We start from the raw sequence: 57,671 nt of genomic DNA, 5'->3' as shown, positions 1-57,671 counted from the left end.
ACCCGGAGACCGACCTCCTCTCGCGCCGCGTCGCCGCCGAGGAGATGTCCGACGCCATCGTGGCCGAGGTCCGGCGCGCGGTGTTCGCCGGACACAGGTTGCGCATCCACTACGCGGCACTGAACCAGGCCCCGAAGTGGCGCACCGTGGACCCGATCGGCCTGGTAACCGTTCGCGAACAGGGCTACCTGCTGGCCAAGCGAGCCGGCGAGGACCGCACCTACCGGCTCTCCCGGGTCAGGGCCGCCGAAGAACTCGACGAATCGGCGCAGCGACCGGACACCGTCGACCTGGACCGAGCCTGGCAGGCACGCACCGCGCAGTTCCGGACCGGCGGTGACAAGGTCGCCGTGCTGGTACGGGTGAACCCGGCGCGGCGGGAGCACCTGGTCGGCACCGTGCTGGCCGTCTGCGCCGAGGAAACGGACGCGGACGGCTGGCTGCGGCTGAACGTGATCTTCCAAGATTCGCGACATGCCGAATGGGCCCTGTGGCAGCACGCCACCGATGCGGAAGTCCTGGCCCCGCAGTGGCTGCGCAACTCCCTGCGCAACCGCGCGGCCGCCATCGCTGCCCGCTATGGATCGCCATCCTGAGCCGTCCCGGGGCCCCCGGGTCCGGATGGACCCCGCTGTACCACCAGTCGGTCGCCCGGTCCTCGTCGACGGCGATGACCGCCCGGGAGTCGATGCGGTGGCCACGGCGGTCTCCACACCCACGACAACAAGTCGATGACCGACCAGGTCCCGCGAACGACTGGTGCGGGTACCGGTGGCTCAGGCCAGGCCGCGGCGGGAGTCAGCGAACCGGGACTGGACGACCTGAGGGAGCTCAGGATCTGCCCGAGCACTGGTGCACCGGCCCGGCGTTACCACTCCTCTAGACCAGGGATCCACAGGCACATCACGAGCAACAAAAAACCCCAGGCCGGAGGCATCCGACCTGGGGTCTGTGTCTGAGCCGCCTTCGGGATTCGAACCCGAGACCTACGCATTACGAGTTGTCCGATCTTGTTCGGGGGGCGTCCATGGGCGTCCGACAAAGGGCCGTTGTGCCAGTTCGGAGCAGCCGCTGGACTTCAGTGGACGAGGACGGACAAGCCCGGATCGAGGGCGGATGAGACCACGATTGAGACCACATGCGAATACCCACCCCGCGTCACCCGCTGCACAATTCTACTATCGCTGACCGGCCGAACAGGATAGTGACAGGTCCCCGCTTAGGTGCCCTGGTCTCCGCAGGGGGTACAGCATCCTGCGTCCCTATATTCATGATTACAGCGAGTTAAGAAATGCCTGGACTTCATTGAAGTCCACTTCGTCGGCGCCAGAGGGGTGAACAACTACAGTTATCTTTCTCGAAACCAAGGAAACTCGTGACCTGGCTACGAACGAAAGTACGATCATCTTAATCAGACTCTCGCGTCCGAGACTTCCCACTCGCGCAAGATCCGAGCCCAGGACGGGAATCGCCACAGGTTCCAAATGGCCACTTGAGGAAAGTATCGACCAGACATTTTCGAGGCTTCGCCAGAGGTAATCAACACTCGATTGAGCAACTAGATCATTACTCATGCGCGAGTACGCAACACCGTAGTATTTAAATTCCCCTCTGGCGATAACAGCAACTGTCCCCAGTGGATAACGGTCGCGCTTACCCCTCGGTTTACTAGCTTCGGTTTCCGACTCAAGTACGGGCGAGCCCCTCAGCGCTGCCCTTAGGGCCTCGTCAAGAGCTGAAGCGTCCCCGTGAAAAGCTTTTTCGAGAAACTGAGCCTGAACGCTTCTGGGAGAGATGACGTCCGCATCTTCAGTTGAGGTATCGAAGACATCCGTGAAGCCGATTATCAGGTTAGACTGCTCGGCAAACAGATCTCCCACTTTCACGATGACGGAAAAGTCGGGCTGCTTGAAATCTCGACCGACTGATTCGCGAGGGGTTGACCTTATTACTGCCCATAGGCAAGAGAGGACGACCAGCCAGACTATTGTTCTCCCACCCTGCAGCGCAGCAGTTGGCCGAACGGCCAGGATTAATTGAACGATTCCTGCCAACGCGGCGAACGAGAATGAGAAGTGTACAGAAAGGAGCACCCACCCTCGTCGTGAACGAAAGGTAGTAAGTAAGCGACTCATCGTGACAACCTGAAGTAATCTGAGCGGCGGCTAGAAAGGTGGGTAAGAAGCTTCCTCCACGCCGCCCGGCCCCAAAATTGTGATGCCAACCATGTAATCTACCGCCAGAGTTGACAGTTCGTTACTTACCTGGCGCGCCCTGAGAAGCCCATCTTCGGTGCATGTCAAATTTACATGCCCGCCACCAACAATCACGGATTTTGTGACGTATGAGCGTCCACCGATCAGCTCTCGGACCATAATCCCCGCACGCTTGGCTCTTTCCCTTCGGGCAACGATTGCCGCTGAATCGTCTGCATCACTGGCGATCCGCACCTCCTTGGGCTCGTTAATCGTATAGTGGGATGTGTTGTTCGTTACCCCAACGCTTCCGATCGACTTTTCCAGAGAGGCAATCCGTGCATGTTGTTCGCGTGCCAACTTGACCAGTTCGTCAAGAATATCGGAAACCTCGCGTTGCGGAGCGTCCGCAGCCGGATTCGCGTCCCGAATCGAGGCAAGCGATGTCGCCAAGTCATCCCAGAATCTATCGAACATCGTTCGCAGTCTTTCCGATTCGACCTGCGGTTCACATTTTCCGTTAATTGACTTAATCATCGCCCACACGTCTTCCTTATGCGAACTGTCAGTCGCCTGGAATTGGGTAAGAGGTCCACGGGACAGATCCTTTACTTGCATGTCTACAAGGAAGGGAATCAAGGAACTTTCCCCCAGCTCGCGCGACAGGGCTCCTGATTCAAAATTAATCCACGGAGCATATTGATTCTCGCGGGTCACACAAACAATGCCGAACGAGCACGCTTGAAGCTCGCCCGCAATTTTGGCAAGTCCCCGCTCTCCTTTCTCGATATCCTGAGATGACACGAATGGAGAGATTGATTGATTCATGTACGGCAGCCAGTCCCGGAGCGCTTCCGCGCACTGCTTCGCCGCTTCGCCCGACCAACTGATGAAAATCTGCATGAGCCTGCCCCCCTCGGAACACTCCAGTGGGCTCTCATGATGCCGCAAGCGTGCCCTTGGTATCCGTGATTTCACCGGATGCGATCACTTGCGGAACGCGCGCAATCTGTCCTCGGCAAGCTGGCACGCACCACCCGAGAACGAGATGCTTCATGCGCGGCTCGCCGTCGGCTCAGCTCGCGTTAGTCGCTGGGTTTCCGCTGGCCGTACGTCGACCTGGACAACGGGCTCCTCCACCCCAAGTGGCAGCTTTAGCGCCTCACTTGGCGCCAATGCGGCAAGGACCCGCACGCCTGCGGAGAGTGCCTTCACCGATTCGCGCCCTGCGCCCCGGACTGCACGACCCACAAGAACTACAGGCGCGGATGCCCCAAGCCCTACCCACCGAAGTGCACCAGGCACGCGAGCACGTGTCCGGAGCGGAAGGGAGGCGGACTGGTCTTCACCCGCCCCAAGACGAAGAAGAGCACGGAACCGGTCCCGATCCCGCCGCCGTTCATCCCCTACCTCCGGGCGCACAAGGAGGAACAGGAAGCGATGCGGGCAGAAGCCAGCGACGCGTGGCTCGACCACAACGTCGTCTTCTGCCGCCCGGACGGTCGCCCGCTCGACCCCCGGCAGGACTGGGAGGAGTTCAAGGAGCTTTTGGCGGAAGCGGGCATCGACGACCGCCGCCTGTACGACGGCAGCCGTCACACCGCCGGCACGATCCTCAACGAACTCGGGGTGGACATGCCGACCATCATGGAGATCCTCCGGCACACCCAGATCAGCCAGACCCGCCGGTACGTGAAGGGCAGCTCCCACCTCTCCAAGGACGCGATGCGCCGCATGGGAGACGCCTCCATGCCCCGCTCGGGACCCACGACGGAGACCAGAACTGAGACCGAGGACAGCCGAACGGCCCGCGCACGGCGCCGTCGCCGCATCCGCTGAACGAAAAAGCCCAGCTCAGACACTGTCTGAGCTGGGCTTAGGATGAGCCGCCTTCGGGATTCGAACCCGAGACCTACGCATTACGAGTGCGTTGCTCTGGCCATCTGAGCTAAGGCGGCGCGCTGTCCGCACTATGGTGCGATCAGCAACGTCGGTAAGTCTACACAGTTTCTGAGGGTGCTCCGCACCAGCCCCCGTGCGGCCCTCGGCCGCCCCGGAGGGCCTGATTCCGGGGCGGCGGGGGTGGCTATGCGCAGCGCTTGTCCCGGGTCGGGGGCGTCCCCCGGACGAGGTAGGCGTTGATCGAGTCGTCGATGCACGTGCTGCCCCGACCGTACGCCGTGTGGCCGTCGCCGTCGTAGGTGAGGAGGCGGGACGAGGAGAGCTGGCGGGAGAGGGCCCGGGCCCAGCGGTAGGGAGTCGCCGGGTCGCGGGTGGTGCCGACCACGACGATCGGGGCCGCGCCCTTCGCCTCGATGCGCTGCGGCTCACCGGTGGCGGCGACCGGCCAGTACGCGCAGTTCAAGGTGGCCCAGGCGAGGCCCTCGCCGAAGACCGGGGACGCCTTCTCGAAGGCGGGGAGTGCCCTGCGGACCTCCTCGGGAGTCGAGAAGGCCGCCGGAAGGTCCACGCAGTTCACGGCGGCGTTGGCGAACATCAGGTTCGAATAGCGGCCGTCGCCGTCGCGCTCGTAGTAGCTGTCGGAGAGGACGAGGAGACCCGACCCGTCGTTCTCCTGCATCGCCGAGGACAGCCCGTCACGCAGCTGCGCCCAGGCGCCCTCGTCGTACATCGCCGCGATCACACCGGTGGTGGCGAGGGCTTCGCCCAGCTCACGGCCGTCCGGGTCGCCGGCCGGGACGGGCTGTGCGTCGAGCTTCTCGAAGAAGGCCTTGAGGTTGCGGCCGACCTCGTTCGCCTTGGTGCCCAGCGGGCAGTCCCGCCGCCGTACGCAGTCCCTCGCGAACGCCTGGAACGCCGTCTCGAAGCCCGCCGTCTGGTCGAGGTTCATCCGGCGGGCGGGCAGGGACGGGTCCATCGCGCCGTCCAGGACGAGCCGGCCCACCCGGTCCGGGAAGAGCCCGGCGTACGTCGCCCCGAGGAAGGTGCCGTACGACGCCCCGACGTACGCGAGCTTGTCGTCCCCGAGCGCCGCCCGCAGGATGTCCATGTCACGGGCCGCCTCGGCGGTGGAGAGATGCCGGAGCAGGCCGGGCGCGTCCGCTCCGCAGCCCTCCGCGAACCCCTTGTACGCCTCGACGAGTTCGCCGGTCTCCTTCTCGTCGTCCGGCGTGAAGTCGGTCTGTGTGTAGGCGTCCATCTGCTTGCCGTCGAGGCATTCCACCGGCTCGCTGCGGGCCACTCCCCGCGGGTCGACCGCCACCATGTCGTAGCGGGCTCGCACCTCGGCCGGGTAGCCGATCCCCGCGTACTGCTGGAGATATCCGATCGCCGAGCCGCCCGGCCCGCCCGGATTCACGAGCAGCGATCCCAGCCGCGCACCGGGTCCCGTCGCCTTCTTGCGGGCCACGGCGAGCCGGGTGTCCCCCGCCTCCGGCTTCTCGTAGTCGAGCGGGGCCCGCATCGTGGCGCACTGGAAGCCGGGCACCCCGCAGTCGCGCCAGGCCAGCTTCTGTCCGTAGTACGGCGACAGCGCGGCCGGTGTCGACTGCGGCAACGCGGCCAGCGCGGCCTCGGCCGCCGGGCTCCCCGAGCGCGTCGACCCGCCCGAGGTGCAGGCGGAGGCGAGCAGCGCGGCGACGGCGAGGAGAGTGCCGAACGTGCCCGCCTGCCGACGGGATCGGCGGCGGTTGCGTGATCCCGGACCACCCGGGCTCGGGTCTGTGCTGACTGCGGAGCTGCGCCTGGTGTGCATTTGGCGAGCGTAACTCTGTGCAGCCGTTTGGATGCCTTGCGTGCACGTTGCGGCTCGTACGTGTTACACGGTCAACCTCCGTTGATCACTTGCGGATGGGCTGATCACCGGTAGACGTGGGAGCGGCGGGTCCGTGGGGTGCTGGGCTACGTGCGGAGGTTGGGTTCCGTCCGGCGGTGGTTCCGTGGCACGCAGCCGGTCTCTCTCCCTCGGGGCCGCCTCAGCCCGCTCTGAGCGCCATGGTCATCGCCTCCACCGCCAGCAGCGGCGCCACATTGCCGTCCAGCGCCTCGCGGCAGGCGGCGATGGCCTCGATGCGGCGGAGCGTGGACTCCGGGGAACTGTCGCGGGCGAGGCGCTCCAGGGCGTCCTCGGCGTCGGTGTTGGCCAGGGCGATGCGGGAGCCGAGCTGGAGGGCCAGGACGTCACGGTAGAAGGCGGTCAGGTCGGTCAGCGCGAGGTCGAGGCTGTCGCGCTGCGTCCGCGTACGCCGCCGCTTCTGCTTGTCCTCCAGGTCCTTCATCACGCCCGCCGTGCCGCGCGGCATCCTGCCGCCCTGGGCCGCGCCCAGCGCCGCCTTCAGCTCCTCGGTCTCCTTGACGTCCATCTCCTCGGCGAGCTGCTTGGCGTCCTCGGCGGCGGCGTCCACCAGTTCCTGGGCGGCCTTGAGGCAGGCGCCGATCTCGCCGAGGCGCAGCGGCAGCTTGAGCACGGAGGCCCTGCGCTCGCGCGCCGCCGGGTCGGTGGCCAGGCGACGGGCCCGGTCGACGTGGCCCTGGGTGGCGCGGGCCGCGGCGGCCGCCACCGCGGGCTCGATGCCCTCCCGGCGTACGAGCATGTCGGCGATGGCGTCGACCGAGGGCGTGCTCAGGTTCAGGTGGCGGCAGCGGGAGCGAATGGTCGGCAGGACGTCCTCGATGGAGGGGGCGCAGAGCAGCCAGACCGTGCGGGGGGCGGGCTCCTCGACGGCTTTCAGGACGGCGTTGGCCGACTTCTCGTTCAGCCGCTCGGCGTCCTCGACGAGGATGATCTGCCAGCGGCCGTTGGCCGGTGAGGTGAACGACTTGCGGACGGTGTCCCGCATGTCGTCGGCGAGGATCTGGGTGCCGACGGCGGCGACGGTGTTGACATCGGCGTGCGTGCCGACGAGGGCCGTATGGCATCCGTCGCAGAAGCCGCAGCCGGGGGCGCCGCCGAGTGCCCGGTCGGGGCTGACGCACTGCAACGCGGCGGCGAAGGCCCGTGCCGTCTGGTTCCGGCCCGCTCCGGGCGGTCCGGTGAACAGCCAGGCGTGCGTCATCTTGGAGGCCTCGGGCGGCGGTGCGTCCGTGGCGGCGGCGGTGACGAGGGCATCGGCGTCCCGAGCGGCAGCCTCCAACTGCTCGCTGACCCGCTCCTGCCCCACCAGGTCGTCCCACACGGTCATGGGTTCCGCCCGCCTTTCGTCACACTTCGCGCTGCACGATCCATTGTGCGGGGCGGCACTGACAACGGGCGCCGAACAGGTCGGGCAGCACTGGTGGTCGGGTGACCGCAGGCCGGCGGGGGCCGGTCAGGCGGTTCCCCGCCCCCCTCAGGTGGGCCCGATCACCCACACAGCCGACGCAACCCCGCCGACCTCAGCGCCGACGCCCCCGGCCCCCGTCCTCGTCGTACTCGTCCTCGTGCGGGCCCAGCAGCTCGTCCGCCAGCGTCGGCAGATCGTCCAGCGGTGTCTCCTCGGCCCAGTCGGACCGCGCCCTGCGCCGCGGCGCGCCCGCCTCGTCGACCTGGGGCATCTCACGCGTACGTTCCTCTTCGCGGAAGTACCCCCGCGGAACCCGGTCCCCGGGCTCGTCGCTCGGGACGGGAGGCAGTACGGCCGTCTCGTCCGCGGCACCCGGAGGAACCGACGGCAGGACAGCCGTCTCGTCGGCCGCACCCGGCACCACCGGCGGCAGCACAGCCGTCTCGTCCGCCGCCCCGGCGGGTGCCGGCGGCTGCGGCAGCTGCGTCGTCACCTCGGACGCCGACTCCCCAGGAGCACGCTCCCCGGAGGGCCGCGTACCACCCTGCTCGTCGTCACGCTGCTCGTCGTCACGCTCCTCGTCGCGCACCGGCCGCAGCACAGTCGTCTCGTCCGACGCCCCACCAGGCGCGTCCCCCGGCGCCACCACAGGCGTGGGAACCGTCAGCGCGTCCCGGAAGGCGGTCCGGGCCTCGGGCTCCGCCGGCTTCGGGCCGGCCTCCGCCGCGGCCGCCGCCTGCTCGGCCAGGCGCCGGGCCTCCTCCGCCCGCAGCAAGGCCTCTTCCGCCTTGCGCTGCTTCTCCAGGCGACGCGCCTCGGCCTCGGCACGGATACGTGCCTCCTCCTCGGCCTGCTTGCGGCGCCGGTCCTCCTCGGCCTTGCGGCGCGCTTCCTCCTCGGCGCGCACCTTCTCCTCCGCGAGGAGCCGCTGACGCTCCTCCTCGGCGCGGCGGGTCGCCTCCTCGGCGCGCTGCCGTGCCTCCTCCGCCTGCCGTTCGGCCTCGCGCCGCTGCGCCTCCTCCAGCTCGCGGCGCTTGCGCTCCTCCTCCTCGGCGCGCAGCCGGGCGAGCTGCTCCTGGCGCTCCCGCTCCAGGCGCTCCTCCTCCGCCTTGCGGGCCGCCTCTTCCTCGGCCTTGCGGCGGGCCTCCTCCTCGGCCTTCCGGCGCGCTTCCTCCTGCGCCTGGATCTCCGCCTCGGACAGCGGCAGCATCTGGTCGAGCCGGTGCCGGACAACCGTCGTCACCGCCTCGGGCTCCTGACCCGCGTCCACCACCAGGTAGCGCCCGGGGTCGGCCGCGGCCAGCGTCAGGAAGCCGGAGCGCACGCGCGCGTGGAACTCCGCAGGCTCCGACTCCAACCGGTCCGGCGCCTCGGTGAACCGCTCGCGGGCGATCTCCGGGGAGACGTCCAGCAGCACGGTCAGATGGGGCGCCAGTCCGTTCGTCGCCCAGCGGTTGATGCGGGCGATCTCCGTCGGCGACAGATCGCGGCCCGCGCCCTGGTAGGCGACCGAGGAGTCGACGTACCGGTCGGAGATCACCACCGCGCCGCGCTCCAGAGCCGGCCTGACGACGGTGTCCACGTGCTCCGCGCGGTCCGCCGCGTACAGCAGTGCCTCGGCCCGGTGCGACAGGCCCGCGCTCGACACGTCCAGCAGGATCGACCGCAGCCGCTTGCCGACCGGCGTCGCCCCCGGCTCGCGCGTGACGACGACCTCGTGGCCCTTGCCCCGGATCCACTCGGCGAGCGCCTCGGCCTGGGTGGACTTCCCGGCGCCGTCGCCGCCCTCCAGGGCGATGAAGAAACCGGACGTCGCGGGCACCTGCTCCGGGTCGTCCCCGCCGAGCACCGCGTCCCGCAGGTCCTGCCGCAGCGGTACGCCGGAACGGTCGTCGACCTTGGCCAGCACCAGGACGGCCACCGGCAGCAGCAGCGCGCCGACCAGCATCAGCGTGAACGCCGCACCGCCGTGCGCGAAGACGAACTTGCCGCTCTCCAGCCGGTGCGGCCCGATCAGCGCGGCGACCAGCGGCGCGATCACCGCGCCGAGCGCCACACAGACCCGGACGACGGCGTGCAGATGCTCGGTCGTGCGTGCCCGGCGGAACTCCTCCGCCTCCTGGTCGATCAGGGTGTGCCCGGTGTTGGCGGACACGCCGGCGCCGATCCCGGCCAGCGCGACGATCAGCAGGACGGTCGTGACGTCCGGGACGAGGCCCGCGGCCAGCAGGGCGATGCCGGTGAAGGCGATGGCCAGCGCGAGCAGCCGACGCCGCGACAGGGCGGGCAGCACGGAGGGTGCCGTACGGATGCCCACGACGACGCCGCCGGTCAGCGTGAGCACCAGCAGGCCGTAGAGGACCGGTCCGCCGCCCAGGTCCTTGGCGTGCAGCACGGCCACGGAGACCACCGCGGCCACCGCGCCGGCGACCGCCGCGCAGGCCGTCACCAGCAGGGCGATCGCGCCGGTGCGGCCCTTGTCGACGCCGGTGCCGGTCTTCGGGCGGCGCAGCCCCTCCAGCGGGGACCGCGCGCGCGGGGTGCGCGTGTCGGGCAGCTCCAGGAAGGTCAGCACGGACAGGGACGCGGCGAACAGACCGGCCGCGACATACGACGCGAGGGCCGCCTGGTGCTGCTCGAACCAGTCGAGTCCGGTACCGAGCAGGTTGTTGAGCAGGGCGGCGACGACGAGCACCGCGGCGGCCAGCGGGACCGCGACGAAGCTGGTGCGCAGCGACAGGCGGCGCAGGGCGTCCATGTGGTCCGGCAGCGGTCGTACCGTCGCGCCCTCAGGCGGCGGGGGCGGCAGCAGCGCGGGCGCCGCGCTCTCCCGGCACACCGTCCAGAAACGCTCGGCCACGCCGGTCACGAAGACCGTCACCAGGAGGAGCGCCAGCGCGTTGTCCGGCGTCCAGTCGATCCACAGGGGTGCGACGATCAGCAGGGCGGCCCGCACGCCGTCCGCGCCGACCATGGTCCAGCGCCGGTCGAGCGGGCCTTCCTGCGAGGTCAGCGAGGTCAGCGGGCCGAGGAGTATGGCGCCGAAGAGCAGCGTGGCCAGGATGCGCACGCCGAAGACGGTCGCCACTGCGAACGCCACACCGCGGTAGCCACCGCCGAACGACCCTTCGGCGATCGCCGCCTGAAGGGCCAGCAGCACCAGCACCAGTAGGGCGAGAAGGTCGCCGACACCACCCACCAACTGTGCGCTCCACAGTCGCTTGAGCTGCGGTCGGCGCAGCAGGGCGCGGACTGCCCGCTCGCGTGAGTCCGCCGCGAGGGCGTCGTCGTGGGCGGTGCTGGGGGCCGTTGGCTGCTCGGCTCGCGTCATGCTTTCAGCCTATCGGGCCCCACCGACAGCCCGGCGCTCCCGCCCGAACGTACGCCCGCCCCGACACCAAACTGATGCCGAGGCGTTCGTTTTGCGAACCGTCGGTGAAGAACCGGGCCGCCAACCGGCCTCCGTCAGAGCCCGGTTGGTCCCGAGGTGAGGACTGCTCAGTCCTCCGCCGACGAGTTGGAAGCCGTCGCCTTCTTGGCGGCCGTCTTCTTCGTCGTGGTCTTCTTCGCAGCCGTCGTCGTCTTCTTCGCCGCGGTCTTCTTCGCGGCCGTCTTCTTGGCCGGGGCGGCCTTCTTGGCGGCCGTCTTCTTCGCGGGGGCCTTCTTGGCCGTCTTCTTGGCGGGGCCCTTCGCACGCTTCTCGGCGAGCAGCTCGAAGCCGCGCTCCGGAGTGATCTCCTCGACGCTGTCGCCGGAGCGCAGGGTCGCGTTGGTCTCCCCGTCGGTCACGTACGGCCCGAAGCGACCGTCCTTGACGACGACCGGCTTCTCGCTGACCGGGTCGGTGCCGAGCTCCTTCAGCGGCGGCTTGGCGGCCGCACGGCCACGCTGCTTGGGCTGGGCGTAGATCGCCTGCGCCTCCTCCAGCGTGATCGTGAACAGCTGCTCCTCGGCCTGGAGCGAACGCGAGTCCGTGCCCTTCTTCAGGTACGGCCCGTAGCGCCCGTTCTGCGCGGTGATCTCGACGCCGTCCGCGTCGGTGCCGACGACGCGCGGCAGGGACATCAGCTTGAGCGCGTCCTCCAGCGTCACGGTGTCGAGCGACATCGACTTGAACAGCGAGGCCGTGCGCGGCTTGACGGCGTTCTTGCCGGTCTTCGGGGTGCCCTCGGGGAGCACCTCGGTGACGTACGGACCGTAGCGGCCGTCCTTGGCCACGATCTCGTGGCCGGTCGTCGGGTCGGTGCCCAGCTCGAAGTCGCCGCTCGGCTTGGCCAGCAGCTCCTCGGCCAGCTCGACGGACAGCTCGTCGGGCGCCAGGTCGGCCGGGATGTCGGCCCGCTGGTGCTGCTCGGTGTCCTTCTCGCCGCGCTCGATGTAGGGGCCGTAGCGGCCCACGCGCAGCACGATGTCGCTGCCCACCGGGAACGACGACACCTCGCGCGCGTCGATCGCGCCCAGGTCGGTCACCAGCTCCTTGAGGCCGCCGAGGTGGTCCCCGTCGCCGTTGCCGGCGTCGGCCGCGCTGCCGTTGTGCGTGCCCTCACCGAAGTAGAACCGCTTCAGCCACGGCACGGACTGGGCCTCGCCGCGGGCGATGCGGTCGAGGTCGTCCTCCATCTTGGCGGTGAAGTCGTAGTCGACGAGCCGGCCGAAGTGCTTCTCCAGGAGGTTGACCACGGCGAAGGACAGGAAGGACGGGACGAGCGCCGTGCCCTTCTTGAACACATAGCCGCGGTCCAGGATCGTGCCGATGATCGACGCGTACGTCGACGGGCGGCCGATCTCACGCTCTTCGAGCTCCTTGACCAGGCTGGCCTCGGTGTAGCGGGCCGGGGGCTTGGTGGCGTGCCCGTCGACCGTGATCTCCTCGGCGGTGAGCCGGTCGCCCTCGCCGACCTGCGGCAGCCGGCGCTCACGGTCGTCCAGCTCGGCGTTCGGGTCGTCGGCGCCCTCGACGTAGGCCTTGAGGAAGCCGTGGAAGGTGATCGTCTTGCCGGAGGCGCTGAACTCGACGTCGCGGCCGTCGGCGGCGGTGCCACCGATCTTCACCGTCACGCTGTTCCCGGTCGCGTCCTTCATCTGGGAGGCGACGGTCCGCTTCCAGATCAGCTCGTAGAGCTTGAACTGGTCGCCGGTCAGTCCGGTCTCGGCAGGCGTGCGGAAGCGGTCGCCGGAGGGGCGGATCGCCTCGTGCGCCTCCTGCGCGTTCTTGACCTTGCCGGCGTAGGTGCGCGGCTGGGGCGGCAGGTAGTCGGCGCCGTACAGATGCGTGACCTGGGCACGAGCGGCGGCGACGGCGGTGTCGCTCAGCGTCGTGGAGTCGGTACGCATGTAGGTGATGTAGCCGTTCTCGTACAGCTTCTGGGCGACCTGCATGGTCGCCTTCGCGCCGAAGCCGAGCTTGCGGCTCGCCTCCTGCTGCATCGTCGTCGTACGGAACGGGGCGTACGGCGAGCGGCGGTACGGCTTGGACTCGACGGACCGGACCGCGAACTGCGTCTGCTCCAGGGCGGCGGCGAGGGCGCGGGCGTTCGCCTCGTCGAGGTGGAGAGTGTTCGCGCTCTTGAGCTGTCCCAGGGAGTCGAAGTCACGGCCCTGCGCGACCCGCCTGCCGTCGACGGTCTGGAGGCGGGCGACCAGCGACGACGGGTCCGACGAGTCCCCAGCGCGGCCGGTCGCGAAGGTGCCCGTCAGGTCCCAGTACTCGGCGGAACGAAACGCGATGCGCTCGCGTTCCCGCTCCACGACGAGTCGGGTGGCGACGGACTGGACACGGCCCGCCGACAGCCGCGGCATGACCTTCTTCCACAGCACCGGCGAGACCTCGTAGCCGTAGAGGCGGTCGAGGATGCGGCGGGTCTCCTGGGCGTCGACCAGCCGCTGGTTCAGCTCGCGTGGGTTGGCGACAGCGGCCTGGATCGCGGCCTTGGTGATCTCGTGGAAGACCATCCGCTTGACCGGGACCTTGGGCTTGAGGACCTCCTGGAGGTGCCAGGCGATGGCCTCGCCCTCGCGGTCCTCATCGGTGGCCAGGAAGAGCTCGTCGGAGTCCTTCAGCAGGTCCTTGAGCTTCTTGACCTGGGCACGCTTGTCGGCGTTGACCACATAGATCGGCTCGAAGTCGTGTTCGACATCCACACCGAGGCGGCGGACCTCGCCGGTGTACTTGTCCGGCACCTCCGCGGCACCGTTCGGGAGGTCGCGGATGTGCCCGACGCTCGCCTCGACTACGTATCCGGGGCCGAGGTAGCCCTTGATCGTCTTCGCCTTGGCAGGCGACTCGACGATGACGAGTCGGCGGCCGCCCTGTGCGGTCTCGCTGGTCGGGGACAACTTCGCTCTTCTCTCCGGTCGACGCTGGGGCCTCCCCAGGTCGCTTGGGTCCCGGGGTCGGGTGGTGGTGACGCTGCGGAGTGTGACGGTACATCCCGCCCCGTTGTCAAACGGGAAAAGCCCGCAACGGCCACTCGAACGGTAACCCGACTTCCGCCATTCCTGCCGCCCGGAGTGGCCACAGGTCTTTTCGAGCCTTTCCGGAGGACGGCTCCTCAATTATCGGCCGCCCAGCTCATCGGCCGTTCTCAGAGGCGGGTGAAGCACCAGGTGCCGAGGATCAGCGCGATCACCGAGACAAGGCCCGCGAACGTCGCCGATGCGACGGGGTTCACACCGTGAGCGACGGGTTGGCGCTGCCGTACCCGGACCGCGGTCCACACCAGCAGCCCGGCTCCGAACAGGGCGAACACGATCCCAGCGAAGATCGCCGGTCCCCTTTCCATGGCTCCGTTTGCCCCTTTTCTCCCGTCCGTGCCTGTCCCGGTGCCGGGAGGCTGACACGCGCCGACGGCGCTCAGGCGAACCTCAGGTGAACGAGGGGCCGACGCTCCTGTGGACTCTTCCGACTCCGGAGGCGCGGCCGCTACGACTGCCACGGCTGCCCCACAGGATCCTCCCCCCATCGTCGGCCTCAACCGCCTCGGAGCGCGCCGGATTTTTTCTGGTCGCCTCGGATCCGTAGGCCCGGCCCGTCGTGCACACGACCATGAACGATCCGCTCCGATCCCGGCGCCCGGACCGACTCGAATTCGTTCCCGCACAGCTTGGCGACGTTCTCGGGGCCGTTCTTGTGGCCCATTTCGACTAGTGCCCGACTAGCGCCCGAACTGTGCTTATGGCCTTGTCGGTCTGTGGTCCGGGGCACAGTCGATCAACGAAATCCGATGTGGAGGTTGGCCGGTTCGATGTGCCGATCCGCTTCCCCGCGGCCAGGACGTCGAGCCAGGTCACCGCGCCGGTTCGATGAACCCCTGCTCCACCAGCAGCCGGATCTGCGCGGGCGTACGGTCGCGCAGCAACACCGGGTCCTCGTGCATCAGTTGGGCGATGGCGTCCAGAATGCGGCCCGCGCTCAGCGAGCCGTCGCACACGCCGGCGAATCCCGCACCGACCGTGTCCACCTGGGCAGCCCGGCGCATACCGCGATGCTGGCGCAGCACCACGTGCTCCGGGTCCTCGGCGCCGGGCATCCCGACCTGCTCCTGCACGACCTCGGCGACGAGCCGGAAATGGTCCGCCAGCAGGGCCGCGTCGTCGCGGGTGCGCAGGTAGTCGAGCCGGTCGAAGTGCACCCGCACCGTCTCGCCGAGCGGCTGCTCGACCGGGTGCGGCCACTCCTCGACCGTGATCGAGGGCACGGCGGCCGAGGTCTTGCGCAGGGTGATCCACCCGAAGCCCACGGCCTTCACCTTGCGCGCCTCGAACTCGTCCAGCCACGCGTCGTACCGCGCCTGGTACTCGGCCGGGTCACCCCGGTGGTCGCCGGCGTCCCTCAGCCACAGCTCGGCGTACTGCGTGACGTCCTGAACCTCGCGCTGCACGATCCACGCGTCGCACCCGCGCGGCACCCACGACCTGAGCCTGTCCTGCCAGTCCTCCCCCTCCACGTGCTGCCAGTTGGCGAGGAACTGCGCGAACCCGCCCTCGTTCAGCCGCTCCCCCGCACCTTGAACGATCGACCGGCACAGATCGTCCCCGCCCATCCCGCCGTCGCGGTACGTCAGCCGCGCGCCCGGCGAGATCACGAACGGCGGGTTGGACACGATCAGGTCGTACGTCTCGCCGTTCCTCATCGGCTCGAACAGCGAGCCCTCCCGCAGGTCCGCGGCCGGGGCGCCGGACAGCGCGAGCGTCAGCGCCGTGACGTGCAGCGCGCGCGGGTTGAGGTCGGTCGCGGTCACGCGCGTGGCGTGCTGCGCGGCGTGCAGCGCCTGGATGCCGGAGCCGGTGCCGAGGTCCAGGGCGGCGGCGACGGGCGTACGGACGGTGATGCCGGCGAGGGTCGTCGACGCACCGCCGACGCCGAGGACGACGCCCTCGTCCTTGCTGCCGATGCCGCCCGCCCCGCCGACCGCGCATCCCAGGTCGGACACGATGAACCAGTCCTCGCCGTCGGGCCCGCCGTACGGCCGTACGTCCACGGTCGCGGACACGTCGTCGCCGGCCCGGACCAGCCACCCGCTCTCCAGACAGGCGTCCAGGGGCAGCACGTCGGCCACGCGCGCGTGCGGCACGGGTTGCTGCAACAGGAACAGCCGTACGAGCGACTCCAGGGGCGTGTCTCCCCGGGTCGCCCGGAGCGCGGGCACGGTCTCGCTGCGCGCGAGCGCCGCGTACGCGGGCGCGCCGAGCAGTTCGAGCAGCCCGTCGGCGGTGAAGGAGGCCCCGAGCAGGGCCTCCCGCAGCCGGGTGGCCACATCGGGGCGGTCGGAAGCGGGCAGGGCAGGCAGCGTGGAGTCACTCACGCCCTCATTGTGACCCGCGCCCGCCCTCGTGGTCGGCCCGGCTGCCGTAGAGCGGCGCCCGTCGGACGCCGCGGTCGGCTCAGCTGTCGGTGGCCGCCCCGGACGCCACGGCGGCCTGCTTGCAGCCCTCCTGCGAGGTCAGCGCCTTCTTGGTGTCGCCGGACTCCAGCTTCTTCAGGGCCGCGACCGCGCTCTGGCGCTGGGTCTCCACCTGCTTCATCTCGGCCGAGACGTCCTTCAGACCGGACGCGAACTTCGCCTGGCTCTTCGTCTCCAGCCCATCGACCTGCTTCTTCAGGTCGGCATAGGCGGCCGAGAGGGCGGTGAGCTTCTTGACGACGTCCTTCTGGACCGCCGCGCCGTCCTCGACTCCCGGAGGCGCCCCGGCGCCGCTGATGAGGGTCGCGCGCGCCTTGTAGCCGTCGGCGAGGTCCTGGAAGGCCTTGGAGTCGGCCTCCTGGAGCTCCTTGGGCGTGCTGGTGGTGTCCTTGGCCGCCTTGGTGATCGCGACATAGGCTGCCGAGATCTTCGCGTTCTGCGCCGGCACAGCGTCGCAGACCTTCTTGGCCCAGGCGTCGAGTTCCTTGTTGCCCTCGTCGCTCGTGCATCCCGTCAGCGCCAGCACCAGTACCGCACCGCCGGACAGTGCGGCCGTGAGCTTCTTGTTCACCGGTTCGGTCCCTTCCGTGGCTCTCGGCCACCGGACCTTACACGCCGGGCGCCGAACAGCTGTGCGCCGAATGCGGCATTCATGGCATTGTCTGACTCTTTGCACCATGTGAGAGAAGGGTCACGGCTGGGCGTGAACTGGCACAAGGCGGGCGGGCGGCGCACCAACGCGCGCCGCCCGCCCGCCTCTTGAACTGGGCCGTCGTAAGACCGCCTACGAAACCACCGCCGGATCGGCCGGCTTGGCGACCCGCTCGGCGTTGTCTTCGTCACCCACGGCGATACCGCGCCGCTTGGAGACATAGACCGCGCCGACGATCACCAGGAGCGAGGCGACGGCGATCAGGACCCGTACGCCGACGTTCTTGTCCTCGCCGTAGCTGAACTGGATGACCGCGGGCGCGATGAGCAGCGCGACGAGGTTCATCACCTTCAGCAGCGGGTTGATCGCCGGCCCGGCGGTGTCCTTGAAGGGATCACCGACCGTGTCGCCGATCACCGTCGCGGCGTGGGCCTCACTGCCCTTGCCGCCGTGGTGGCCGTCCTCGACAAGCTTCTTGGCGTTGTCCCAGGCACCACCGGAGTTGGCGAGGAACACCGCCATGAGGGTGCCCGTACCGATCGCACCCGCGAGATACGCGCCGAGGGCGCCGACGCCGAGCGTGAACCCGATGAAGATGGGCGCCATCACGGCGAGCAGACCGGGTGTGGTGAGCTCGCGCAGGGCGTCCCGGGTGCAGATGTCGACGACCTTGCCGTACTCCGGCTTCTCCGTGTAGTCCATGATCCCGGGCCGCTCACGGAACTGCCGCCGCACCTCGTAGACCACGGCACCCGCCGACCGCGACACCGCGTTGATGGCGAGCCCCGAGAAGAGGAACACGACCGCCGCGCCCGCGATCAGACCGACCAGGTTGTTGGGCTGCGAGATGTCCATCATCAGGTTCATCGGCGCGCCTTCGCCGCTGAGCTTCTCGCCCACGTCCCGCGCGCCGGTGGTGATGGCGTCGCGATACGACCCGAAGAGCGCCGCCGCGGCCAGGACGGCGGTGGCGATGGCGATGCCCTTGGTGATGGCCTTGGTGGTGTTGCCGACCGCGTCCAGGTTGGTGAGCACCTGGGCGCCGGCGCCCTCGACGTCGCCGGACATCTCGGCGATGCCCTGCGCGTTGTCGGAGACCGGACCGAAGGTGTCCATGGCGACGATCACACCGACCGTGGTGAGCAGACCGGTGCCGGCCAGCGCCACCGCGAACAGCGCCAGCATGATCGACGTACCGCCGAGCAGGAACGCGCCGTAGACGCTGAGACCGATCAGCAGGGCGGTGTAGACGGCCGACTCCAGGCCGATGGAGATACCGGCGAGGACGACGGTCGCGGGACCGGTCAGCGAGGTCTTGCCGATGTCCTGGACGGGACGCCGGTTGGTCTCGGTGAAGTAGCCGGTCAGCTGCTGGATGACAGCGGCGAGCAGGATGCCGATGCCGACCGCGACGAGCGCGAGGATCCGCGGGTCGCCGTCCTTGGCCGCGATGGCCGCGTCGCCGACGCCGTCGAGGTCCGCGTACGACGACGGCAGGTAGATGAAGACGGCCGCCGCCACGAGCGCGAGCGAGATCGCCGCGGAGATGAAGAACCCGCGGTTGATCGCGGTCATGCCGCTGCGGTCGGTGCGCCGCGGCGCCACGGCGAAGATGCCGATCATCGCGGTGATCACGCCGATCGCGGGCACGATCAGCGGGAAGGCGAGCCCGGAGTCACCGAACGCCGCCTTGCCGAGGATCAGTGCGGCGACCAGGGTCACCGCATACGACTCGAACAGGTCGGCCGCCATGCCCGCGCAGTCGCCGACGTTGTCGCCCACGTTGTCGGCGATGGTCGCGGCATTGCGCGGGTCGTCCTCCGGAATGCCCTGTTCGACCTTTCCGACCAGGTCGGCGCCGACGTCGGCGGCCTTGGTGAAGATGCCGCCACCGACACGCATGAACATCGCGATCAGCGCGGCACCGAGACCGAATCCTTCGAGCACCTTCGGCGCGTCGGCCGCGTAGACCAGCACCACACAGGAGGCGCCCAGCAGACCGAGCCCCACCGTGAACATGCCGACGACGCCGCCCGTGCGGAAAGCGATCTTCATGGCTTTGTGCGAGACGGTGGTGAGATCCTTTTCCGGTTCACCTTCCGCCGGGGTCGCTTCCCGTGCGGCCGCTGCGACGCGGACATTGGTGCGTACGGCGAGCCACATGCCGATATAGCCGGTGGCCGCCGAGAACGCCGCACCGATCAGGAAGAACACCGATCGGCCGATGCGCTGATTCCAGTCGTCCGCGGGCAGCAGCATGAGCAGGAAGAACACGACGACGGCGAATACGCCGAGCGTGCGCAGTTGCCGGGCCAGATAGGCGTTGGCGCCTTCCTGGACCGCTGCCGCGATCTTCTTCATGCTGTCGGTGCCCTCGCCGGCCGCCAGCACCTGGCGTACCAGGACACCGGCGACCACTAGGGCGGCCAGGGCGACGACCCCGATGACCGTCACGATGATCCGGTTGTCGTCGGTCAGTACCGCGGCTGCGAGGGTTGAGGGGTGGTCCAGCTGATGAGGGGTAGAAAGCCCCGCCATTCGTCCTCCTTGACGCTTGGGCTGAGCTCAAGATGTGGACGGATTCTAGGTACCGGAACCTGATCAAAACAGATGGCGGTAAGCGGAATTGGCCTTCACATGCCGTTCAGCAAATGATCGACGTCACGCCACCGAACTCGAAAGTGCTAATGCCCTAAAACCATTGACGTGGGCAGACGTGAGCATTGAAGCTTGATCAAATTATCGGGAGATTGATCGTGAATTCCTTCACGAATTCACCGAAGCCGCTGCCGCGAACGCGAAAGGGCCCTGCTCAGCAGGGCCCTTTCGCGATGAGGTCGTTCGGCGGAGCGTCGTTCAGGAGAGCACCACGGCCGGCGGTGTGGTCGGCCAGGTCATACGGATCAGCCCACCATGCTCTCCTGCGGAGACCTCCACGTCGTCGACAAGACCGCTGATGACCGCGAGGCCCATCTCGTCCTCTTCGGCCTCGACCTCGCCGTCGTCGCCCGCGGCACCGGGGGCCCGCTCGCCGGGAGCGGAGCGCGGTGCCTCGTCGCCGACCTCGATGGAGAACTGTTTCTCCTCCTCGATCAGCGCCACCTTCACCGGCGCCGTGATGCCGACGCTCTGATGCAGTCCGACGGCCCGGGAGCAGGCCTCGCCCACGGCGAGCCTGACCTCGTCCAGGACGGCCTCGTCCACTCCGGCCCTGCGCGCCACCGCTGCCGCCACCAGTCGGGCGGTCCTGACGTGCTCGGGCAGCGCGCTGAAACGGAGTTCAACGGTGGCCATGCATCCCCCTCGGAACTTCGGGCGTGCCTTCGGGAGGAACGGGCTGCCGAAAGCCCGCTCCCCCTTCACTTTCACCTTCTGCCGCCCCGGGCCCGCCGCACGGCGGACCCGGATCCGGTGCTCAGTCGGTCGCCGCTACCGCTTCCTCGACCGAGGTGTGGATCGGGAACACCTTGGTGAGGCCGGTGATACGGAAGATCTTGAGAATGCGCTCCTGGTTGCAGACCAGGCGCAGAGAGCCCTCATGGGCTCGCACCCGCTTCAAGCCGCCGACCAGCACGCCGAGCCCGGTGGAGTCGAGGAAGTCCACGCCCTCCATGTCGACGACGAGGTGGAAACTCCCGTCGTTCACCAGCTCGACCAGCTGCTCGCGCAACTTGGGCGCGGTATATACGTCGATTTCGCCACCGACCTCGACGACCGTACGATCGCCGACGGTACGGGTCGACAGGGACAGGTCCACGGATCCTCCAGCACCTTGCTATCGAGCGGTCGCCCCTCGGGACACCTCGGCTTGCAACCCCAAGGACGGTTAGCCAGCCGCGATGGCATTCAATCACTTACCGGCAGGCGTGCACGACGCCTTGGTCCCATTGTCCGTCACGCCAGTGACACACTCGGTGCCAATGGCCAAGAATCACCGATCCGATCGATCCCCGACGGGCCCCGTTTCCCAGGTGGACCCGGGCGCGGTGCTGGGCCGACTCGCCTCGGGGCCGAGTCGGGCTTCGCGCATCACTCATACGGAGCATGTGCCCCCGCGTGCGGGTCGGCATGCCGTCTGGCCGGACCGGATCCGCGCAGAGGTCATCGCCGCCGTACAGACGGCCGGAATCGAACATCCCTGGGCCCACCAGGCACGCGCCGCCGAGCACGCGCTGGACGGCGACTCCGTGGTCGTCGCCACGGGCACGGCTTCCGGGAAGTCCCTGGCCTACCTCGTACCGGTCCTGTCGACGCTCCTGGACGGCTCTCAGGCCCCGAACGGCCGTGGCGCCACCGCCCTCTACCTGGCTCCGACCAAGGCACTTGCGGCGGACCAGTGCCGATCGGTGAAGGAACTTTCACATCCGCTGGGCAATTCGGTACGTCCGGCCGTGTACGACGGCGATACTCCGTTCGAGGAACGGGAGTGGGTCCGCCAGTACGCCAACTACGTCCTGACCAACCCCGACATGCTGCACCGGGGCATACTCCCGTCCCACCCCCGCTGGTCCTCCTTCCTCAAGGCGCTGAAGTACGTCGTCATCGACGAGTGCCACACCTACCGCGGTGTCTTCGGCTCGCATGTCGCCCAGGTCCTGCGACGTCTGCGTCGCCTGTGCGCCCGCTACGGCGCCTCTCCCGTCTTCCTGCTGGCCTCCGCGACGGCCGCCGAGCCCGCAGTGGCCGCCCGCCGTCTCACCGGGCTCCCGGTGGTCGAGGTCGCCGACGACGCCTCTCCACGCGGCGAACTGGTCTTCGCCCTGTGGGAGCCCCCGCTCACCGAGATGCAGGGCGAGAAGGGCGCCCCCGTCCGCCGTACCGCCACGGCCGAGACCGCGGACCTCCTCACCGATCTGGCTGTGCAGGGCGTCCGCTCGGTCGCCTTCGTACGCTCCCGGCGCGGCGCCGAGCTGATCTCGGTGATCGCCCAGGAACGCCTCGCCGAGGTCGATCGCTCCCTCGCCCGGCGTGTCGCGGCCTACCGGGGCGGCTACCTCCCCGAGGAGCGCCGCGCCCTGGAACAGGCCCTGCACTCCGGCGAACTCCTCGGCCTGTCCGCCACCACCGCCCTGGAACTCGGCATCGACGTCTCCGGCCTCGACGCCGTACTGATCGCCGGATATCCGGGCACGCGGGCCTCCCTGTGGCAGCAGGCGGGCCGGGCCGGCCGCTCCGGGCAGGGGGCGCTGGCCGTGCTGGTCGCCCGCGACGACCCGCTGGACACCTATCTCGTCCATCATCCCGAGGCCCTGTTCGACCGTCCGGTGGAATCGACGGTCCTCGACCCCGACAATCCGTACGTCCTGGCCCCGCACCTGTGCGCGGCGGCGGCCGAGATCCCGCTCACGGACGACGACCTGGAACTGTTCGGTCCCGAGACCGAGGCGCTGCTGCCGCAACTGGAGGCCGCGAAGCTGCTGCGCCGCCGTACGAAGGCCTGGCACTGGACACGCCGCGAACGGGCCGCCGACCTGACCGACATCCGCGGCGAGGGCGGCCGGCCGGTCCAGGTGGTCGAGGCCGGTACGGGACGCCTGCTCGGCACGGTCGACGCGGGCGCCGCCCACGGCACGGTGCACGAGGGCGCGGTGCATCTGCACCAGGGCCGCACTTACGTGGTGCGCTCCCTCGACCTGGACGACTCGGTCGCCCTGGTCGAGGAGGCCGCCCCGCCGTATTCGACGGTCGCCCGGGACACCACGGCGATCTCCGTCCTGGAGACGGACATCGAGGTCCCCTGGGGCGACGGCCGCCTGTGCTACGGCTCCGTCGAGGTCACCAACCAGGTGGTCTCCTTCCTGCGCCGCCGGCTGATCACCGGCGAGGTACTGGGCGAGACGAAGCTCGACCTCCCTCCTCGTACGCTGCGCACGCGCGCGGTGTGGTGGACGGTCACCGAGGACCAGCTGGACGCGGCCCGGATCAACCCGGAGATCCTCGGCGGCGCCCTGCACGCCGCCGAGCACGCCTCCATCGGCCTGCTCCCCCTCTTCGCGACCTGCGACCGCTGGGACATCGGCGGCGTCTCCATCCCGCTCCACCCCGACACGCTCCTGCCCACGGTCTTCGTCTACGACGGCCACCCCGGCGGCGCCGGCTTCGCGGAACGCGCCTTCCACACGGCCCGTTCCTGGCTCACCGCCACCCGCCAGGCCATCGCCTCCTGCGAGTGCGACGCCGGCTGCCCGTCCTGCATCCAGTCCCCCAAGTGCGGCAACGGAAATGACCCGTTGCACAAGAGGGGGGCGGTGCGGTTGCTCGATGTGCTGCTGAAGGGGGCGCCGCCGGAGGAGGAGTCCGGGAGCGGGGTGGTTCCGGCGGAGGTGGCTGACGGGGACGCAGTTCTGGGCGGGGAGGCTGACCGGGGCGCAGGTCGGGGCGGGGAGGCTGACCGGGGCGCAGGTCGGGGCGGGGAGACTGTTCGGGGCGAGGGGGAGGCTGTTGGCGAGGCCGTGCCGGAGGCCGTGCCGGAGGCCGTGCCGGAGGCCGTCCCGGAGGCGCAGGAGAGCCCGACCTCCGCGGCGCGGGCGGTCACGGGACCGGTCTCGGCCGGTTCGCCCCCGAAGGGCCGAGCAGCGACCCCGTCGGCGGCGCAGGAAGCCTCGCAGCGTCCGCCTGCCCAGGAGTCCCCGAAGGCGTCGTCGGCCCCGCCGGGCCCGCCCGCGCCCTGACCTCCGCCTCGAAGGGTCCCCGGCCCGACGCCGCCGTCACGTCCGAGACCTCGCCCACCATCACGCATCGCACGAGCCGCACTCCCTGCGCCCGCGCGATCCGCTCCGCCCGCGCACAGGCCGCCGTACCGCCCGCCTCCCAGTGGTCGGCCGCCGCCAGCGCCGCGAGATCCGCGCCGCCGGCGGCCCGGTGCCGGGTCACCACGGCATGACCCAAGGCGAGTACGACGCCGAAGACCAGGCACAGCACGGTGATGGCACCCAGGCTCCATACGCTGGCGGAACCGCGATCGGAACCGCAGGCGGGTCGAAGGGCGACGGCGGGCCCACGTTCTTTGCGCCGACGGCCAGTTGCGTCCCGCCACCACCGGCATTCGGCACCTGGACCGCGGCCGGCTGCGCGACCGCCGCTCATGTCCCCGCCCCCAGTGTCGCCTCGGCCGACGCCACGGCTTCCTCCCGTACCTCGAAGGGGAGCCCGCTCAGCACGGGCGGCTTGGCCACGACGACCACGCGGACCTCGTCCCCTTCACGGCCGACCGTGATCGCCGCGCCGCGCGGTGCGGCCTCACGGGCCAGCTCGATGACCGCCTCCGCCGGATCCTGCCGAGCTGCCGCGCGAGCGCCGGTCCTGGCCGCGTCCAGGCACTGGATCTGCGCCGCCATCATGAGGAGCCCCCACACCAGCGCCATCGCGAACATGACCAACACCGGCAGGACCACAGCCGACTCGGCCGTCACGAAGCCCCGGTCCGAGCGCCAGGCCGGTTCGCGGCCCGGCGCACGTGCCTCCTCCCGCTCACATCGGCGCATCGAGCGCTCGTTTCACGATGGCCTGCAACTCCGCGCTGACCTCCCCGCTCGTCACGACCTTGTAGAGCACCACGGCGAACGCCACCGCCGCGACGATCCCCATCGCGTACTCGGACGTGACCATCCCCGCGTCCCTTCGCGCCGCTCGTACCCTCCGCCACTGCCTGCGCATCCGCGCCCGTACCGCGTTGTACATATCGACCCCCGTGAGGTTCCGTTGCGTTGAATCCGTTGCTGAATGTCTGTTTCTGAAGGCCTCGCGACAGCCCGGGGCCAAGGCCCCGGTTGCCTACCGTCCGTCGCCCACTTCCGCACTCCCGTCCGCCGACCTGCGCCGGCACCCGTCGTCCGCACCCGTCGTCCGCCCCCGTCATCCACCACCCCCGCCCAACACCCCACCGGCGAGCCCGATCACCACGGGCGCCACCCCGACCGCGATGAACGCGGGCAGGAAGCACAGCCCCACCGGCACCGTGACCATGACGGCCGCCCGTCTGGCGCGCTCCGTGGCGGTGCGCGTCCACTCGGCCCGGGCCTCCACGGCGAGCCTCGCGACCGGTGCCGCCGCCGGAAGTCCGGTCACACCGGCCCGTTCCAGCAACCGCGCCAGTGCCCCGGCCCCCGGCATCGAGGCCAGCCGCTGCCACGCCTCGCCCGGATCACCGCCGAGCCGCACCTCCGCAGCGCCTCGCGCCAGCCCGTCCCCGACGGGACCGCCCAGCGCCTCGCCCACCGCCTGCGCCGCGATCACAGGACCGGCTCCCGCCGCGATACAGGCCGCCAACAGATCGGCGGCGAGCGGAAGCCGACGGGCCACCTCACCGGCGTCGACCTCTTCCGCACCGGCCCCGACAGCTCTTCGACGGCGCCGCCACGCCCACAGCCCGGCCGCGACGACCAACCCCACCACTGGTCCGGCCGCACCGCCGACCAGCGCCCAAGCGGCGCTCCCGACCGCCAACACGGGCAGTCCTTGCCGGAGGCCCTGCGGGACGTCGAACCGTCTGCCCGCCGGCACCATGCCCGAGCCCGACACCAGCCCTGCCAGCCGCCGCCGGACCTTCCGTTCGTGCCGAACCTCCGTCCACCACCGCAGCAGCCACCCGACGACGAGCGCCACCCCCATCGCCGTCCCCAACCTGTGGACAACCTCCGCACTCACGCCGCGACCTCCCTCTCGCCCGCTCGCCCGACCCGAGTCCTCACACCGCCTCCGCGCCCCGCACGATCCGTGTCGCCCACCACATCCCCACCCCCTCCAGCACCCCGCCGACGACCAGGCAGCCGATGCCCGCCCCGGTGTGCAGCAGCACATGCAGTGGATCGGCCCCCATGGCGGCACCGAGCAACAGTCCGAGGACCGGCAACCCGGCGAGCATCGCCACCGTGGACCGGGCGCCCGCCAACTGAGCACGCAGGTCAGCGCGTTGGTCCCGCTCAGCCCGCAGCGCCCCTTCCAGCCGGTCAAGGCCGGCCGCCAACCCGGCGCCCTGATCCACGGCCACCCGCCAGCACGCCGCCAGGCCCGACAGACCCTCCGCGCCCGGCTGCCGTGCCGCCGAGGTGAGCGCGCCCGGCACATCCCCGCCGAACCTCGCCGCCGCCAGCACCGCGGACTGCGCCTCACCGAGCCCGCCGGAGTCCCGTGCCGCCCGCAGCAACGCCTCACCCGGCTGCCGCCCGGCCCGCACCTCCCCGGCGAGCCCCGCGCACAGCCCGATCACCGCGTCCCCGTGCCGCTCACGGGCCCGCCGTGCCTCTCGGGCCAGCCGTACCCGCCGCAGCAACGGCACGCCGGCCGCCCCCGCGACGACAGGCAGCACCGAAGACCCCAGCACGGCCAGCACCAGCCCGACGACGGGCGCCCACCACTCGGCCCGCATCCGCCCCCGTAACCGCCGCAACTCCCCTGCCCACCGCCGCCAGTCCGGCGGCCCAGCACCCACTGCCCCACCTCCAGCGAGCAGCAGCTGCGCCCGCCGGGCCCCGGAGTTCTGCCCGCCCAGCAGCCACGCCGCCACACCGAGGCACAGCACGGCGGCGCCCGCCGACATCTCACCCACTCAAATCACCGAACCCGTCACATTCGCGGAAGCCTTCTCGTTCCCGGAGCCCGTCACGACCAGCGGATTCCTCACGACCCAGTCCGCTACGACCAGCGGATCCCTCACGACCGGCCAGCCCGTCACGACCAGCGGATCCCCCACGACCGCCCAGCCCGTCACGACGACCGGATCCCTCACGACCGCCCAACCCGTCACGACCACCGAGTCCCTCCACAGCACTTGCGGCCCCGTGACCACCACGCCATTCATCGCCCGCACCCCGAAGCAACTCCCGCAGCCGCCCCCACCCCCGCTCGCGCACAAACGCCTCCGCGCCCCACCGCAGCGCCGGCACCGTCCGCACCAACCCCGACGGATCCCGCTCCAGCACATGCACCTCGGCGATCCGCCGACGCCCGCTCCGATCGCGGGCGAGATGGAGTACGACCGACAACGCGGCCGCCAACTGGCTGTGCAGCGCCGCCCGGTCGAGCCCTGCCGCCGTGCCGAGTGCCTCCAGACGAGCCGGAACATCGCCCGCGGCGTTCGCGTGGACGGTCCCGCACCCGCCCTCGTGGCCGGTGTTCAACGCGGCCAGCAGATGCACCACTTCAGGTCCGCGCACCTCGCCCACGACGAGCCGGTCCGGCCGCATCCGCAGCGCCTGCCGTACCAGGTCCTCGAGGCTGACCAGGCCGGCGCCCTCCTGGTTGGCGGGCCTGCTCTCCAGCCGTACGACGTGCGGATGGTCCGGCCTGAGCTCCGCGGAGTCCTCGGCGAGCACGATCCGCTCGCCCGGCCCTGCCAGGCCGAGCAACGCACTCAGCAGCGTGGTCTTGCCGCTGCCGGTGCCGCCACTGATGAGGAAGGACAGCCGCGCGTCGACCAGGGCCCGCAGCACGCGATCCCCGCCCGGCGGTACCGTGCCCGCCGCGACCAGTTCGTCGAGCGTGAACGCCCTCGGCCGTACCACTCGCAGCGACAGGCACGCGCAGCCGACGGCGACCGGTGGCAGCACCGCGTGCAGCCGGGTTCCGTCGGGCAGCCGGGCGTCCACCCAGGGCCGTGCGTCATCCAGTCGTCGTCCGGCCACCGCCGCGAGGCGCTGTGCGAGGCGTCGTACGGCCGCGGCGTCCGGGAAGGACACGGACGTCAGCTCCAGGCCGCCGCCCCGGTCCACCCAGACGCGGTCCGGGGCGGACACCAGCACGTCGGTCACCGACGGATCGGCGAGCAGCGGCTCCAGCGGGCCGCTGCCGACCAGTTCGGAGCGCAACTGCTCGGCCGCTCCGAGGACTTCGGCGTCTCCGAGCACCCTGCCCTGCTCCCGCAGCGCCTGAGCCACGCGCGCGGGTGTCGGCTCACCGCCGCTCTCGGCCAGCCACTGCCGCACTCCGTCGAGCAGTTCCGACGGCATGCTCGCTCCGGCCGCCGTCCCGCCCGACGCCCACCGCACACCCGGCGGACCGGTCCGCGCTGCCGACTCCCGCCGCAGGTTGGCCGACTCCCGCCGCTCCTCATCCAGCTCCCGGCGAGCCACGGCCGTACTCCCCGCGGCCTGCGACAGTCCGGAGACGGGGCCACCCGAGCCTCCGGACGCCGGTCGCGGCCCGCCCGCGATCGCCCCGCCGCCGGACACCCATCGCGGCCCGGACGTACGTACGCCGTCACACGAAGCCCACCGCAACGCACCCGTCCGCACACCGCCGTCCGGCGCACCGTCAGGGGGCGCATCCGCACGCGCGCTGCCTGCCAAGGTCCCGTGGGCCGCACAAGAACCCGCTGCCGGCCCACCATCCGACGCCCACCGAGGCGTCCCCCTGCGCACCGCACCCCGCCGCACTCCGCCGACCGGCGTCCCAACAGCCGTCGCCCCACCGGGCACGGCCCCGTTCAACCTCCCCCGCTCAGCCACCCCCCGCACCGAGCCGCCGTCGTCATCCCGCACCCGCACTGAACCGCCGTCGCCATCCCGCACCCGCACCGAACCGCCCTCGCCATCCCGCACCGAACCACCCTCGCCATCCCGCACCCGATCAAGCCCGGACCCCGTACTCATCCCGCCCTCGCCTCCAGCAACGCCCGCTCCCAGAACTCCCGGCAGAACCGGGCCAACGGCCCCCGCCCCGCCATGCCCGGTGGTTCCTTGCTGTCGTGCGGCCGCAGCAGTGCCGACTCGACCGGCACCTCGCCCACCAGCGGCAGTTCCAGCAGCCGGGCCACCTCTCGGTCGTCGAGCCCGGGGGCGTACGGACCGCGCACGGCCACCCGTAGGTCGCGCAGGACCAGCCGGACCGCCGAGGCCACCTGGCGGGCCGCGGCGACGGCACGCAGTTCGGCGGGGACGACGACGATCCCGACGTCGAGTTGGGCGAGGGCTTCCGCGACCCCGTCGTCGATGCGGCGGGGCAGGTCGACGACGACCGCGCCGCCGCGGCGCCGGGCCGCGGCGAGCACCGCGCGCATCGCCTGCGGCGGAACCGAGACACATTCGCCGCGATCCCAGCTGAGGACCCGCAGGGAGTGCAGCTTCGGCAGCGACTCCTCCAGCGCGCCGCTGCCCAGACGCCCCCGCGAGCCGGCGAACGAGGGCCAGCGCAGCCCTTCGGCCGCCTCGCCGCCGAGCACGACGTCGAGGCCGCCGCCCAGCGGATCGGCGTCGACGAGCAGCGTGCGCAGCCCTTCCCGCGCGGCGGTGACGGCGAGAGCACACGCAAGCGTGGAGGCTCCGGCACCACCACGGCCCCCGATGACGCCAACGGTGAGGGCGGGCCGGCCGACGCCCTCGGCCACGTCGGCGATGCGGTCGACCAGCCATTGCTCGCCGTCGGGCAGCATCAGGACGTGGTCTGCGCCGATCTCGACGGCGCGGCGCCAGACCCCGGCGTCGTCCTGGTCCCGTCCGACGAGCACCACTCCACGCCGGCGTCCGGCCCCGCGCACCCGGCGGGAGGCGTCGTCGCCGACCAGGACGAGTGGCGCGGCCTCCCAACTGCCTCTGGGTTCGGGCACCCCGTGGTGGACCTCCGGTGTGGCGCCCGCCGCGGCGCACAGGCGCAGCAGGTCGTCGAGCAGTTCGGCGTCCTCCGTGACGATCAACGGCTTGCCCGGCCGCCCGGAGGCGGCGTGCGGCGGATCGTGTGTGACGGCTGCGGTCACGGTTTTTGTCCCCCTTCGCTGCATCACTCGCGCGGCCCCGCGGCCCCGCGATTCCCATACGTGTGAAGAACCGGCAACCGGCCTCCATATGAACGGCCGATACGAACCGGCCAAACGCGCCCGACTAACCAGAACCGGCCATGAAGTCGGTCCGAGCGGGACGCGTTGGAATCACGGTGCAGCGATCCCGGAAATCGTGTGGATCTTGGTCGATAACTGTGGACAACTCGGCGGTTGTGAATATCGCCGTCACCCAAACCGGTGACCCCTGCACCGACCCCTGTGCGACTTCCGCAGAGCAGCACGACGACTACACACGGTCACGGATCACGGGCATGCCGAACAGGCCGCCGCAGCGGCCTCGCACCGGCCCGACGGCCGTAGTCAGAAGGGGAAAACGCACCCGGACATGCGACGACCCCCGCCGGGGGGGAGAGCGGGGGTCGTCTCCACGGCCGACTCGGGGGGGGAGGAGTCGGACCGGGTTAGCACGGTCGCGAACGATCCGTGACTTCCATGGTGTACCCGAGAGCCCTCTCAGGCAAACCCACGCGCCCACCTTACGCCGAATGGGCTGCGCCTATGCTCAGGGTCGTGGAAAACCACTCCTTGCCCCGCACAGCGGCCTTCTTTGACCTGGACAAGACGGTCATTGCGAAGTCGAGCACGCTCACCTTCAGCAAGTCGTTCTACCAAGGTGGCCTGATCAACCGCAGAGCCGCCCTGCGTACCGCATATGCCCAGTTCGTCTTCCGCTTGGGCGGTATGGACCATGACCAGATGGAGCGGACGCGGAAGTACCTCTCCGCGCTCGTCCGCGGCTGGAACGTCCAGCAGGTCAAGGAGATCGTCGCCGAGACGCTGCACGACCTGATCGACCCGATCATCTACGACGAGGCCGCCTCCCTGATCGAGGAGCACCACACCGAGGGCCGTGACGTGGTGATCGTGTCCACGTCGGGCGCCGAGGTGGTCGAACCGATCGGCGAGCTGCTCGGCGCCGACCGCGTGGTGGCCACGCGCATGGTCGTGGGCGACGACGGCTGCTTCACCGGAGAGGTGGAGTACTACGCCTACGGCCCCACGAAGGCGGAGGCGATCAGGGAACTGGCCGAGTCGGAGGGCTACGACCTCGATCGCTGCTACGCCTACAGCGACTCGGCGACCGATCTGCCGATGCTGGAGACGGTCGGACAGCCGCACGCGGTGAACCCGGATCGCGCTCTGCGCCGTGAGGCCATCGCGCGCGGGTGGCCGATTCTCGACTTCCATCGCCCGGTCCGGCTCAAGCAGCGCATTCCCTCCTTCTCGGTACCGCCGCGCCCCGCCCTGGTCGCGGCGGCCGCCATAGGAGCCGCGGCGGCCACGGCCGGCCTGGTCTGGTACGCGAACCGACGCCGTACGGCGCCCGTCTGACCTGCGCTCCGGCTTTCCGTAGGCCACGCTCGACAAATCGATGCCCGTTTGAAGTGATTTGAGGGCAAAAGTAAAGAACTGAGGCCAGGGCTTCCGCTTGGTTGTGACCTGGAGTACAAAGGACTCAACGGCCCGCGAGACCAAGGACATCCGAGAGGATCACCTTCAATACGCATTCGGCCCCACGGACCGAGCATGAACACCGGGCACCCACGCGACGTCGACCCGTCGATTACGGGCCAGCCGCACCAGGTGACGGGCAAAGTTCCCGACCTGATGGGCAACATATCGAGGACGCTTGGTAACCCGGTGAACATGCCAGCGGCGGTACGAATTCTCGTACCGCCGCAACCCTTGTGAGCGCCTTCGCGCACGTACCGCGCACCTCGCGCCCGCCCCGCCGCTCAGGCGCCCCGCGCTAAGCCGCCCCGCGCTGCAACGCCTCGCACACCGCCGTCGACTCGCGCGCCCCGAGCTCGATCGCCCTTCCGCAGTGGGCGATCCACGCGGCCACCCCTTGGGGGGTGCCGGAGACATAGCCCTCGAGTGCCGCCACATAGGCCGCGCGACCGAGTTCGGCGTGGCCCACCTCGGCCGGGCAGACGGACTTCGGGTCGAGGCCGCTGCCCACCAGGACGATGCGCTCGGCTGTGCGGGCGACCAAGCCGTTGTGGGACGCGAAGGGGCGCAGCGCGAGAAGCTCGCCGTGCACCACGGCGGCCGTCACCAGGGCCGGAGCCGAACCGCCGGCGATGATCAGCTCGGACAGCCCCTCCAGCCGGCCGTGCACCTCCGCGGCACTCGGCAGCGGCAGCTCGACCAGCGGTTCGTCGACCGGCTCGCCCTCCTGGCGCGGGCGCCCGACCTCGTCGTCCTTGCTCGCCGCGGCCACCAGGTGCAGCCGGGCCAGGACGCGCAGCGGCGACTGACGCCAGATGGACAGCAGTTGGCCTGCCTCGGCCGTCAACCGCAGTGCCGCACCGATGGTGCGGGCCTCGTCGTCACCACTGAAGTCGGTACGCCGGCGCACCTCTTCGAGCGCCCAGTCCGCGCCGGACAGCGCGGCGGAACCGCGGGCGCCACGCAGGGCCGCCTCGGCGGTGATCTCGTTGCTGCGGCGCCGCATGATCCGATGCCCGTAGACCCGGTCCACCGCCTTGCGCACGGACTCCACGGACTCGGGCACCCCGGGCAGCGAACCGAGGGCCGCGAGCGGATCGGCGGTCGCACCTGTCGTACTCATGAGTACGACATTACGCACCCCGGCCCCGCACCCCACGATCGAGTGGCCTTCTTCACGCACCCCTGCCACATACAGCTATCGCACGATTACCGTTCGTCGGACTGGGTGCGCTCCATGGAGAAGGGCCGTCCGCCCCGGTTCGAGCTCCTGGAGGACGGCAACCACCTCGCCCTGCGCCGGCTGCGCACGGCCGCGGACGCGACGTACGAACCGCGGGACTGGGAGCGCTACACCCGCCAGATGGCGCACTCCCACCTGAAGAACGCCCGCACCTGGGCGAACGAGCGCACCGGGGCCGACCTTGTGGCCAAGATCGACCCCGGGTTGGTGCTCGGCGAGAGCATGGCCACCGCCCCGCTTGCTGGGCACTCCCCCGTGGCGAGTCCCCTCTGACCGCTACGGCTTGACCGCCGGCGCCCCGGGCACCCCCTTCGGAGCCGGGGCCGGACGCCCGGACAGGAAGGTCGCCCAGCCCTCCTTCGGGGCCTCGCCGACGTCCAGCGTGCGCAGCTTCTTCAAGGTCGCCGGGTCCTGGGCGTCCAGCCAGTCGGCGAGCTGCCGGAACGACACGCAGCGCACATCGGGTTTGTTGCAGACCGCCTCGACGACCTCCTCGACGGCGCGCATATAGGTGCCGCCGTTCCAGGACTCGAAGTGGTTGCCGATGATCAGGGGCGCGCGATTGCCTTCGTAGGCCCGGCGGAAGCCCATGAGCAGGCCGTCCCGCATCTGGTCACCCCAGAACTTGTGCTTGTCGGGGTCACCCTGGGTGTCGGTGCCGGACTGGTTGACCATGAAGTTGTAGTCCATGGTGAGCTGCTCGTAGGAGTGCCCGGGGAACGGCACCAACTGCATCGACAGGTCCCACAGGCCCTCCTGCTTCCTGGGCCAGAGCTGGTTGTTGACTCCGCTGGAGTCATAGCGGAAGCCCAGCTCACGGGCTGCCTTGACGAAGTTCTTCCGGCCCTCCAGACACGGTGTCCGGGCGCCGATGAGCTCCTTGTCGTAGTCGAAGGGCAGGGGGGCCGCCTTCGCCATGCCGGTGGTGGTCTTCCAGGACTTGACGAATCGTTTCGCCTGGACGATCTCGTCCTTCCACTCCTCCACCGACCATTCGCCGACCCCACCGCCGCTGCCGCAGAAGTGGCCGTTGAAGTGGGTGCCGATCTCGTTGCCCTCCAACCACGCGTGGCGCAACTGCTTCACGGTGTCGGCGATGCCCTCCTCGTCGTTGAAGCCGATGTCGGAGCGGCCCGGAGAGTGCTGCGGCGGGCGATACAGGTCGCGCTTGTGGTCCGGCAGCATGTAGACCCCGCTGAGGAAGTACGTCATCGTCGCGTTGTTCGCCTTGGCCACCGCGCGGAAATGGGAGAACAGCTTCTGGCTGTCCTCGCCTGCGCCGTCCCAGGAGAACACCACGAACTGCGGGGGCTTCTGACCGGGCTTCAGCCGCTCCGGCCTCGGCAGACGCGGCTGCGCGCCGGTGTAGGCGGTGGACCCGTCGCCGATCAGGCGGACCACGTTCCCGGGCGCGGGCGCGGCGGGCTTCGCCTTGTGCGGTCCGGGCGCCGCATGCCGGGTCGTGTCGTGGCCGCTCGCGCATCCGGCGAGCGATGCGGCGCAGACCGCGGCGACAGCGGTGCCCGCGGCGATCCTGTGCGTCGCGGCGATGGGGCGGGGGGCGGCGAACCTGCGGGTGGCAGCCATGTTCGGTCCACCTTCTTCCTTCTCTCGGGTGCCGACAGCGCCGCAAAGGTCGCACGGGACAGAGAAGGAATTAATACGACAAGCCGACTAATAAACCACTTCACTCTTCAGGGGTATTTATTAGTCCATTTGCTCGGAAAAACTATTCCCTCCCTTTACTCTGGATTACGATCCGTTTACCGACAGTTGCATTCCGACAGTTGCATCCCGCCACTGCACGCCGTGACCACACGGCCGCGACCCGACCCCTCGCCCATGAGCGAGGGGACCACCAGTTCCGCGACCGCGCTGCCCCGGAGGAGACGGGAAACATGTCAGCCTGCGTTCCGACCCGCGCCGATGAACCACATCGAGAAAAGCGCATCCACGAACCCCACAGCCCACCGCCGACCCGACCCCGCCTCCCGCGCGTTGCGGGAGCCGACGTGTCGGCCTCGATCGCGGTCTTCCTGATCGCCCTCCCCTTGTCCCTGGGCATCGCCCTCGCCACCGGCGCCCCCCTCCAGGCCGGCCTCGTCGCCGCCGCCGTCGGAGGAATCGTCGCCGGACGGCTCGGCGGTGCTCCGCTCCAGGTCAGCGGCCCCGCCGCCGGACTCACCGTCGTCACCGCCGAGCTCATCCAGCGATACGGATGGCGTACGACCTGCGCCATCACCGTCCTCGCGGGCCTCGCCCAACTCGGCCTCGGCCTCCTGCGCGTGGCACGCACCGCGCTCGCCGTCAGCCCCGCCATCGTGCACGGCATGCTCGCCGGCATCGGTGTCACCATCGCCGTGGCCCAGCTCCACATCGTCCTCGGCGGCATCCCGCACAGCTCGGTCCTCGACAATCTGCGCCAGTTGCCCGCCCAGCTGGCCGGTGTGCGTCCGGCCGCCCTGGCGGTCAGCGTGCTGACCCTCGCCCTGCTGGTGGTCTGGCCCCGGCTCCCGGGCCGGGTCGGCCGGATGCTGCGCAAGGTGCCGACCCCGCTGGTCGCCGTCGCGGTCGCCACGACGACCGCCTCCCTCGCCGGGCTCAGTCTGCCCAAGGTCGACCTGCCGTCCTGGAGCAGCCACGCGCTGGCCGCCCTTCCCGACGGCCCGGTCCTCGGCCTGGTCGCCGCCGTGCTCACCATCACGCTGGTGTGCAGCGTGCAGTCGCTGCTGGGCGCGGTCGCCGTGGACAAGCTGGTCGCCGGCCGACCGGCGCAGTCCGCCCGCGTCGGACGCGCCGACCTGGACCGTGAGCTGCTCGGCCAGGGCGCCGCCAACGTCGTCTCCGGCGCCCTCGGCGGGCTGCCCATCGCGGGCGTCGCCGTGCGCAGTTCGGCGAATGTGCAAGCCGGTGCCGTCAGCCGGAACTCCACGATGTTGCACGGCGTTCTCGTAGTGATCGCCGCGCTGCTGATGGTCCCGCTCCTGGAGCTCATCCCGCTCGCCTCGCTCGCCGCCCTGGTGATGGCCGTCGGCATCCAGATGGTGTCCCTGCACCACATCCGCACGGTGACCCGCCACCGAGAAGTGCTGGTCTACGCCGTCACCACCCTCGGCGTGGTCTTCCTCGGCGTCCTCGAAGGCGTGGCGCTGGGAATCGCCATGGCCGTCGGAGTCGCCCTGCACCGCCTCACCCGCACCCGTATCACCCACGACACGCAGGAAGGAGTCCATCACGTCCATGTGCGAGGCCAGTTGACGTTCCTCGCGGTGCCTCGGCTCAGCCGGGCCCTGCATCTCGTACCCCAAGGCGCCCACGCCGTCGTGGAGTTGGACGGGTCGTTCATGGACCACGCGGCGTACGAGTCACTCCAGGACTGGCAGAACACACACACCGCGCACGGCGGCACCGTCGAACTGGTCGGCCGCAGGGCCGGGGTCCGGATCGGTGAGCCGACGGGACCCGCCGGTCTCCTGGCCGACATCGGGATGGCAGCGGAGGAGTCGGCCGACTGCCGTTGCCACCCGTGGACGCCCTGGCGCAACCACCAGTGCGAGATCCCGGAGACCGTTCCGCACCGCGAGGGACAGCCCGGGGAAGCTCAGCCGCCGCGAACGGACGACACCGACCGGTCCGGCACGGCCAGGCCGCCCCACACCGGCGCTGGCACCGGCACCGGCACCGGCACCGGCACCGATGACGAGACCGGCGACCTCGACGCCGTCGGCCAGGCCGAGGCGATCGACAGCACCAGGGGTGACGGCAGGCCCGGAGGGGACGACGGGACCAGGGGCAACAGGCCCGGAGAAGCCGACAGCACCACTGAGCCCGGCCACCGCGCCGAGCCGGGCCACACCCCCGAGCCCGTCCGCCCAGATGAAGTCGCAGCCGACGCAGACGAGAGAGGTACGGAAAGGAACGCTGACGCAGGCCGAGCCACAGACGTAGCTACCGGCACAGCCACAGACGTAGGCACCGGCGGAGCCACCGACGGCAACCGGCCGGGCGCGCGTCAACTGGCCCGTGGCATCAGCGCGTTCCAGCGCAACTCCGCGCCTCTGGTGCGGGGAGAGCTGGCGCGGCTGGCGCGTGAGGGGCAGCAGCCCTCGCAGCTGTTCCTCACCTGCGCGGACTCACGGCTGGTCACGTCGATGATCACCTCCAGTGGTCCCGGTGACCTGTTCGTGGTGCGCAACGTGGGCAACCTCGTTCCGCTACCGGGTCAGGAGAGCGGGGACGACTCCGTGGCGGCCGCGATCGAGTACGCGGTGGACGTGCTCCAGGTGCGGTCCATCACGGTGTGCGGGCACTCCGGGTGCGGGGCCATGCAGGCGCTGCTCACCTCCGATGCCGATGGCCCGCAGACCCCGCTGAGGCGCTGGCTGCGGCACGGTCGGCCGAGCCTGGAGCGGATCTACGACGAGAGCCGGCCGTGGGCCAGACTCGCCGGGCGCGCACCGGCCGACGTGGTCGAGCAGCTCTGTCTGACGAACGTGGTCCAGCAGTTGGAGCATCTGCGTGCCCATGAGTCCGTGGCCAGAGCCCTGCGGGCAGGGGCCCTGGAGCTGCACGGCATGTACTTCCACGTGGGTGAGGCGCAGGCATATCTGCTGGCCGAGGGGCGCGGGGACGAGGTGTTCGACCACGTAGGGGTGGCGGACCTGTCGGCCTGACGGGGGAGGGAAGGAGTGCGCGGCCCCGTGCCGATCGGGGCCGCGCTCCACGTCTGACCTGCTCGACCGTGCAGGCCCCGTTCAAGCCCAGCCGCACCTCTCTCCCCCCGCAGGGCCGCGCACCCCCTGTGTCCGGTCGGAGTGTGAAAGGGATAACAGACCTGAACCGCGTCCCCCCGGCGTCCGTGGGAACGGATGACCCCGGTGACGGCAAACGGCTCGGCCCCTCCACTCGGCCCGTCCACCCTGACCCCTCCACCCCGGCGCCGACAGGTCTAAACCAATTTTCCCGTCGACCCTTGTCATCGGACCCCCGGGTCTGATGAGCTGTGGCCTGGGACACAACGGACACCCTGGGAAAGGGAGATGTCGTGAGCAACGAAAGCCTGGCCAACCTGCTGAGGGAAGAGCGCAGGTTCGCACCCCCCGCCGACCTGGCCGCGAGCGCCAACGTCACGGCGGAGGCGTATGAACAGGCCAAGGCTGACAGGCTCGGCTTCTGGGCCGAGCAGGCCCGTCGGCTGACCTGGGCCAAGGAGCCGACGGAGACACTGGACTGGTCGAACCCGCCGTTCGCGAAGTGGTTCAAGGACGGCGAGCTCAACGTCGCGTACAACTGCGTGGACCGGCATGTGGAGGCCGGACGCGGCGACCGGGTCGCCATCCACTTCGAGGGCGAGCCCGGCGACAGCCGCGCCATCACCTACGCCGAGCTCAAGGACGAGGTCTCCAAGGCCGCCAACGCCCTGCTGGAGCTGGGAGTTCAGAAGGGCGACCGGGTCGCCGTCTATATGCCGATGATCCCGGAGACCGCGGTCGCGATGCTGGCCTGCGCCCGGATCGGCGCCGCCCACTCCGTCGTCTTCGGCGGCTTCTCGGCGGACGCCCTGGCCACCCGTATCCAGGACGCGGACGCCAAGGTCGTCATCACCTCCGACGGCGGTTACCGGCGCGGCAAGCCGTCCGCGCTCAAGCCGGCCGTGGACGAGGCGATCTCCAAGGTCGACAACGTGGAGCACGTGCTCGTCGTGCGCCGTACCGGCCAGGACGTCGCCTGGTCCGAGGGCCGTGACGTCTGGTGGCACGAGATCGTCGAGCGGCAGTCCGCCGAGCACACCGCCGAGGCCTTCGACGCCGAGCACCCGCTGTTCATCCTGTACACGTCCGGTACGACCGGGAAGCCGAAGGGCATCCTGCACACCTCCGGCGGCTACCTCACGCAGACCGCGTACACCCACCACGCCGTCTTCGACCTCAAGCCGGAGACCGACGTCTACTGGTGCACCGCCGACGTCGGCTGGGTCACCGGCCACTCGTACATCGTGTACGGGCCGCTGGCGAACGGCGCCACGCAGGTGATGTACGAGGGCACGCCGGACACCCCGCACCAGGGCCGGTTCTGGGAGATCGTGCAGAAGTACGGGGTGACCATCCTGTACACGGCGCCGACCGCGATCCGTACGTTCATGAAGTGGGGCGACGACATCCCCGCGAAGTTCGACCTCGGCAGCCTGCGGGTGCTGGGCTCCGTGGGTGAGCCGATCAACCCCGAGGCGTGGATCTGGTACCGCAAGCACATCGGCGGCGACCGCACCCCGGTCGTCGACACCTGGTGGCAGACCGAGACCGGCGCGATGATGATCTCGCCGCTGCCGGGCGTGACCGAGGCCAAGCCCGGTTCGGCCCAGCGTCCGCTGCCCGGCATCTCCGCGACCGTGGTCGACGACGAGGCGCACGAGGTGCCCAACGGTGGTGGCGGCTACCTGGTGCTGACCGAGCCGTGGCCGTCGATGCTGCGCACCATCTGGGGCGACGACCAGCGGTTCCTCGACACGTACTGGTCGCGGTTCGAGGGCAAGTACTTCGCCGGTGACGGGGCGAAGAAGGACGACGACGGAGACATCTGGCTGCTCGGCCGGGTCGACGACGTCATGCTCGTGTCGGGGCACAACATCTCCACCACGGAGGTCGAGTCCGCGCTGGTCTCCCACCCGTCCGTCGCCGAGGCGGCCGTCGTAGGCGCCGCCGACGAGACGACCGGGCAGGCGATCGTCGCCTTCGTGATCCTGCGCGGTACGGCGAACGCCGAGGACGAGAACCTCATCGCCGACCTGCGCAACCACGTCGGCGCCACCCTCGGCCCGATCGCCAAGCCGAAGCGGGTCCTGCCGGTGGCCGAGCTGCCGAAGACCCGTTCCGGCAAGATCATGCGCCGGCTGCTGCGGGACGTCGCCGAGAACCGCCAGCTCGGTGACGTGACGACCCTGACGGACTCCACCGTCATGGACCTCATCCAGGCGAAGCTCCCGGCGGCGCCCAGCGAGGACTGATCACGGCCGACGACTGATCACGGCCATCGAGGGCACCCGGCGCACGGCGCGCCGGGTGCCCTTCGTATACGTACCGTGGAGATCGACGGATGCACTCTCGCGCACCCTTAGGTAAGCTAAGCAAAACAAGCGCGTCCTCAGGTGTGCCGGGAAGTCTGGTCGGCAAGTGCTCTGTCCTGCCCACCGACCGGAGGTCTCCCCGTGGCCGCCCCCCGCACCCCCGCTCCCGCCCGCAAGGTGTTCGGACGGCTGTCCCTCCCCGAGCGGAACTTCGTCGCGGACGCGCTGCGCACCGAGACCGTCGGCGGTGTCCTGCTGCTGCTCGCCGCGATCACCGCGCTGGTCTGGGCGAACGTTCCCGCGCTGCGCGACAGTTATGAGACCGTCGGCCATTTCCACCTGGGTCCCGAGGCACTCGGACTGAACCTGTCCGTCGAACACTGGGCCGCCGACGGACTGCTCGCCATCTTCTTCTTCGTCGCCGGGATCGAGCTCAAGCGTGAGCTGGTGGCCGGCGATCTCAAGGACCCGAAGGCGGCCGTGCTGCCGGTCATCGCCGCACTGTGCGGGATGGCCGTGCCGGCGCTGGTCTACACGCTGACCGCGGTCACGGGAGGCGGCTCGACGGAGGGCTGGGCGGTCCCGACCGCGACGGACATCGCCTTCGCGCTCGCGGTCCTCGCCGTCATCGGCACCTCCCTGCCCAGCGCCCTGCGGGCCTTCCTGCTCACCCTCGCCGTGGTCGACGACCTGTTCGCGATCCTGATCATCGCGATCTTCTTCACGTCGAAGCTCGATTTCGCCGCGCTCGGCGGCGCCGTCGTGGGACTCGGCGTGTTCTGGCTGCTGCTGAGGAAGGGCGTACGCGGGTGGTACGTGTACGTCCCGCTGGCCCTGGTCATCTGGGGGCTGATGTACAACAGCGGCGTCCACGCCACCATCGCGGGCGTCGCGATGGGCCTGATGCTGCGCTGCCACCGGCACGAGGGCGAGAAGACCTCCCCCGGCGAGCGCATCGAGCACCTCGTGCGCCCACTGTCGGCCGGGCTCGCCGTACCCCTGTTCGCACTGTTCAGCGCCGGTGTCACCATCTCCGGCGGGGCGCTCGGCGAGGTGTTCACCCGGCCCGAGACGCTCGGGGTCGTGCTCGGTCTCGTGGTCGGCAAGACAATAGGCATCTTCGGCGGTACATGGCTGGCGGCACGATTCACCAAGGCCTCGCTCAGCGACGCCCTGGAGTGGGCCGACGTGTTCGCGGTGGCCACCCTCGCCGGAATCGGGTTCACCGTCTCGCTGCTCATCGGCGAGCTCGCCTTCGTGGGCAACGCCACGCTGACCGACGAGGCCAAGGCGGCCGTGCTGCTCGGCTCGCTCATCGCGGCGACCTTGGCGACGGTGCTGCTGAAGGTGCGCAACGTCAAGTACCGCCGGATGGTCGAGGCCGAGGAGCGGGACGACGACGCCTCCGGCATTCCGGACATCTACGAGGAGGAGGAGCCGGAGTACCACCTGCGCATGGCGGACATCTACGAACGCAAGGCCGCCGAGCACCGCCGCATCGCCGAGGAGAAGGCCGCCGCGCGCCACGCGCTTGCCGAAGTGGCGGGCAGGGCAGGCGAGGAGGAGCACCGTCGGGCATGATCTGACGGGACGGTACAAAAGACGGAACCGTACTCAGTCAGGCAGAAGACGGAACCGTAGATGACGAGGGAGACCGCGATGAGCGCACCCGACGGCAGCCCGGTCGGCGCCGAACGCAGCATCGGCCAGCTGTTCGCCTCGGCCACGACCGAGATGTCGGCGCTGGTGCATGACGAGATCGCACTGGCGAAAGCGCAGCTCAAGCAGGACGTGAAGCGGGGCGCGACGAGTGGCGGCGCGTTCACGGTGGCCGGCGCGGTGCTGGTGTTCTCGCTGCCGATGCTGAACTTCGCCCTCGCGTACGGCATTCGGACCTGGAGCGACTGGAACCTGGCGATCTGCTTCCTGCTGTCCTTCGCGGCGAATGTCCTGATCGCCCTCGTGCTCGCGCTGATCGGCGTCGTCTTCGCCAAGAAGGCGAAGAAGAGCAAGGGTCCGCAGAAGGTCGCCGCCTCGATGAAGGAGACGGCGGGCGTGCTTCAGAAGGCCAAGCCGCACCCGCGTCCGGCCCCCGCGCCGGAGCTGGAGGACCGGGCGCCGGCGGCCATCGAGGCTGTGGCACGCTCGTCGTCATGACGGATCCCGCCGCCCCCTCGGCTCTACCCGCCTCGGTCGTCAGACCGGATGGCCCCTGGACACACCGGGACGTGGCCGCCAATGGCGCGCGCTTCCACATCGCCGAGCTGGGCGACGGCCCGCTGGTACTGCTGCTGCACGGCTTCCCGCAGTTCTGGTGGGCCTGGCGGCACCAGCTCGTCGCGCTCGCCGACGCGGGTTTCCGGGCCGTCGCCATGGACCTGCGCGGCGTCGGCGGCAGCGACCGCACCCCGCGCGGCTACGACCCGGCGAACCTCGCCCTCGACATCACCGGCGTGGTCCGCTCCCTCGGCGAGCCCGACGCCGCGCTGGTCGGCCACGACCTCGGCGGATATCTGGCGTGGACGGCGGCCGTGATGCGCCCCAAGCTGGTACGGCGGCTCGCGGTCTCCTCCATGCCGCACCCCCGGCGCTGGCGCTCGGCGATGCTCTCCGACGTCAAGCAGACGAGTGCGAGTTCCTACATCTGGGGGTTCCAGCGGCCCTGGATCCCCGAGCGCCAGCTGACCGCCGACGACGGGGCGCTGGTCGGCCGGCTGATCCGGGACTGGTCGGGCCCGAGGCTGCCGGACGACGACGCGGTGGAGACGTACCGGCGCGCGGTCTGCATCCCCTCGACGGCGCACTGCTCCATCGAGCCGTACCGCTGGATGGTGCGCTCGCTGGCCCGCCCCGACGGCATCCAGTTCAACCGCCGGATGAAGCGCCCGGTGCGCGTGCCGACGCTGCATCTGCACGGGTCCCTCGACCCCGTGATGCGCACCCGCAGCGCCGCCGGCTCGGGCGAGTACGTCGAAGCGCCGTACCGCTGGCGGCTGTTCGACGGGCTCGGGCATTTTCCGCACGAAGAGGATCCCGTCACGTTCTCCACCGAGCTCATCAACTGGCTCAAGGATCCCGAACCCGATCGGTGACCGCGCCGATGCGCCCGGTATCCGGATCTGAACAGGTGTACTACGAACAGCCAATTGCCTGGCGCATAGGCCAATTGGGGGCGCCTGAGGCGGTTATCGATCGCAGGGCAGGGGCAGACGTCGGGGTATGGGCTGGACGCACGACTACAGTGACGCAGCACGCAACCGCCGCTCGGCCAGTGGGCTGAGCTCCCACCAGCGGGGTGCTGCCCCGCAGATGCAGAGCACGGACCTCCGGGTAGGCATTCCGCGCATTCTGCGCCGCCGGGCCCGTTGGGTCTCGGTACGCCTGCGCCACCCGCGCGGCTGACCGGCCGCTTTCACCACACCCGACCGGGCACCCCCGCACGCCCCAGCGGGACCTACAGGGCACAGCTGTCGCTGTCCACCTGCTGGTTGGCGGTGCGCCCCTGGGCGATGTCCGTCTGGATCTCGTCAGCGGTGAGCGCGTAGCCGGTGTCGGCGTCGTCGAGGGACTTGGCGAACACGACGCCGTACACCTTGCCCTCGGGGGTGAGCAGCGGGCCGCCGGAGTTGCCCTGGCGGACGGTCGCGTACAGCGAGTAGACGTCACGGCGCACGGTGCCGCGGTGATAGATGTCCGGGCCGTTGGCCGGCAGGCGTCCCCGCACGCGCGCGGCACGCACGTCGTACGAGCCGTTCTCCGGGAAGCCCGCGATGATCGCGCTGTCGCCGCTGTCGGCGTCGGTCGTCGTGAACCGCAGCGCGGGCGCGTCCAGGTCCGGTACGTCCAGTACGGCGATGTCGCGCTCCCAGTCGTAGAGGACGACCGTCGCGTCGTACCGCCTGCCCTCGCCGCCTATCTGGACGGTGGGTTCGTCGACGCCGCCGACGACATGCGCGTTGGTCATGACCCGGCGGTCGGAGAACACGAAGCCGGTGCCTTCGAGCACCTTGCCGCAACTCGTCGCCGTCCCCATGACCTTGACGATGGAACGCTTGGCACGGGTGGCCACCGGGCTGTTCGCCAGGGCCGGGTCGGGCGGCTGGACCTCGGTGATCGGCTCGTTGGAGAACGGGCTGAAGACCTGTGGAAAGCCGTTCTGCGCAAGGACGGTGGAGAAGTCCGCGAACCAGGTGTCGGCCTGGGTGGGCAGCGCCCTCGACACGCCGAGCAGCACCTTGGAACTACGGACCTCCTTGCCGAGCGTCGGCAACGTGGTCCCCGCGAGGGCCGAGCCGATCAGCCAGGCCACCAGCAGCATCGCGACGACGTTGACCAGGGCGCCGCCGGTCGCGTCCAGGGCACGGGCCGGGGACCAGGTGATGTACCGGCGCAGCTTGTTGCCCAGATGGGTGGTCAGGGCCTGACCCACGGAGGCGCAGACGATCACGACGACGACCGCCACGACGGCGGCGGTCGTGCTCACCTCGGCGTTGTCGGTCAGCGCGTCCCAGATGACCGGGAGGAGATAGACGGCCACCAGGCCGCCGCCGAGGAAGCCGACCACCGACAGGATGCCGACGACGAAGCCCTGGCGATAGCCCACGATCGCGAACCACACGGCGGCGACCAGCAGCAGAATGTCCAGCACGTTCACCGATTCAGGCCTCGCCTCGTCACTCTCCGGTCCCCCCACCCCGACCGGGGGCCCGGCCCGTCGCACAGCGGAAACTGGACAGGGCGGCCCCCGGGAAAACACAGCACGGCAGACACCCTGTCATGACCGCCAGTCGAGCGGGACCTGCTTCTCCCGGTCCCAGGGCCGCTCCCAGCCCGAGTAGTGCAGCAGACGGTCGATGATTCCGGCCGTGAAGCCCCACACCAGCGCCGATTCGACCAGAAATGCCGGACCTCGGTGGCCGCTGGGGTGGACCGCCGTGGCGCGGTTGTCCGGATTCGTGAGATCCGCCACGGGGACGGTGAAGACGCGGGCCGTCTCGTTCGGATCGACGACGTCGACCGGGCTCGGCGCCCGCCACCAGCCCAGCACGGGCGTGACGACGAAACCGCTGACCGGGATGTAGAGCTTGGGCAGCACACCGAAGAGCTGGACACCGCTCGGATCGAGCCCGGTCTCCTCCTCGGCCTCGCGGAGAGCGGCCCGCAGCGGCCCGTCGGCCCCCGGGTCGCCGTCCTCGGGGTCGAGGGCACCACCGGGGAACGACGGCTGTCCGGCATGCGACCGCAGCGAACTGGCCCGCTCCATGAGCAGCAGCTCCGGTCCCTGCTCGCCCTCACCGAAGAGGATCAGCACGGCCGACTGACGGCCCGCGCCGCTCTCCGGCGGCAGGAACCGGCTCAGCTGCACCGGCTCCACGGTCTCCACCACCCGCACCACCGGGTCCAGCCATCCCGGCAGCCCGTCCTTGCTGACCACCACCGGCCCGTCCTGCGTCTCACTCGCCCGCGCCATCGCCACCCCCGTCGTCCTGCCGAGTCCAACGCCCGAGGGCCCCAGGATCGTTCCGATACGGCGGTACGACCGCCCCGCCCCCGTCGGCGGCCCTGTGCTCGGTGCCCCCACCCTGCCCGCTCGCCCGCTCCGTCATCCGGCCCCCAGCGGCGGGGCCGCCTTGCCGCCCGCGTCCAGGTAGGCCTGCGGCGGATTGAGCCGCTGCCCCGGGAAGCCGCCCTTCTCGTACTTGAGCAGCTTCTTCGCCTTCTCGGGGTCCGTCTCGCCCTCGCCGTACGCCGGGCAGAGCGGCGCGATGGGGCAGGCCCCGCAGGCGGGCTTGCGGGCGTGGCAGATACGGCGGCCGTGCCAGATCACATGGTGCGAGAGGTCGGTCCAGTCGCTCTTGGGGAACAGCGCGCCGATCTCGGCCTCGATCTTGTCCGGGTCGGTCTGCGCGGTCCACTCCCAGCGCCGCACCAGCCGCTGGAAGTGCGTGTCCACGGTGATGCCGGGCCGCCCGAACGCGTTGCCGAGCACCACGAAGGCGGTCTTACGGCCGACCCCCGGCAGCTTGACGAGCTCTTCGAGCCGCCCCGGGACCTCACCGCCGTAGTTCTCCACCAGCGCCTTCGACAGCCCCATGACCGACTTGGTCTTGGCCCGGAAGAACCCGGTGGGCCGGAGGATCTCCTCGACCTCCTCGGGGTTGGCGGCGGCCAGGTCCTCGGGGGTGGGGTATTTGGCGAACAGCGAAGGGGTCGTCTGGTTGACGCGCAGGTCGGTGGTCTGGGCGGACAGAACCGTGGCGACCACGAGCTGGAAGGGGTTGTCGAAGTCCAGCTCGGGATGGGCGTAGGGGAAGACCTCGGCGAGCTCACGGTTGATACGACGGGCTCGCCGGACGAGGGCGGTGCGGGATTCGGCGCTGGGCGGTGCGGTGGCGACGGTCTTGACGGGGGAGGCGCCTTTGACGGGAGCGGTGGCCTTCTCCGGGACGACGGCGGGTTTCTTGGAGACGACTTTCTTCGTGACGACCTTTTTGGCGGTCGTCTTCTTGGCAGTGGTCTTCTTGGCGGTCGTCTTCTTGGCGATCGCCTGCTTCGAGGCCGCCGTCTTCGCGGTCGCCTTGTTCGCGGTCGCCGTCTTCGATGGCGCCTTCTTCGATGGCGCCTTCTTGGCGGGCGCGGCCTTGGCAGGGGCCTTCTTGGCGGTCGTCTTCTTGGCCGGCGCGGCCTTCGTGGCGGGGGCGGCAGCCTTGGCAGCAGCGGACTTCCCGGCCTCGGCCGCCTCGGCCGTCTTCGCCGCCTTGCTCACCTTTCCCGACTTCTCCTCTTTCTCCGCCTTGTCCACCTTCTTCACCGCCGCTTTCCCGCCACCGGCAGCGGTATCGCCCGGTGCCGAATTCTCCGCTTTCGCCGTTTTCCTTCCACCACCTGAGTCCTGTTCGCCCACAGCGGAATCTCGACGTACAACCACCCGTCCAGCCCCCTTGGCCTGTGCTCTCACCGGCGATTTGGACACTCGGCCAGCCTAAGGCCCGGCACTGACATCCGCCCCGGACCCTGAAGATCGGCCCCCAATTGGACCCCTGCCGCTTACCTCGGGACACCTGTGCGGCATCCTTGTGACAGATCACACTGTTTGGACCGTCCGGCAAAATGGGGAGCACGGTTCCCTGGTACACGGGGGAGTGATCCCCTGAGCAGGTCGACAAGGAGAGAACTCGTGGACGACCCTCTGCGGCGCAATCCGCTCTTCGCGGCTCTCGACGACGAGCAGTCCGCGGAACTGCGCGCCTCCATGAGTGAGGTGACCCTCGCGCGTGGCGACTCCCTCTTCCACGAGGGCGACCCGGGCGACCGGCTCTACGTCGTCACCGAGGGCAAGGTCAAGCTTCACCGCACGTCTCCCGACGGCCGCGAGAACATGCTCGCCGTCGTCGGTCCCGGAGAGCTCATCGGCGAGCTGTCCCTCTTCGACCCGGGCCCGCGCACGGCGACCGCCACCGCGCTGACCGAGGTCAAGCTGCTGGGTCTGGGCCACGGCGACCTCCAGCCCTGGCTGAACGCCCGTCCCGAGGTGGCCACCGCGCTGCTGCGCGCCGTCGCCCGCCGGCTGCGTCGCACCAACGACGCGATGTCCGACCTCGTGTTCTCGGACGTGCCCGGGCGTGTGGCGCGCGCGCTGCTCGACCTCTCCCGCCGCTTCGGTGTGCAGTCGGAGGAGGGCATCCATGTCGTCCACGACCTGACGCAGGAAGAGCTGGCACAGCTGGTCGGTGCGTCTCGTGAGACGGTCAACAAGGCGCTGGCCGATTTCGCGCAGCGCGGGTGGCTTCGGCTGGAGGCCCGTGCGGTGATTCTGCTGGACGTGGAGCGGCTGGCGAAGCGGTCGCGATAGGTCCTTCGAGCGGTACGTCGACGGGGTCCCCCTCATTGCGAGGTGGGGCCCTGTTGTCGTTGCCATTGCCGTTGCCGTCGGGGTTTCCTCGCCCCCGCCGCCCCTACCCGCCCCATCCCCAGGGGCTTCGCCCCTTCGACCCCACCAGGGGGCTGCGCCCCCTGGACCCCCGCCGGCCCCGAAAGGGCCTCGTCCTCAAACGCCGGACGGGCTGAGAGATAGCGACCGGCGCCGTAAGGCACCGTACGCACGCACCCGAATCCGGACGGAGCCACCGTGTCGCAGCCGCATACGGCGGCAAGGGGACGTGCCGGGGGGTGTCCGCCCGCAGTGGCCGGCGTCAAGGAACGTTCAGCGCACTGCCCGACCCCAGCCGCCGGTCCGAGGACGGACACCCCCCGGGGGGGGGGGGGGGGGGGGGGGGGGGGGGGGGGCCGCCGGCGGCGCGGCCCCCCCCCCCCCCCCCCCCCCCCCCCCCCCCCCCCCCCCCCCCCCCCCCCCCCCCCCCCCCCCCCCCCGCGGCCCCGACCCCCAACGCACCCGCAGGCGCTACCCGCACCCCCACCGGACGGCAGCAGGCCGCCGCAGGCATCCCCCCAGGCCACCCCTCGAACATCAGCGCGTCAAGAGATAGCCTCCGCCCATGGCAAACGGGCAGTGGTACCCACCGGAGTGGCCAGACCGTATCCGTGCGCTCGCGGAAGGAAGCCTCACCCCCGTCGCCCCGAAACGGGCGGCCACGGTCATGCTGCTCAAAGACTCCAGCGCCGGCACCGGCCCGTCCGTACACATGCTCCGCCGCCGCGCCTCCATGGCCTTCGCCGGCGGCGCCTACGCCTACCCCGGCGGCGGCGTGGACCCCCGCGACGAGCAGCAGATCCGCTGGGCCGGCCCCACGCGCGCGTGGTGGGCGGAGCGGCTCGGTGTGGCGGCAGCGGAAGCGCAGGCGATCGTCTGCGCCGCCGTACGGGAGACATACGAGGAGGCCGGCGTCCTCCTCGCCGGCCCCACCGGCGACTCCGTCATCGGCGACACCACCGGCGACGACTGGGAAGCCGACCGCGCCGCCCTGGTCGCCCGCGACGTCTCGTTCGCCGAGTTCCTGGACCGCCGAGGCCTCGTCCTGCGCTCCGACCTCCTCGGCGCCTGGACCCGCTGGATCACCCCGGAGTTCGAACCCCGCCGCTACGACACCTGGTTCTTCGTCGCCGCCCTGCCCGCGGGCCAGCGCACCCGCAACGCCTCCACCGAAGCCGACCGCACCGTGTGGATCCGCCCCACCGACGCCGCCGCCTCGTACGACAAGGGCGAGCTGCTGATGATGCCGCCCACCATCGCGACCCTGCGCCAACTCACGCCGTACGACAGCGCGGCCGAGGCCCTCGCCGCCGCACCCACGCGTGACCTCACTCCGGTCCTGGCCCAGGCCCGCCTGGAGAACGGCGAGATCGTCCTCGCCTGGCCCGGCCACGACGAGTTCACCAAGCACATCCCGACCGGCGGAACCCCCGCATGACCCCGCCCGCGACGCCCGCGATGCCCGCAACGCCCGCGACAGCAACCGCCCCGGAAGGCCCCCACGCATGACGGACGCAGCAGCCCTTCCCGGCCAGCCGCGAGGCGGGGTCCTCACCGGCCCCGCCACCCCCCGCGCCGTCAACATCCTCGCCCCCAACCCGTCCGCGATGACCCTGGACGGCACCAACACCTGGCTCCTGTCCGAGCCCGACTCCGACCTGGCCGTCGTCATCGACCCGGGCCCCCTCGACGACGGCCACCTCCGCAACGTCGTCGCCACGGCCGAGCGGTCCGGCAAGCGGATCGCCCTCACCCTGCTCACCCACGGCCACCCGGACCACGCCGAGGGCGCCGCACGCTTCGCCGAACTCACCGGCACGCGCGTGCGTGCCCTGGACCCGGCGCTGCGGCTCGGCGACGAGGGGCTCGGCGCCGGGGACGTGATCACCCTCGGCGGCCTGGAGCTGCGCGTCGTACCGACACCCGGGCACACCGCCGACTCGCTGTCCTTCCACCTCCCGGCCGACCGCGCGGTCCTGACCGGCGACACGATCCTCGGACGCGGCACCACGGTCGTCGCCCACCCCGACGGCCGTCTCGGCGACTATCTGGACTCGCTGCGCCGGCTCAGGTCCCTCACGGTCGACGACGGCGTGCACACCGTTCTCCCCGGCCACGGCCCCGTCCTGGAAGACGCCCAGGGCGCCGTCGAGTTCTACCTGGCCCACCGCGCCCACCGCCTCGCCCAGGTGGAGACGGCGGTCGAGGACGGCCACCGCGCCCCGGCGGACGTGGTCTCCCATGTGTACGCGGACGTGGACCGCTCCCTGTGGCCGGCGGCCGAACTGTCGGTCCGGGCCCAGCTGGACTACCTGGAGGAACACGGCCTCATCTAGCCCGCGCCCGCACGGACACCGGCACACCACTCCCCGCCCCCGCCCCCTCGGGCCGCGCCGCCTTCACGCCATGCACGCGCGCGTACTCCCCCGCGAGCCACGGCCCGAGATCATCGACGTACGACCGCAGCACACGCGTGTCCCCCGTCGGCTCACACCCCAGAACCGCCGCGATCCTCATCTGCTCGCCCCGAGCCGGGTAGTACGACGCGAACGCCTCGGCCATCTCCCCCAGATCGCTGGTCCATCCGCCCCACCGGGGCATGACCAGCGTGAACCCCGTTCGCACCAGACGCCGCGACATGAACCGGACCAGCGGCCGACGGGCGTCGTCGCTCTCGTCGGCGCCCGCGATCCGCGCCCGCCAGTGAGGCAGCAGGAGCCCCAGGTCGCCGTTCGTCTCGCGCGCGAGCAGCGTGTCGGGCCGGTAGCGCGGCAGATACTCGGCGAGGTCCTCCCCCAGCAGGGGCGTGCACAGACAGGCGACGAACCACCCGAGGTCGTAGGTCTCCAGGTCGCTCAGCACCCGCTCCCGACTGCTGAGCAGCGTCCCCGACCCGTCGATCTGCGCGAACTCGCTGTCCAGCCCGTCGTCGAGCACGCGCGCGTCCGCCCGGTCCGCCTCGGTCGGTTCCTCGCGCAGGGCGACCAGCAGATCCAGATCGCTGCGCCCCACGCGCGCGGTGCCGCGCGGAATCGAACCGTAGAGATAGGCACTGTGCATCCGCGCCCCGAACACGTCCAGCACACGGTCCCGAGCGGCCGCGACGACGGGCCTGAAGTCGCGCGGAACGAGCCCCAGGGACCCTTCGCGGGCGATGTAGCCCTGGGCGTCGAGCCCTCTGCGGGGAACAGTCTCGGCCATGGGGCCACTGTGCCCTGCCGGAAGGCCCGGAAGCGGCTCATTCCCGGCGCCGCTCAGCGATGTTCAGCCTGCCCAGGTGTCCCCGGACAGGCTGCTCACCGGCCGAGGCGGCACAACACCCCCCCGACGCTTCACCGCTTCACCGCTTCACCGCTTCACCGCTTCACGGCTCCACCGATTAACCGCTTCACCGCCGGAGGCCTACGCCCCCGCCAGCTCCACCTGAACCTCGACCTCCACCGGCGCGTCCAGCGGGAGCACCGCCACGCCCACCGCACTGCGCGCGTGCACGCCCTTGTCGCCGAGGACCTCCGCCAGGAGTTCGCTGGCGCCGTTGATGACACCGGGCTGACCGGTGAAGTCGGACGCCGACGCCACGAACCCCACGACCTTCACCACGCGCGCGATCCGGTCCAGGTCGCCCGCCACCGACTTCACGGCCGCCAGGGCGTTCAGCGCGCAGACGCGGGCGAGATCCTTGGCCTCCTCGGCGGTGACCTCCGCGCCCACCTTGCCGGTGACCGGGAGCTTGCCCTCCACCATCGGCAGCTGGCCGGCGGTGTACACGTACACGCCCGACTGGACGGCCGGCTGGTACGCGGCGAGCGGCGGCACGACCTCCGGGAGCGTCAGGCCTAGCTCGGCGAGCTTCGCCTCTACCGCGCTCATGCCTGCCTCTCCCGCTTCAGGTAGGCCACGAGCTGCTCGGGGTTGTTCGGCCCGGGCACGACCTGGACGAGCTCCCAGCCGTCCTCGCCCCAGGTGTCCAGAATCTGCTTCGTGGCATGGACGAGCAGCGGCACGGTTGCGTATTCCCACTTGGTCATGTGGCCGACTTTATCCGCTGCCCGGAGGGTGCCATGCGGCCGACCGCCGACAGGTTGTCCACAGGCTGCCGCGTGACCGGCGCACCGACTGGTTAGGCTCGATGATGTGAGCAGGCTCCAGGTCGTCAGTGGCAAGGGCGGGACCGGAAAGACCACGGTCGCCGCCGCGCTCGCGCTCGCTCTCGCGACCGAGGGGAAGCGGACGCTTCTCGTCGAGGTCGAGGGCAGGCAGGGCATCGCGCAGCTCTTCGAGACGGAGGCGCTGCCCTATGAGGAGCGGAAGATCGCCGTCGCTCCCGGGGGCGGGGAGGTGTACGCCCTGGCCATAGACCCCGAACTGGCCCTTCTGGACTATCTCCAGATGTTCTACAAGATGGGCGGCGCGGGCCGGGCCCTGAAGAAGCTCGGCGCCATCGACTTCGCCACCACCATCGCGCCGGGCCTCAGAGACGTACTCCTGACCGGCAAGGCGTGCGAGGCCGTGCGGCGCAAGGACCGGGCGGGACGGTTCCTCTATGACTATGTCGTCATGGACGCGCCGCCCACGGGACGCATCACCCGCTTCCTGAACGTGAACGACGAGGTGGCGGGCCTCGCCCGGATCGGGCCGATACACAATCAGGCGCAGGCCGTGATGCGGGTGCTGAAGTCGGCGGAGACGGCCGTGCACCTGGTCACGCTGCTGGAGGAGATGCCCGTCCAGGAGACCGCGGACGGGATCGCCGAGCTGCGGGCGGCGCGGCTGCCGTTGGGGCGGATCATCGTGAACATGGTCCGGCCCGAGGTGTTGGACGGCACCGACCTGGAACTCGTACGCAGCGTCCCGCGCGCGGCCGTGGCCAAGTCGCTGTCCTCGGCCGGGCTGGGCGGGGCGCGGCGCGGTGGGAACGCCGAGAAGCTGGTGGACCCGCTGCTGGCGCAGGCGGACGAGTACGCCGAGCGGCACGCGCTGGAGCACGAGCAGCGCGCGGTCCTGGACGAGTTGGGGCTGCCGGTGCACGAGCTGCCGCTGTTCGCCGAGGGCATGGACCTGGCGGCGCTGTATCAACTCGCGCGTGAGCTGCGGGAACAGGACCTGTCATGAGTCCGTTCACAAGTCGGGGACCGTACGCGGTACGTCGGAAGCAGGGGATGTCATGAGTCGTCCGGAACCGGTCGCGGCACAGGACGCCGCCCGCCAGTCCCACGCCCTTTCCCATACGCGCGTCCTCGACCTCGACCCGCTGCTCGACGATCCGAAGACGCGCATCGTGGTGTGCTGCGGCTCCGGCGGTGTCGGCAAGACCACGACGGCCGCGGCGCTGGGGCTGCGGGCGGCCGAGCGGGGACGCAAGGTCGTCGTGCTGACCATCGACCCGGCCCGCCGGCTGGCCCAGTCGATGGGCATCGACTCGCTGGACAACACCCCGCGCCGGGTGAAGGGCGTCGAGGGCGACGGCGAGCTGCACGCGATGATGCTCGACATGAAGCGGACCTTCGACGAGATCGTCGAGGCGCACGCGGACCGCGATCGGGCCGCCGCGATCCTGGGCAACCCCTTCTACCAGTCGCTCTCGGCGGGCTTCGCGGGCACGCAGGAGTACATGGCGATGGAGAAGCTGGGCCAGCTGCGGGCGAAGGACGAGTGGGACCTCATCGTCGTCGACACCCCGCCCTCCCGGTCCGCGCTGGACTTCCTGGACGCGCCCAAGCGGCTCGGATCCTTCCTCGACGGCAAGCTGATCCGTGTCCTGCTGGCGCCGGCGAAGGTCGGCGGGCGTGCGGGGATGAAGTTCCTGAACGTCGGCATGTCGATGATGACGGGCGCGCTCGGCAAGCTGCTCGGCGGGCAGCTGCTGAAGGACGTACAGACCTTCGTGGCCGCGATGGACTCCATGTTCGGCGGGTTCCGTACGCGCGCGGACGCGACGTACAAGCTGCTTCAGGCGCCCGGGACCGCGTTCCTGGTGGTGGCCGCGCCGGAGCGGGACGCGCTGCGGGAGGCGGCGTATTTCGTGGAGCGGCTGGCCGCCGAGGACATGCCGCTGGCGGGTCTGGTGCTCAACCGGGTCCACGGCAGCGGCGCCGACCGGCTGTCGGCCGAGCGGGCGCTCGCCGCCGCGGAAAATCTTGAAGAGCCCCGCATTGTGGATCAGGAGGGCGGGAAAGCTGGACTTCGTAACTCCCCCGACACGTACGACAGTTCAGAATCGGCCGCTACCGAGGCACCGGCTCCTGACGCAGGCTCCCCCGCCGCCACGGACCTGGAGCGCCCCTCAGCCACGGACGAGCCGGCGCCCGTCGACCCAAAGCCCCTGGACGCGCAGTCCGTCGACCCGCAGCGCGTCGACCCGCAAGCCGTCGCCCCGCATGTGGAGCGGTCCGTCGACCAGCTCACCGCGGGCCTGCTGAGGCTGCATGTCGAGCGCATGCGGCTGCTCTCCCGCGAGCAGCGCACGCGTGACCGCTTCACCGCGCGCCACCCCGAGGTGGCGGTGGCCGAAGTGGCCGCGCTGCCCGGCGATGTGCATGACCTGACTGGGCTGCGGGACATCGGAAACCGGCTCGCGGCCCATCGGCCGGAGCTGCCCGAGACGAGCGCCTGAGGGGAACCCCGGGCGCACACCCCCACCGGGGTGGCCTCGGCGACGGCGGCGGCCTCAGCCCACCGCCGCGTAGTTCTCGTACACCTCGTCGTCGTCGAGCGGCAGGATGCCCGCCCCGCGCTCGTACTCCGTACGCGCCGTCTCCAGCAGCCGGCGCCACGAGGTGACCGTGGGCCGCCTGCGCAGCAGCGCGCGGCGCTCCCGCTCCGTCATGCCTCCCCACACGCCGAACTCGACGCGGTTGTCCAGCGCGTCCGCCAGGCACTCCGTGCGCACCGGGCAGCCGGTGCACACCGCCTTGGCCCTGTTCTGCGCTGCTCCCTGAACGAACAGTTCGTCCGGATCGGTAGTGCGGCAGGCCGCCTGCGCACTCCAGTCGACTACCCAGCCCATACCGGCGCCGTCCTCTCCCGAATCGAGGCTCCCCCACGGCGGCAGCGGCATATTCACCGCCGCCAGTTGAGGACGTTACGGAAGGTGGGCACAGCGCAACACCCCCTTCGGGCCCAATCTTGAATGGCCCGAACGGACTATGCGTAAGCGGCAGATCACCCGGGGGAGTGAGCCTGCGACATGCACGACTTTCCCGGCGAAACGGGACAGTTCTGTTGAGTCACAACGGACGCCAGATGACACACAAGGCGGATTCGGACACGCCCCCACCAAAAAAGTGGGCTGCCGCCAGAACGATTCGGGGTCGCCGGACGTATTGATACGTGGCCGCACTGCTGTGACAGTTGAGAGCAGCTTAGGCCAACGCCTGCGCGCCTGTCCGGCGAATGGGCCGCATCGGGCTGCATCGGCCGCAGCAGCGGCGCGTATCCGTCAGACGCGTCCGCGGCCACGCCCATGGCCGGTCTCACACTGCCGTGCCGGGCTCGCACACGATCGGCTCTCGGTTCGCTCATCTCTACGGTTTAGGCTGCCCCCATGCCAAAGAACCGCTCGGGCGGTGGTCTGTCTCCTACGCAGCAGGCCGCCAAGTTCCTAGGTGTCAGTGTGCTCGCGGGAGCCGTGCTGGCCGGGATCGCGCTGCCCGCCGTAGGTGCGCTGGGACTCGCGGCCAAGGGATCGGTCGAGAGCTTCGACGAGCTCCCGACCAACCTCAAGACGCCGCCGCTGAGTCAGCGCACCACGATCCTGGACGCCGAGGGCGGCACGATCGCCACGGTCTACTCACGCGACCGCACGGTGGTCGACCTCAAGGACATCTCGCCGTACATACAGAAGGCGATCGTCGCGATCGAGGACGCCCGCTTCTACCAGCACGGCGCGGTCGACCTGAAGGGCGTCCTGCGCGCCCTGAACCGCAACGCCCAGAGCGGCGGTGTGAGCGAGGGCGCCTCCACGCTCACCCAGCAGTACGTGAAGAACGTCTTCGTCGAGGAGGCCGGCGACGACCCGACGAAGGTCGCGCAGGCCACCCAGCAGACGCTCGGCCGCAAGATCAAGGAGCTGAAGTACGCGATCCAGGTGGAGGAGGAGCTCGGCAAGAAGAAGATCCTCGAGAACTACCTGAACATCACGTTCTTCGGCCAGCAGGCATACGGCGTCGAGGCCGCCTCCGAGCGCTACTTCTCCAAGTCCGCCAAGGACCTCAAGCTCCAGGAAGCCGCGCTGCTGGCCGGCATCGTCCAGTCGCCCAGCCGCTACGACCCGGTCAACGACGAGGCCGAGGCGGTCAAGCGGCGCAACATCGTCCTCCAGCGCATGGCCGACATCGGTGACGTCTCCCAGGCGGAGGCGGACAAGGCCAAGGAGGCACCGCTCGGGCTGAAGGTCAGCAAGCCCAAGAACGGCTGCATCACCGCCGTCAAGGGCGCCAGCTTCTTCTGTAAGTACGTCGAGAAGGTCTTCCTCAGCGAACCGGTCTTCGGCAAGAGCCGCGAGGCCCGCGCCAAGATCTGGAACCAGGGCGGCCTGACCATCACGACGACCCTGGACCCGAAGGCCCAGGAGTCCGTGCAGGCCTCGCTCAAGGAGCACGTCTACCAGGACGACAAGGTCGCCGCCGCGACCACCCTCGTCGAGCCCGGCACCGGCAAGATCCTCGGCATGGGCCAGTCGAAGCCGTTCGGCTACGGCAAGAACGAGACCGAGATCAACTACTCGGTCGACTCGGCGTACGGCGGCTCCAACTTCGGCTTCCCGACCGGTTCGACGTTCAAGCCGTTCGTCGCGGCGGCCGCGCTGGAGGAGGGGCGACCGCCGACGCAGGAGTACCCGTCGCCGTACCAGATGGAGTACCCGAGTCCGGTCCAGACGTGCGACAGCGCGCCGTGGACCAACCGCAGGGGCGAGAAGCTGGAGAACGAGAGCGAGTCGGAGCACGGCCCCTACCGCCTGCGCAAGGCGATGGAGCTCTCGGTCAACACCTACTTCGTGCAGATGATCGCCGACATCGGCCTGTGCCCGGTGGTCAACATCACCGACAAGCTCCAGGTCCGCCAGGGCAACGGCACCAAGCTCCCCGAGCAGCCGGCTATCGCCCTCGGCTCGGTCGGCCTCTCCCCGCTGACGATGGCGAGCGCGTACGCCGCCTTCGCCTCCCGCGGCATGTACTGCACGCCGATCGTCTTCGAGTCGATCTCGCAGAAGGTCGGCGGCCAGCAGAAGTCCCTGGAGGTGCCGAAGTCGACCTGCTCGCGCGCGATGTCCGAGCAGACCGCGGACACCGTCAACAGCCTGCTGCAAGGCGTGGTCGACTCCGGCACCGGCAAGGAGGCCGGTCTCACCGACCGCGACAGCGCCGGCAAGACGGGTACGACGGACGAGCGCCGCAACGCCTGGTTCGTCGGCTACACGCCGAACCTCTCGGGCGCCGTCTGGGTCGGCAGCGCCACCCAGAAGGTCAAGATGCGCAACATCTACATCGGCGGCCAGTACAACGACCTCGTCTACGGCGGCAAGGTCCCGGGCCCGATCTGGCGCGACGCCATGCTCGGCGCCCTGGAGGGCAAGCCCGTCGAGCAGTTCAACACCGTCCACATCCCCGAGGACGAGGACCCCGACAAGGGCCGGGGCGACGAGGACGGCAACGACAACGGCGGCAACGACGGGAACAACGGCGACGACAACGTCATCGGCGGCCTGATCGGCGGCGGAAACAACGGTGGCGGCAACGGCGGCTCCGACGGCGGCGCGGACGGCGGCACCCTCCCGACACCGTCGTTCTCGATCCCCGAGGGCTGGTGGCAGGGACAGACGAACGGGGGCGGGACCGGGGGTCGCGACTGACGCGTCGGACGCGTCGGGCGCGTCTGGCGCGTCGGACGACCGCCCGGTCCGTTCGGGCCCTGTGGAACAGCGACGGCCCTTACCCCTTCCTACGAGGGGGTAAGGGCCGTCGGCCGTGGTTCTTCCGTGGGCGGGAGCGGGGTTCTGAGCCGTCGGCCGTGGTTCTCAGCCGTTCTCCTCAGCCGTTCTCAGCCCGCGAGCAGCTTCCTGACCGCCGCGGCCACCCGGCCGCCCTCGGCCTGCCCGGCAACCTTCGGGTTCACGATCTTCATGACGGCACCCATGGCACGCGGGCCCTCGGCGCCGGCCGCCCTGGCCTCCTGAACGGCCTGGGAGACGATCTCGCCCAACTCGTCGTCGCTGAGCTGCTTCGGCAGGTACGCGGCGAG

General features: G+C 70.3%; 43 protein-coding genes, 1 tRNA gene and 3 pseudogenes (2 of these 47 only partly in view). 17 read left to right on the top strand and 30 right to left on the bottom strand.

Features of this window, described 5'->3' with window-relative positions; translation table 11 throughout:
- Positions 1-596, top strand: the 3' portion of a protein-coding gene (locus ACIQWG_RS23910; protein WP_404099156.1) for a helix-turn-helix transcriptional regulator. 379 nt of this gene lie to the left of the window's left edge; the window shows 596 of its 975 coding nt (coding positions 380-975); its start codon lies beyond the left edge, outside the window; its stop codon occupies positions 594-596.
- 678 nt (positions 597-1,274) lie between these two features.
- On the opposite strand, the gene ACIQWG_RS23905 is transcribed toward ACIQWG_RS23910, so the two are convergent.
- Both ACIQWG_RS23905 and ACIQWG_RS23900 read right to left on the bottom strand, forming a co-directional pair.
- Entirely contained in the window at positions 1,275-2,093 is an 819-nt protein-coding gene (locus tag ACIQWG_RS23905) for a macro domain-containing protein (protein WP_404099154.1), read from the bottom strand.
- 72 nt (positions 2,094-2,165) lie between these two features.
- Positions 2,166-3,098, bottom strand: a complete 933-nt coding sequence (locus tag ACIQWG_RS23900; protein WP_404099151.1) for a toll/interleukin-1 receptor domain-containing protein — start codon at positions 3,096-3,098, stop codon at positions 2,166-2,168.
- Positions 3,099-3,284: 186 nt separating this feature from the next.
- Between ACIQWG_RS23900 and ACIQWG_RS23895 the strand changes: the two are divergent.
- Positions 3,285-4,034: pseudogene (locus tag ACIQWG_RS23895) on the top strand (tyrosine-type recombinase/integrase); the annotation flags it as partial.
- Positions 4,035-4,079: 45 nt separating this feature from the next.
- Here ACIQWG_RS23895 and ACIQWG_RS23890 read toward each other — a convergent pair.
- The 11 genes from ACIQWG_RS23890 to bldG all read right to left on the bottom strand — a co-directional run bounded on the left by ACIQWG_RS23890 (position 4,080) and on the right by bldG (position 20,729).
- Positions 4,080-4,153, bottom strand: a tRNA-Thr gene (locus ACIQWG_RS23890).
- A gap of 128 nt (positions 4,154-4,281) precedes the next feature.
- On the bottom strand, positions 4,282-5,910 hold the full coding sequence (locus ACIQWG_RS23885; protein ID WP_404099148.1) for an alpha/beta hydrolase: 1,629 nt from the start codon (positions 5,908-5,910) through the stop codon (positions 4,282-4,284).
- A gap of 220 nt (positions 5,911-6,130) precedes the next feature.
- The gene (locus ACIQWG_RS23880) at positions 6,131-7,336 is read right to left on the bottom strand and encodes a DNA polymerase III subunit delta' (protein ID WP_404099145.1); all 1,206 of its coding nucleotides are present in this window, start codon (positions 7,334-7,336) and stop codon (positions 6,131-6,133) included.
- A gap of 193 nt (positions 7,337-7,529) precedes the next feature.
- On the bottom strand, positions 7,530-10,748 hold the full coding sequence (gene tmk, locus ACIQWG_RS23875; RefSeq protein WP_404099142.1) for a dTMP kinase: 3,219 nt from the start codon (positions 10,746-10,748) through the stop codon (positions 7,530-7,532).
- A 167-nt stretch (positions 10,749-10,915) separates the two neighbouring features.
- Positions 10,916-13,753 (bottom strand): type I DNA topoisomerase, encoded by a 2,838-nt coding sequence (topA, locus tag ACIQWG_RS23870; protein ID WP_404099138.1) that lies wholly within the window; start codon positions 13,751-13,753, stop codon positions 10,916-10,918.
- 248 nt (positions 13,754-14,001) lie between these two features.
- Positions 14,002-14,199, bottom strand: a complete 198-nt coding sequence (locus tag ACIQWG_RS23865; protein ID WP_404099136.1) for a hypothetical protein — start codon at positions 14,197-14,199, stop codon at positions 14,002-14,004.
- A gap of 504 nt (positions 14,200-14,703) precedes the next feature.
- On the bottom strand, positions 14,704-16,221 hold the full coding sequence (locus ACIQWG_RS23860) for a methyltransferase (protein ID WP_404099133.1): 1,518 nt from the start codon (positions 16,219-16,221) through the stop codon (positions 14,704-14,706).
- Between the two features lie 79 nt (positions 16,222-16,300).
- A complete protein-coding gene (locus ACIQWG_RS23855) occupies positions 16,301-16,891 on the bottom strand; it encodes a small secreted protein (protein ID WP_404099131.1) in 591 nt (196 codons plus the stop codon).
- A 213-nt stretch (positions 16,892-17,104) separates the two neighbouring features.
- Positions 17,105-19,510 (bottom strand): sodium-translocating pyrophosphatase, encoded by a 2,406-nt coding sequence (locus ACIQWG_RS23850; protein ID WP_404099128.1) that lies wholly within the window; start codon positions 19,508-19,510, stop codon positions 17,105-17,107.
- 318 nt (positions 19,511-19,828) lie between these two features.
- A complete protein-coding gene (locus ACIQWG_RS23845) occupies positions 19,829-20,266 on the bottom strand; it encodes an ATP-binding protein (protein ID WP_404099125.1) in 438 nt (145 codons plus the stop codon).
- Positions 20,267-20,387: 121 nt separating this feature from the next.
- Positions 20,388-20,729: an anti-sigma factor antagonist BldG gene (bldG, locus tag ACIQWG_RS23840; RefSeq protein ID WP_003975386.1), complete on the bottom strand. Its 342-nt coding sequence runs from the start codon at positions 20,727-20,729 to the stop codon at positions 20,388-20,390.
- A gap of 82 nt (positions 20,730-20,811) precedes the next feature.
- Between bldG and ACIQWG_RS23835 the strand changes: the two genes are divergently transcribed.
- The gene (locus ACIQWG_RS23835) at positions 20,812-23,643 is read left to right on the top strand and encodes a DEAD/DEAH box helicase (RefSeq protein WP_404099122.1); all 2,832 of its coding nucleotides are present in this window, start codon (positions 20,812-20,814) and stop codon (positions 23,641-23,643) included.
- On the opposite strand, the pseudogene ACIQWG_RS23830 reads toward ACIQWG_RS23835, so the two are convergent.
- From ACIQWG_RS23830 to ssd, 7 genes and pseudogenes are all read right to left on the bottom strand, one after another.
- A pseudogene (locus ACIQWG_RS23830) lies at positions 23,593-24,058 on the bottom strand (Rv3654c family TadE-like protein); the annotation flags it as partial. The gene ACIQWG_RS23835 and the pseudogene ACIQWG_RS23830 overlap by 51 nt on opposite strands.
- Complete coding sequence (locus tag ACIQWG_RS23825) at positions 24,055-24,456, bottom strand: TadE family type IV pilus minor pilin (RefSeq protein WP_404099119.1); 402 nt, start codon at positions 24,454-24,456, stop codon at positions 24,055-24,057. The gene ACIQWG_RS23825 and the pseudogene ACIQWG_RS23830, both read right to left, overlap by 4 nt.
- On the bottom strand, positions 24,443-24,652 hold the full coding sequence (locus ACIQWG_RS23820) for a DUF4244 domain-containing protein (protein WP_404099117.1): 210 nt from the start codon (positions 24,650-24,652) through the stop codon (positions 24,443-24,445). Before ACIQWG_RS23820 ends, ACIQWG_RS23825 begins: the two co-directional genes overlap by 14 nt.
- 174 nt (positions 24,653-24,826) lie before the next feature.
- Positions 24,827-25,618, bottom strand: a complete 792-nt coding sequence (locus ACIQWG_RS23815; protein ID WP_404099114.1) for a type II secretion system F family protein — start codon at positions 25,616-25,618, stop codon at positions 24,827-24,829.
- A 40-nt stretch (positions 25,619-25,658) separates the two neighbouring features.
- A complete protein-coding gene (locus ACIQWG_RS23810) occupies positions 25,659-26,510 on the bottom strand; it encodes a type II secretion system F family protein (protein WP_404099428.1) in 852 nt (283 codons plus the stop codon).
- Position 26,511: 1 nt separating this feature from the next.
- On the bottom strand, positions 26,512-27,918 hold the full coding sequence (locus tag ACIQWG_RS23805) for a TadA family conjugal transfer-associated ATPase (RefSeq protein ID WP_404099425.1): 1,407 nt from the start codon (positions 27,916-27,918) through the stop codon (positions 26,512-26,514).
- A 638-nt stretch (positions 27,919-28,556) separates the two neighbouring features.
- Positions 28,557-29,684, bottom strand: a complete 1,128-nt coding sequence (gene ssd, locus ACIQWG_RS23800; protein WP_404099423.1) for a septum site-determining protein Ssd — start codon at positions 29,682-29,684, stop codon at positions 28,557-28,559.
- A gap of 558 nt (positions 29,685-30,242) precedes the next feature.
- On the opposite strand from ssd, the gene ACIQWG_RS23795 reads away from it, so the two are divergent.
- On the top strand, positions 30,243-31,076 hold the full coding sequence (locus tag ACIQWG_RS23795; RefSeq protein ID WP_404099111.1) for an HAD family hydrolase: 834 nt from the start codon (positions 30,243-30,245) through the stop codon (positions 31,074-31,076).
- 418 nt (positions 31,077-31,494) lie between these two features.
- On the opposite strand, the gene ACIQWG_RS23790 is transcribed toward ACIQWG_RS23795, so the two are convergent.
- Positions 31,495-32,319: an oxidoreductase gene (locus tag ACIQWG_RS23790; RefSeq protein ID WP_404099108.1), complete on the bottom strand. Its 825-nt coding sequence runs from the start codon at positions 32,317-32,319 to the stop codon at positions 31,495-31,497.
- A gap of 96 nt (positions 32,320-32,415) precedes the next feature.
- On the opposite strand from ACIQWG_RS23790, the pseudogene ACIQWG_RS23785 reads away from it, so the two are divergent.
- Positions 32,416-32,712, top strand: a pseudogene (locus tag ACIQWG_RS23785) (ATP-binding protein); the annotation flags it as partial.
- Between the two features lie 3 nt (positions 32,713-32,715).
- On the opposite strand, the gene ACIQWG_RS23780 reads toward ACIQWG_RS23785, so the two are convergent.
- Entirely contained in the window at positions 32,716-33,990 is a 1,275-nt protein-coding gene (locus ACIQWG_RS23780) for a hypothetical protein (protein ID WP_404099422.1), read from the bottom strand.
- Between the two features lie 347 nt (positions 33,991-34,337).
- On the opposite strand from ACIQWG_RS23780, the gene ACIQWG_RS23775 reads away from it, so the two are divergent.
- From ACIQWG_RS23775 to ACIQWG_RS23750, 6 genes are all read left to right on the top strand, one after another.
- Positions 34,338-37,112 carry a bifunctional SulP family inorganic anion transporter/carbonic anhydrase gene (locus ACIQWG_RS23775; RefSeq protein ID WP_404099106.1) on the top strand — a complete coding sequence of 925 codons (2,775 nt, stop codon included), beginning with the start codon at positions 34,338-34,340 and terminating at the stop codon, positions 37,110-37,112.
- A gap of 371 nt (positions 37,113-37,483) precedes the next feature.
- Entirely contained in the window at positions 37,484-39,442 is a 1,959-nt protein-coding gene (acs, locus tag ACIQWG_RS23770) for an acetate--CoA ligase (protein WP_404099103.1), read from the top strand.
- Between the two features lie 201 nt (positions 39,443-39,643).
- A complete protein-coding gene (gene nhaA, locus ACIQWG_RS23765; RefSeq protein ID WP_404099101.1) occupies positions 39,644-41,083 on the top strand; it encodes a Na+/H+ antiporter NhaA in 1,440 nt (479 codons plus the stop codon).
- A gap of 78 nt (positions 41,084-41,161) precedes the next feature.
- Entirely contained in the window at positions 41,162-41,659 is a 498-nt protein-coding gene (locus tag ACIQWG_RS23760; RefSeq protein WP_404099098.1) for a phage holin family protein, read from the top strand.
- Positions 41,656-42,594, top strand: coding sequence for an alpha/beta fold hydrolase (locus ACIQWG_RS23755; RefSeq protein WP_404099095.1), 939 nt, complete (start codon positions 41,656-41,658; stop codon positions 42,592-42,594). Before ACIQWG_RS23760 ends, ACIQWG_RS23755 begins: the two co-directional genes overlap by 4 nt.
- Before the next feature lie 127 nt (positions 42,595-42,721).
- The gene (locus ACIQWG_RS23750; RefSeq protein WP_404099092.1) at positions 42,722-42,904 is read left to right on the top strand and encodes a hypothetical protein; all 183 of its coding nucleotides are present in this window, start codon (positions 42,722-42,724) and stop codon (positions 42,902-42,904) included.
- Positions 42,905-42,956: 52 nt separating this feature from the next.
- Here ACIQWG_RS23750 and ACIQWG_RS23745 read toward each other — a convergent pair whose 3' ends face one another.
- From ACIQWG_RS23745 to nth, 3 genes are all read right to left on the bottom strand, one after another.
- Complete coding sequence (locus ACIQWG_RS23745) at positions 42,957-44,156, bottom strand: MarP family serine protease (RefSeq protein ID WP_404099090.1); 1,200 nt, start codon at positions 44,154-44,156, stop codon at positions 42,957-42,959.
- 120 nt (positions 44,157-44,276) lie between these two features.
- A complete protein-coding gene (locus tag ACIQWG_RS23740) occupies positions 44,277-44,972 on the bottom strand; it encodes an NUDIX hydrolase (RefSeq protein WP_404099087.1) in 696 nt (231 codons plus the stop codon).
- Between the two features lie 132 nt (positions 44,973-45,104).
- A complete protein-coding gene (gene nth / locus ACIQWG_RS23735) occupies positions 45,105-46,046 on the bottom strand; it encodes an endonuclease III (RefSeq protein ID WP_404099419.1) in 942 nt (313 codons plus the stop codon).
- A gap of 633 nt (positions 46,047-46,679) precedes the next feature.
- Here nth and ACIQWG_RS23730 point away from each other — a divergent pair.
- From ACIQWG_RS23730 to ACIQWG_RS23720, 3 genes are all read left to right on the top strand, one after another.
- The gene (locus ACIQWG_RS23730; protein WP_030046018.1) at positions 46,680-47,354 is read left to right on the top strand and encodes a Crp/Fnr family transcriptional regulator; all 675 of its coding nucleotides are present in this window, start codon (positions 46,680-46,682) and stop codon (positions 47,352-47,354) included.
- 643 nt (positions 47,355-47,997) lie between these two features.
- Positions 47,998-48,870 carry an NUDIX hydrolase gene (locus ACIQWG_RS23725; protein WP_404099083.1) on the top strand — a complete coding sequence of 291 codons (873 nt, stop codon included), beginning with the start codon at positions 47,998-48,000 and terminating at the stop codon, positions 48,868-48,870.
- Positions 48,871-48,937: 67 nt separating this feature from the next.
- The gene (locus ACIQWG_RS23720; RefSeq protein WP_404099080.1) at positions 48,938-49,768 is read left to right on the top strand and encodes an MBL fold metallo-hydrolase; all 831 of its coding nucleotides are present in this window, start codon (positions 48,938-48,940) and stop codon (positions 49,766-49,768) included.
- Here the strand turns inward: ACIQWG_RS23720 and ACIQWG_RS23715 are convergent.
- The 3 genes from ACIQWG_RS23715 to ACIQWG_RS23705 form a co-directional block, all read right to left on the bottom strand.
- Complete coding sequence (locus ACIQWG_RS23715; protein WP_404099078.1) at positions 49,761-50,633, bottom strand: nucleotidyltransferase domain-containing protein; 873 nt, start codon at positions 50,631-50,633, stop codon at positions 49,761-49,763. The two genes, ACIQWG_RS23720 and ACIQWG_RS23715, sit on opposite strands and share 8 nt — an antisense overlap.
- Positions 50,634-50,834: 201 nt before the next feature.
- A complete protein-coding gene (locus ACIQWG_RS23710; RefSeq protein ID WP_404099075.1) occupies positions 50,835-51,302 on the bottom strand; it encodes a RidA family protein in 468 nt (155 codons plus the stop codon).
- Complete coding sequence (locus ACIQWG_RS23705) at positions 51,299-51,460, bottom strand: DUF4177 domain-containing protein (protein ID WP_010986011.1); 162 nt, start codon at positions 51,458-51,460, stop codon at positions 51,299-51,301. Before ACIQWG_RS23705 ends, ACIQWG_RS23710 begins: the two co-directional genes overlap by 4 nt.
- 106 nt (positions 51,461-51,566) lie before the next feature.
- Here ACIQWG_RS23705 and ACIQWG_RS23700 point away from each other — a divergent pair, with 106 nt between their 5' ends.
- The gene (locus ACIQWG_RS23700) at positions 51,567-52,544 is read left to right on the top strand and encodes an ArsA family ATPase (protein WP_404099072.1); all 978 of its coding nucleotides are present in this window, start codon (positions 51,567-51,569) and stop codon (positions 52,542-52,544) included.
- A 52-nt stretch (positions 52,545-52,596) separates the two neighbouring features.
- Complete coding sequence (locus ACIQWG_RS23695) at positions 52,597-54,045, top strand: ArsA-related P-loop ATPase (RefSeq protein ID WP_404099069.1); 1,449 nt, start codon at positions 52,597-52,599, stop codon at positions 54,043-54,045.
- Between the two features lie 54 nt (positions 54,046-54,099).
- Here ACIQWG_RS23695 and wblA read toward each other — a convergent pair whose 3' ends face one another.
- Positions 54,100-54,438 carry a transcriptional regulator WblA gene (wblA, locus tag ACIQWG_RS23690; RefSeq protein WP_286063707.1) on the bottom strand — a complete coding sequence of 113 codons (339 nt, stop codon included), beginning with the start codon at positions 54,436-54,438 and terminating at the stop codon, positions 54,100-54,102.
- Positions 54,439-54,975: 537 nt separating this feature from the next.
- On the opposite strand from wblA, the gene ACIQWG_RS23685 reads away from it, so the two are divergent.
- Positions 54,976-57,282 (top strand): transglycosylase domain-containing protein, encoded by a 2,307-nt coding sequence (locus tag ACIQWG_RS23685; RefSeq protein ID WP_404099067.1) that lies wholly within the window; start codon positions 54,976-54,978, stop codon positions 57,280-57,282.
- A 188-nt stretch (positions 57,283-57,470) separates the two neighbouring features.
- On the opposite strand, the gene ACIQWG_RS23680 is transcribed toward ACIQWG_RS23685, so the two are convergent.
- Positions 57,471-57,671, bottom strand: the 3' portion of a protein-coding gene (locus tag ACIQWG_RS23680; RefSeq protein ID WP_404099065.1) for a GatB/YqeY domain-containing protein. Its footprint extends 264 nt past the window's final position; the window shows 201 of its 465 coding nt (coding positions 265-465); the start codon falls outside the window, past its right edge — the gene reads right to left on this strand; its stop codon occupies positions 57,471-57,473.

This window comes from Streptomyces sp. NPDC098781, from assembly GCF_044759995.1.
In the GTDB taxonomy this organism is placed as follows: domain Bacteria; phylum Actinomycetota; class Actinomycetes; order Streptomycetales; family Streptomycetaceae; genus Streptomyces.
This window is presented reverse-complemented; position numbering and strand designations above follow the sequence as displayed.

What these genes read in the sequence shown, in the direction of transcription:
- ACIQWG_RS23900 (WP_404099151.1), bottom strand. Translation starts at nt 3,098, where the DNA reads ATGCAGATTTTCATCAGTTGGTCGGGCGAAGCGGCGAAGCAGTGCGCG.
- ACIQWG_RS23885 (WP_404099148.1), bottom strand. Translation starts at nt 5,910, where the DNA reads ATGCACACCAGGCGCAGCTCCGCAGTCAGCACAGACCCGAGCCCGGGT.
- ACIQWG_RS23880 (WP_404099145.1), bottom strand. Translation starts at nt 7,336, where the DNA reads ATGACCGTGTGGGACGACCTGGTGGGGCAGGAGCGGGTCAGCGAGCAG.
- tmk (WP_404099142.1), bottom strand. Translation starts at nt 10,748, where the DNA reads ATGACGCGAGCCGAGCAGCCAACGGCCCCCAGCACCGCCCACGACGAC.
- ACIQWG_RS23865 (WP_404099136.1), bottom strand. Translation starts at nt 14,199, where the DNA reads ATGGAAAGGGGACCGGCGATCTTCGCTGGGATCGTGTTCGCCCTGTTC.
- ACIQWG_RS23850 (WP_404099128.1), bottom strand. Translation starts at nt 19,510, where the DNA reads ATGGCGGGGCTTTCTACCCCTCATCAGCTGGACCACCCCTCAACCCTC.
- ACIQWG_RS23845 (WP_404099125.1), bottom strand. Translation starts at nt 20,266, where the DNA reads ATGGCCACCGTTGAACTCCGTTTCAGCGCGCTGCCCGAGCACGTCAGG.
- ACIQWG_RS23835 (WP_404099122.1), top strand. Translation starts at nt 20,812, where the DNA reads ATGGCATTCAATCACTTACCGGCAGGCGTGCACGACGCCTTGGTCCCA.
- ACIQWG_RS23825 (WP_404099119.1), bottom strand. Translation starts at nt 24,456, where the DNA reads ATGCGCCGATGTGAGCGGGAGGAGGCACGTGCGCCGGGCCGCGAACCG.
- ACIQWG_RS23820 (WP_404099117.1), bottom strand. Translation starts at nt 24,652, where the DNA reads ATGTACAACGCGGTACGGGCGCGGATGCGCAGGCAGTGGCGGAGGGTA.
- ACIQWG_RS23810 (WP_404099428.1), bottom strand. Translation starts at nt 26,510, where the DNA reads ATGTCGGCGGGCGCCGCCGTGCTGTGCCTCGGTGTGGCGGCGTGGCTG.
- ACIQWG_RS23805 (WP_404099425.1), bottom strand. Translation starts at nt 27,918, where the DNA reads ATGCCGTCGGAACTGCTCGACGGAGTGCGGCAGTGGCTGGCCGAGAGC.
- ssd (WP_404099423.1), bottom strand. Translation starts at nt 29,684, where the DNA reads ATGCAGCGAAGGGGGACAAAAACCGTGACCGCAGCCGTCACACACGAT.
- ACIQWG_RS23795 (WP_404099111.1), top strand. Translation starts at nt 30,243, where the DNA reads ATGCTCAGGGTCGTGGAAAACCACTCCTTGCCCCGCACAGCGGCCTTC.
- ACIQWG_RS23790 (WP_404099108.1), bottom strand. Translation starts at nt 32,319, where the DNA reads ATGAGTACGACAGGTGCGACCGCCGATCCGCTCGCGGCCCTCGGTTCG.
- ACIQWG_RS23775 (WP_404099106.1), top strand. Translation starts at nt 34,338, where the DNA reads ATGTCAGCCTGCGTTCCGACCCGCGCCGATGAACCACATCGAGAAAAG.
- ACIQWG_RS23760 (WP_404099098.1), top strand. Translation starts at nt 41,162, where the DNA reads ATGAGCGCACCCGACGGCAGCCCGGTCGGCGCCGAACGCAGCATCGGC.
- ACIQWG_RS23755 (WP_404099095.1), top strand. Translation starts at nt 41,656, where the DNA reads ATGACGGATCCCGCCGCCCCCTCGGCTCTACCCGCCTCGGTCGTCAGA.
- ACIQWG_RS23750 (WP_404099092.1), top strand. Translation starts at nt 42,722, where the DNA reads ATGGGCTGGACGCACGACTACAGTGACGCAGCACGCAACCGCCGCTCG.
- ACIQWG_RS23740 (WP_404099087.1), bottom strand. Translation starts at nt 44,972, where the DNA reads ATGGCGCGGGCGAGTGAGACGCAGGACGGGCCGGTGGTGGTCAGCAAG.
- ACIQWG_RS23725 (WP_404099083.1), top strand. Translation starts at nt 47,998, where the DNA reads ATGGCAAACGGGCAGTGGTACCCACCGGAGTGGCCAGACCGTATCCGT.
- ACIQWG_RS23720 (WP_404099080.1), top strand. Translation starts at nt 48,938, where the DNA reads ATGACGGACGCAGCAGCCCTTCCCGGCCAGCCGCGAGGCGGGGTCCTC.
- ACIQWG_RS23715 (WP_404099078.1), bottom strand. Translation starts at nt 50,633, where the DNA reads ATGGCCGAGACTGTTCCCCGCAGAGGGCTCGACGCCCAGGGCTACATC.
- ACIQWG_RS23710 (WP_404099075.1), bottom strand. Translation starts at nt 51,302, where the DNA reads ATGAGCGCGGTAGAGGCGAAGCTCGCCGAGCTAGGCCTGACGCTCCCG.
- ACIQWG_RS23705 (WP_010986011.1), bottom strand. Translation starts at nt 51,460, where the DNA reads ATGACCAAGTGGGAATACGCAACCGTGCCGCTGCTCGTCCATGCCACG.
- ACIQWG_RS23695 (WP_404099069.1), top strand. Translation starts at nt 52,597, where the DNA reads ATGAGTCGTCCGGAACCGGTCGCGGCACAGGACGCCGCCCGCCAGTCC.
- wblA (WP_286063707.1), bottom strand. Translation starts at nt 54,438, where the DNA reads ATGGGCTGGGTAGTCGACTGGAGTGCGCAGGCGGCCTGCCGCACTACC.
- ACIQWG_RS23685 (WP_404099067.1), top strand. Translation starts at nt 54,976, where the DNA reads ATGCCAAAGAACCGCTCGGGCGGTGGTCTGTCTCCTACGCAGCAGGCC.